Raw genomic sequence first — 57,671 nt, 5'->3', positions numbered from 1 at the left:
CGATTTTGACGCCAAGCCCATACAGATGGACTCACATAATGAATGGTTTTAATCCCTTTTTCTTTTAATTTCAGTTCAACGGTGAGATTAAAATCCGGTGCATCAATACCAATAAATACATCAGGTTTAATATCAGAAAGTTGTTCGATGATACTACGACGAATTTTTAGCAATCGCGGCAAATGTTTGAGGACTTCTACTAGCCCCATGACAGAGAGCTCTTCCATATCAAAAAAGCTTTCAAAGCCTTGAGCAATCATTCGCTCGCCACCAATCCCGACAAATTTAGCTTGCGGATAGTGGCGTTTTAGCGCTTGAATGAGACCTGCACCAAGAATATCGCCAGAGACCTCACCAGCAATAATCGCAATAGTCGGATTTTCTTTAATCATTAAATTTATCCTAAAAAACGACCGCACTTTGAACAAATCATAGTGCGGTCTCTTTGTTATTTCATCATTTTCTCTTAATGAGAAAAGAAACGTTAATTAACGAATAATGCCACGAGTAGAACGTTTGAAGAACTCCACAAAGAAACTAATTGCAGATTCAGTTTGTGCAATTTGTTCAATTTCAGGCAATACTTCTTCAAGGGTTTTACCACTACGGTAAATCATTTTATAGACATTACGAATCGCGTGCATGGTTGGTTTATCAAAACCACGACGTTTTAATCCTTCAAGGTTAACGCCGAAAGGCTGAGCATGGTTACCTTGAGCCATCACATAAGGTGGCACATCTTGGCTAACCATTGAACCGCCACCTAGCATAACGTGTGCCCCTACGATCACAAATTGGTGAATCGCAGACATACCACCAACAATCACAAAATCATCTAACTCAACATGACCAGCAAGTGTTGCGTTATTTGCTAAGATACAGTTATTCTTGATTTGGCAATCATGAGCAACATGTACGTTTACCATGAGTAAATTGTTATTACCAATACGTGTTACACCACCACCTTGGATAGTGCCGCGGTGAATCGTCACATGCTCGCGAATACGGTTTCCATTACCAATAATGGTTTTTGTTGCTTCGCCCTTATATTTTAAATCTTGGTTCACTTCACCAATGCTGGCGAATTGATAAATCTGGTTATCTTCACCAATCACGGTATCGCCTTTCACGACAATGTGAGAATTTAAAACAGTACGTGCTTTAATCTCAACGCTCCCTTCAATAATACAGAAAGGACCGATAACAACATCTTCGCCAATAACTGCGCCATCAGCAACAATCGCGGTCGGATGAATTTTTGCACTTGGGTGGATCATACTTACCCCTTAATTTTCTTTAATTATCGACGAGCACACATTAATTTGGCTTCACAAGCTACTTCACCGTTTACGGTTGCAATACCCGTGAATGCTGTAATACCACGACGTTCTTTAATCACTTGAACGTTCAATTCCATTTGATCTCCAGGTAATACTGGGCGTTTGAAACGCGCTTCATCAATACCTGCGAAATAGAATAATTCGCCACCTTTTAATTCATGCGTTTTAAATGCAAGTAATCCCATTGCTTGTGCCAAAGCTTCAAGAATTAACACACCTGGTAAAATCGGTTCACTCGGAAAATGGCCCGTAAAGCAAGGTTCGTTTACACTGATATTTTTAATTGCTTTTAACCACTCACCTTCTTTATAGTCCAACACGCGATCCACTAATAAAAATGGATAACGATGTGGCAATAAGGTCATAATTTCTTTTGCTTCAATCACTTTACTTACTTGATTCTCTGACACGTCTAATACCTTTAAAATAAATAATAATAAAACGTTGAGATTATACGATATTTCTGTATAAAAATAAAACGCACCCTAAGGTACGTTTTAAAATCTTAGCCAAGTTTTTTCTCTAGGGCTTTCAATCGTTTATTCATACCATCAATTCCCAAGGTAAGTGCGGCTGTTTTTCGCCACTCTTTATTGGTTTGTAATGGAATGCCCGATGAGTATACGCCAGGCTCAGTAATTGGGCGCATCACCATGCCCATGCCTGTCACGGTTACTTTATCGCAGATCTCCATGTGACCATTAATCACACTTGCTCCACCAATTAAGCAATAACGGCCCACTTTTAAGCTACCCGCCATAATCACACCGCCAGCTACTGCTGTACCTGTGCCAATATGAACGTTATGGGCAATTTGGCAAAGATTATCAATAATGACGTTATCTTCTATGACTGTCGCGTCTAAGGCACCACGGTCAATACAAGTACAAGCACCGATTTCGACATTATTACCAATAATCACTTGCCCAACTTGTGGGATTTTCACCCAGCGGCCACGATCATTCGCATAGCCAAAGCCATCACTACCAATGACTGCACCTGATTGAATTAAGCAATTTTGCCCAATTTCTACTTCATGATAAACGCTTACGTTTGCCCAAAGCTGTGTACCTGCACCAATTTTTGTGAATTTACCGACAAAACAACCCGCGCCAATAATCACGTTATCGCCTAATAGAACACCTTCTTCAATAACGGCATTTGCACCAATTGATACATTTTCACCAATTGAAGCTTTTTCAGAAATAACCGCACTTGGGTGGATATTTTGAGCAGCTTTCGGAGTGGTATCCATATATTGAGCTAATACAGCGTAAGCAACATAAGGATCTTTGACGATAAGTAAATTACTTTCAGGTGAGCAAAACTCCACATCCGCTTCTGACACGACAAGAATACCTGCTTTAGATTCCGCTAATAAAGGACGGAATTTTGCATTAGAAATGAAGGTAAGCTGGTTAGGTTCTGCTTTTGACAGTGCGGCGATATTATTAACGACAACGTCGGCGTTACCACGAAGGGTACCGCCGACTTTTGCTGCTAATTCCTGTAAAGAATAGGATTTTTGCATTATGAGAACCTATTATTTTTTCTCTTCAGTTTTTGCTGGAGCTGCTTTTTCAGTTGCAGGAATAGATTTTAATACTTCTTCAGTAATGTCTTTACCATCTACCGCAAATACTACAGAGTTAGCATCTAAAACATAAGTATAACCTTTTGCTTTTGCTAAGTTATTAGTTGCAACTTGAATGCTTTCTAATAATTTACCACGCTCTTCAGTTTGACGTTTTTCGTTTAACTCTTGGAACTCTGCTACTTTTTTATCTTGCTCTTGCATTAATTTATTTAATGCAGCTTCTTCATCTGAACCAAATTTAGTGATTTCTTCTTGGCGTTTTTGAATTTCAGCTTGACGTAAACGAGGTGCATCTTTTTGTAAAGCAGCCACTTTTGCTTCTACTTTTTTACGAGATGCTACGATTTTGTCATCAATTTCTTTCTTACTTGCAGCAAGTTTGTCCGCCATTGGTTTGAATTCTGCATCTAACTTATCTGCTACAGCTTGACGATCTGGGTGATTTTGGAATAAGTAACCCGCGTTGATGAATGCGATATTCTCATCTGCAGCAGCAAAACCTGATGCAAGTGCAAGACCTAAAGAAAGTGCGGTAACTTTTACTACGTTTTTCATATTTGAATTTCCTTAAATTAGTTTAGTAAATATTTCTGTGCCAGCTAACTCACTGACACAGAACGAAGATTTTGACTTAAATAGAACGTAAAAGTTCAATTTATTAGAAAGAACCACCAATACTAAATTGGAATTGTTCTACATCATCATTTTCATATTTTTTGATTGGTTTCGCGTAAGAGAATACCAAAGGTCCAATTGGTGATTGCCATTGGAAAGCAACACCAGTTGAAGCACGGATTCGACCCGCTTTGCTGTAATCAGGTAATGTTGAATAAATCGGAGATGATTTTAAGCCCTCTTTATCTGATTTCCATTTTGTATTCCAAACGCTTGCTGCATCAACGAAAAGTGAGGTTCTCACGCTATTTTGGCTTTTATCTCCAACAAATGGGGTTGGAACAATAAGTTCGACACTTGCTGTAGCCATCGCGTTACCACCAACGACATCAGTACTTTGATACCATTGGCCATATTTGTCTTGATAAATCGCATTAGGACCTACTGCACCGTAAGCAAAGCCACGTAATGAACCGATACCACCCGCCGTATAAAGTTGATAGAACGGTACACGTTTACCACCTAAGCCATTTGCATAAGAAGCGGTTGCTTTTCCAGATAATACCCAACGATGATCACGATCTAATGGGTAGAAACCTTGAAGCTCAGCGCTTAATTTATAATATTTATTGTCAGATCCTGGAATAGTGACACGACCACCTAAACTTGCTTTTACCCCTTTAGTTGGGAAATAACCACGGTTTAGGCTGTTGTAGTTCCAACCAAATGAGAAATCAAAATCATTCGTTTTGATTGAGTTTCCAGTCAGATTCATTGACTTCATGTATAAATCACGGTTGTATTCATACGCGAAGTTACTGATTTTATTATAAGTATAACCTAATCCCACATAATATGAGTTGTTCTCATTAACAGGGAATCCTAATGTGACATTACCACCGTAAGTTGTACGTTTATAGGTTGATGAAGTATCACTTTTCGAGTTATCGTAAGTTTCATAGAATACGTTTCCACCTAAACTTACTCCATCTTTAGTAAAGTATGGTTCTGTATAACCCAAGTTTACACTTGTACCGTAGTCATTACGTGTACCTGCTAAACTTACCGCTGCACCAGTTCCCAAGAAATTGTCTTGTTTCACGCTTGCTTGATAGCTGATACCACTCTCTGTACCATAACCGATACCAAAGTTAATACTACCGGTATTACGTTCTCTTACTTTATATACGACATCGACTTCATCATTAGAACCTTGAATTGGTTCAATACGATTTTCTACACTCTCAAAGAAACCCGTTCTATCTAAACGTACTTTACCTAGCTCAACTAATTGAGAGTTATACCAAGTACCTTCTTGCTGACGCATTTCTTGACGCAATGTGCTATCTGCAGAAACCGTATTACCTTCAAAGCGAACTTGACGCACAGATAAACGACGTCCCGCATCAACCACAAAGGTTAATGCTAATGTTTTATTCGCATCATCAAAAGTTGGTACAGTATTCACTGTTGCACTACCGTAACCACGTTCACCTAATTTATCTTTAATTAAGCTTTCAACATTTTGCACATCCGCACGACTGAAAGTATCGTTTAAGTGAAGTTCACCTAATAATGGTTGCAATTCATCAGCCATACCACCTAAGTTACCGACAATACGAGCAGAACTTAAGTTATATTTTTCACCTTCACTTACATCAATAGTGACATCTGCTTTTGTATGCTCTTCATTTAACTGAACATCTGTTTTTGTCACTCTGGCTTTGGCATAACCATTATTTTGGTAATAGTCTTGGATAGCTTGAATATCTTTATCAAATTGAGAACCATCAAACTTATTACCCCAAAGTTTCCACCAAGAATCTGGTTGAAGCTCCATTTGTTCTTGTAACTTACTGCTAGAAATCGCTTCATTTCCATTAAAGGTGACTGAGCGAAGTTTTGCCGTATCATCTTCATCAATTTGAAGTGTAATTTCTGCGCGGTTATTTGGTAAAGTTGTCACGATCGGATCAACTTTCGCATTATAACGACCTATACTCTTATAATGTTCTCTTAAGGTTTTCGCAAACTCTTCTAATTTCGCACGATTTAAGACATCACCACTTTTGAAACCATTTGCATCAAGGTTTTGTTTTAATGCTTCTGTTGGAATAACTGAGTTACCTTTAATATTCACTTCAGAAATGATTGGTTTCGCAATAACGCTCACAACTAATGCGTCGCCATCTTGGAAAGCTTTAACATCATCAAACTGTCCACTTACGAATAATGAACGTACAATATTGGCAACATCTTTATCCGTTACACGCTGACCACTACGAACAGGAAGGCTTGCTAGAATTTGCTGTTCTAAGTCTCCTTGAGCACCGTCAACACGAATGTCTTTTGCTACAAATGGTGCCGCAAATACACTCGTTGTAGTACCGAATAATAAACTTGCGATTAGAAGTTTTTTCATCGACTTTATCCTATAAAAAACAATAGTTATAAACGTAAGAAATCATTAAAAAGCACAAATATTGTTTGAATTAACAAGATTGTGAGCCCTATACGATAACTTAAATTTTGTACCCGTTCTGAAACAGGTTTTCCTTTGATAGCTTCCGCCGCAAAAAATACGAGATGTCCGCCATCTAAAACTGGCAACGGAAATAAATTCATTATGCCTAAATTAACACTGATTAGCGCGAGAAAACTTAAGAAATAAATCACGCCAGCGTTAGAAGATGCGCCTGCACCTTGGGCAATTGAAATTGGCCCAGCCAAACTGGAAAATGAAAGCTCTCCACTAAACAATTTCCCGATTGCCTTCACAATAAACCACGAAATTTGGCCTGTCTTTTCCACACCTTTTTGTAGGGCATCAAGAATACCATATTTTAATTCAGTTCGATACTGTTCGCCAACTTTTAAGAACGTCGGACTTAACCCCACAAACCATTTACCATCTCGATTTTTCTCAGGTTGCAAGATTTTGTCAAAAATTTCTTGATTACGTTCGACCTTGATTGTAAAAGGCTGACCTTGTTGTACCAATGCAACAAAAGCTTTCCAGTCAAGTGCGGTCGAATTTTCTGCTAAAATTTTATCGCCAATCAATAAGCCTGCTTTTTCTGCAGGTGAGTTCTCCACCACTTTTGATAGTGTCATCTCCACTTTACTTGAAACGGGATTGATCCCTAATGTTTCAAATGCTGTTTCTTTATCTGGTTGAAATGCCCAATTTTGCAGATTAATGGTTCGTTGATAAGGTTGGTCTTTACCAAAAGGCGTTAATGTGAGTTCAACCGAATCAGAACCTAACTTATCAGTGAGCAATAAATTAATGGTTTCCCAATCGGGTGCATTCTTTCCATCAATTGCTAAAATCTGGCTATTCGGTTCAATTTGAGCTATCGCAGCGGGAGAATTTGGCGTGACATTTTCAATGACCGGTTTAACACTCGGAATCCCAACAGAATAAATCACCCAATATGCCAAAATCGCAAAAATAAAATTAGCCAAAGGGCCTGCAGCAATCACAAAAGCACGTTGAGCTACCGATTTGCTTTCAAATGCCTGCGATTTTAATTCTGCGGGAACGTCTTCATTTCGTCCATCAAGCATTTTGACATAGCCACCAAGCGGAATGGCTGAAATAGCAAATTCGGTGCCTAATTTATCTGTCCGTCGCCAAATCACTTTACCAAAGCCAATCGAAAAACGATGAACTTTAATACCGCACTTTCTTGCTGCCCAAAAGTGACCGTATTCGTGTACGGCAACCAGTACGGCAATTGCAACAATAAATGAGCCAAGCGACCACAAAAATGACATGTTCTTTCCCTATAACACAAAGAAATAGAAGTATGTGAAGAATGGTACTGCCGCCGTTAAGCTATCAATACGATCTAAAATACCGCCATGTCCTGGAATTAATTGACTACTGTCTTTAATGCCTGATTCACGTTTAAACATACTTTCTGCTAAATCACCTAATACAGAAATAGCTACAGTTGCCACTGAAAGCACAACAAAACCGCTCATTGCACGGCTACCTAATAAGGTTTCACCTGAGAAGTGAATAAACACAAATGCCAATACCGCTGCGGTAATCATGCCACCAAATACGCCTTGCCATGTTTTCCCCGGTGATACTTTCGGTGCAAGCTTGTGCTTACCAAAGGCTCGTCCGGCAAAATAGGCACCAGAGTCCGCTGCCCATACCAATACAAACACATAGAGCAATAAGAATAAACCATGATGAGGATCAGCAGTATAATTATCTAAACGTAAACGTAAGACAGCGGCAACAAAAGGAATCAGCGTAGAGAAAGCAAACAAGAGTTGTAAAGGTATATTTTTACCCCAAAACTTCGCTGAACTTGGATAAGTCACCACTAATACTAATGCAAGTGCCCACCAACCGACTGAATTTAGCAATAAAAGCGGTAAGTAGTTTTCAAACACTCGCCCAGCATCTAAATAATTACCTTCGTTATAAAGCCAGAGGAAGATAAATGCGCCTAAAAATGCCGCGATACAAAGACGCGCCAAAGGATTTTTAAAACGAGCAAATTGAGCCCACTCCCAAATACCAAGCGTCGCCACAAAGCCTAAGGCTAGGGCAAAATAAAATGGGGTAAATAAGAACAAGGCACATAATACCAAAGCAATCAACACAATGGCTGATAATACACGTTCTTTAAGCATAAGTTCTCCGCTTATTCTGTCCCGCCAAAACGGCGATGACGTTGTTGATAGCAGGCAATTGCCTGATTAAAATCTTTTTCACTAAAATCTGGCCAAAGCACATCTAAAAAACACAATTCCGCATATGCAATTTGCCAAAGCAAGAAATTACTAATGCGTTGCTCACCGCTTGTGCGAATTAGTAAATCGACAGACGGTTCATCTTGTGTCACTAAATGTTGCTGGAAAAGTGATTCATTAATATCACTCACCGAAATCTCATTATTTTTTACTTTTTCAGCGAGTTGTTGAGTCGCTTGAACAATATCCCAACAACCACCGTAATTCGCCGCAATATTTAAAGTCAGTGCGGTATTATTTTCTGTTAAATTTTCTGCTTTTGCGATCTTCTCTTGCAATTTCTCACTAAAACGAGAAACATCACCGATAATCTTTAGACGAATATTGTTTTTGTGTAATTTTTTAACTTCTCGATCAAGTGCTTGCATAAAAAGCGTCATTAATGCGCTTACTTCTTGCTCGGGACGATTCCAGTTTTCACTGCTAAACGCATATAACGTCAAAAATTTAATACCTGTTTGTCGTGCATAACTCACCGCACGACGCACAGCTGCCACACCGTTTGTATGTCCAAAAATACGCAGCTTATTTTGTTGTTTCGCCCAACGTCCATTGCCATCCATAATAATAGCAACATGTTCGGGAATGTTATTGTTATCAAGTTCTTTCATTCTAAAATATTCGGATTTTATGACCGCACTTTTGCGTATTCTACATCAACTTTTTAATCAGCGAATCGGCTAATTTACGAGATTGCTTATCTACCGCTAATACATCATCAATGCTTGAAATGATAGAAGATGGCATTTGTTCAACCGATGCTTGGTTAATTTTCGCAATATCCGTAAATTTAATATATCCATCTAAAAAAGCTTGTACGGCAATTTCGTTTGCTGCATTCATTGCGGTTGTCGCATACTGCCCTTCTGCAAACGCATCGATCGCTAATTTTAAATTTGGATAACGATTAAAATCAGGTTCGATAAATGTCAATTCTTTGATTTTAAAGAAATCTAATGGTTCCACACCACTGACTGTACGATTTGGATAAGCCATGGTTTCCGCAATGGGCGTACGCATATCCGGGTTACCCATTTGAGCGATGACCGAGCCATCTACATAACGCACCATTGAATGAATAATAGATTGAGGATGAATAATCACTTCCATTTCATCTGCTGATGCATTAAATAACCAGCGTGCCTCAATGTACTCTAAACCTTTATTCATCATTGTGGCAGAATCCACAGAGATTTTTTTGCCCATTGACCAGTTTGGATGAGCAACGGCTTGTTCGGGAGTTATATGCTCAAACTCGTTTAATGGCGTATAACGGAAAGGTCCACCAGAACCAGTTAAGACAATTTTACTGACCCCTAATTCTTTCAAAGGACAAAATCCAACCTTTTCTTGTGCCTCAGGCGGTAAGGATTGAAAAATCGCGTTATGCTCACTATCAACAGGCAATAATTTTGCTTTTGATTGTTTCACTGCATCAATAAAGAGCTGGCCACAAGTCACCAACGATTCTTTATTCGCAAGCAAGACTTTCTTACTCGCTTTTACTGCTGAAAGAGTCGGTAGTAATCCAGCTGCCCCAACAATGGCTGCCATAACTTGATCTGCATCTGGATGTGCTGCTAGCTCACAAATGGCTTTCTGCCCAGCTAAAACTTCCGTTTTAATGTGATGCGAGGCTAATTTTTCTCGCAATACCTTTACTGCATTTTCATCATCTAATGCAGCAAAGTGCGGTTGAAATTTCACGCATTGTTCAAACATTGTCTCAACATTTTTGCCCCCTACTAACGCAAAGGCATGATATTTGTCAGGATTATGTTCGATAACAGAAAGGGTGCTATGACCAATAGAACCGGTTGATCCTAAAATAACAAGATTTTGTTTTTGCATAAAATTTCGACCGCACTTTGTGCTTTTATTTTTTTATCAGAATAGAACAAGGGCAGACACTTGGTCTGCCCCAAAACATGGTTCGACAATTAGAAATCCATTAATTCTTTTTCTTTATCTGCTAAGATCTCATCCACTTTTTTGATATAGCTATCAGTGACTTTTTGAATGATTTCTTCTGCTTTATGTTGATCGTTTTCGCTGATTTCTTTGTCTTTTAATAATGCTTTGATTTTATCATTTGCATCACGACGCACATTACGAATTGCAACTTTACCTTGCTCACCTTCGCTTTTTACGATTTTGATTAAATCACGACGGCGTTCTTCAGTTAATGGAGGAAGAGGCACGCGAATTGTTGTACCTGCTGAAGATGGGTTTAAACCTAAATCAGAGGTTAAAATTGCTTTTTCTACTGCACTGATTAAAGAACGGTCAAATACTGTTACCGCTAAAGTACGTGCATCTTCTGCAACAACGTTAGCTAATTGACGAAGTGGTGTCGCTGCACCATAGTATTCCACTTGGATTGCGTCTAATAAGCTTGGTTGTGCACGGCCTGTACGGATTTTTGCAATATGCCCACGCAACGCTTCGAGGCTTTTTTCCATGCGAGCTTCAGCATCTTGTTTGATTTCATTAATCATTCATCTGTCCTTTTTAATAAATAAAGATAAAACACAGTGATTTTACTGGATTTTTAGGGAGTTTTGAATAAATTTATTCATAAAAAAGGCGAGATTGTCTCTCGCCATTTTATTCTTGAAAAAATTAACTAATCGTTGTGCCTTCTTCTGTACCAAGTACCACTTTACGTAACGCACCTGGTTTACACATATTAAATACACGAATTGGCATACCGTGGTCACGAGCGAGTGTGAACGCAGCTAAATCCATTACTTGTAATTCTTTATCAATCACTTCTGCATAAGATAATTTATGATATAGCTTCGCATTAGGATTTTTTGCAGGGTCGCAATCATACACGCCATCAACTTTGGTCGCTTTTAACACGATATCCGCTTCAATTTCAATACCACGTAAGCATGCTGCAGAATCTGTAGTAAAGAACGGGCTACCCGTACCGGCTGAGAAAATCACTACACGTTTTTCACGCAACATTTTGATGGCTTCAGACCAGTTATAGGTATCGCAAATACCATTTAATTGGAAAGCAGACATTAATTTTGCATTCACATCTGCACGGTGAAGCGCATCACGCATCGCCAAGCCATTCATCACAGTTGCAAGCATCCCCATATGGTCGCCCACGACACGATTCATTCCTGCTTTAGCTAATTTTGCGCCACGGAATAAGTTACCACCGCCGAGCACAACACCAACTTCCACGCCCATTTCAATTAATTCTTTAATCTCTAAAGCCATACGATCGAGAATAGAAGGATCGATACCGAAGCCCTCATCACCTTGTAATGCTTCACCACTTAATTTCAATAAAATACGTTTGTAAATTGGTTGGCTCATTTGTCTTTTCCTTTGTCGGTTACAAAATTTGGCTTATTCTAGCAAAAGAGCGAAAAAGTTAAAAATGGAAATTGGTCAGAAAAGTGCGATAAAATATCGCTGTTTTGATTTTATAGGTAAACTTTATGAAGATTTCAAAAACCTCACAAATTTTAACCGCACTTTTTTCTTTGGCTTGTGCCATTGCTGCTGGTTATTTAATTTTACGAGGCTCAGGGATGTTTCCTGAGCCATCTATTAGTCTGATTTTACTCACGGCTATTTTCATTATTTTGTTAAGTAGCAGCCGAAAATCCTTCTATTTAATTTTGTTGCCATTAGTTTGCTTACATGCATTTTATACACCAACAGGTTTAAATTTTGGCGCACCAAGTTATCAATATATCGCTTCGGTTCTTGCGACAGATATGTTAGAAACCAAAGAATTTCTGCTGCAAATTCCAGTAAGTAGCTATTTAGCCGCATTGGCTATTCCACTATTAGTCTTTTTACATTACAAAAGTGCGGTCAAATTTGGCGTGAAATTTTATCGCAATAAAACATTTATCGCTTTGGCTACCTTGTTAATTGGTTATAACTTACCAATTGCTGCACCATTAAAAGAAACCATTGATTCCACTGCTAAAATCGTTGATGAATGGCAAAAATTGAAAAAAATGTCACAAGAAAGCAACTGGGGACAATCCACATTAGAAAATTCGAAATACCAAGATTATGTGATTATTTTAGGTGAAAGTGCGCGAAAAGACTACTTGCATGCGTATGGATACCCCGTCAATGACACACCATTCATGTCATCAGCAAATGGCACTCTTATTGATGGGATGACATCTGCCGGAACCAACACTGTCGCCTCATTGCGCTTAATGTTAACTTTACCTGATAAAGAAAAATGGGAACCCAACTATGATTTAAGTTTAGTGGATCTCATTAAATCTGCTGGTCTAAAAACCTACTGGCTGTCTAACCAAGGCTTCTTAGGTGAATATGACACGCCGGTTGCTTCGCTTGCATCAAAATCTGATGAAACCATTTTTTTGAAAAAAGGCGGTAGCTTTAATTCTACAAACTACAGCGATTTTGATTTAATTCCTAAATTTGCCCAAGTTTTAGAAGATCCAACACAAGGTAAACGCTTTATCGTGTTACACATTTATGGTTCACATCCTCTTGCTTGCGATCGTGTTGAAGATTATCCGAAAATTTTCAATGATAATGACATTGAGAAAAAGAACGAGTACTTGAATTGCTATATTTCATCCATTAAGAAAACCGATGATTTTATTAAGAAAGTGTATGAAACCCTCAAAGAAAACGAGCAAAAAACGCACCGCACTTTCTCAATGATTTATTTCTCCGATCATGGTTTATGTCACCAAGAAGATGATAAACATGGTGTAACCTTGTTTAATCAAAACTGTCACAGCCAATTACATCATAATATTCCGCTCTTTAAGATTTCATCTGATGATACGGCACGTAAAGAATACAAAGCCTTTAAATCTGGTTTGAATTTCTTAGAAGGCATCGCTAATTGGATAGGGATTAAAAATCCGAAGCTCACATTAGAGGAAGATTTATTCTCTGAACAAGCTGACAAAGATGACTATGGACTGAAAAAAATGATTGAAGAAAAATATCGTAAAGATGCAGACCCTGCCATCGATATTCGTCCTAAGAAATAGAAGATCTCAAATTTAAGACAACAAAAAAGCCGATATTGAATATCGGCTTTTTTTATATCTCAATGGAGAAAATTAGGCGTTACCGCCTGTGATTTTTGCAACTTCAGCTGCGAAATCTTCTTCTTTTTTCTCAATACCTTCACCTACTTCTAAACGGATGAAGTTAGACACTGAAGTATTTACTGATTTTAAGAAGTCGCCTACAGATACTGAAGGATCCATGACGAATGGTTGACCTGTTAATGAAACTTCACCAGTGAATTTCTTCATACGGCCTTCAACCATTTTTTCTGCGATTTCTTTTGGTTTACCAGAGTTAACTGCGATATCAATTTGGATTTGACGCTCGTGTTCAACCACTTCTGCAGGTACATCTTCTGGGTTCACGAATTCTGGTTTAGATGCCGCTACGTGCATTGCCACTTTTTTAAGTTCATCAGCAGAACCTTCACCCGCAACTAACACACCGATTTTCGCACCGTGTAAGTATTGAGCAATAACTTGACCCTCTAAGTAAGCAACACGACGGATGTTCATGTTCTCACCGATTTTAGCCACTAATGCAGCACGTTTTTCTTCAAATTGTGCTTGTAACGCTTCGATAGTGGTACCTTTGTGTGCTGCTGCGAAATCAGCTACTTCGTTTGCTAAACCTAAGAAGCCAGCATCTTTTGCTACGAAGTCAGTTTCACAGTTCATTTCAACTAATACACCGAAACCATTTTCTACACGAGCAAGGATAACACCTTCAGCTGCAACACGGCCTGCTTTTTTAGCTGCTTTAGCTTGACCAGATTTACGCATATTGTCGATTGCTAACTCGATATCACCGTTTGCTTCAACTAATGCTTTTTTACATTCCATCATACCGGCACCGGTACGTTCACGAAGTTCTTTTACTAATGATGCTGTGATTTCAGCCATTTTAAAAATCCTCTGTCGAAAGTACGATTTATTTTGACCGCACTTTTAGATAAAAATATAGGGGCTAAATTTTAGCCCCTATGCCAATTAATCGTTTGATTATTAAGGGCTTCGCCTTATTGCAAAACTTAAATTATTCTGCGTCAGCTGCTAATTCTTCAGCAACTTGAGCTTCGTTACCACGACCTTCTTTAACCGCTGCTGCAGCTGCAGAAACGTAAAGTTGGATAGCACGAGTCGCATCATCGTTACCAGGGATAACGAAATCTACGCCAGCTGGAGTTGAGTTAGTATCAACGATAGCAAATACAGGAATACCTAGGTTGTTTGCTTCTTTAACAGCGATATGTTCGTGGTCTGCACCGATAACGAATAACGCATCTGGTAAGCCACCCATATCTTTGATACCACCAAGGCTTAATTCAAGTTTTTCCATCTCACGGGTACGCATTAACGCTTCTTTTTTGGTTAATTTGTCAAAAGTACCGTCTTGAGATTGAGTTTCTAAATCTTTTAAACGTTTAATTGATTGACGAACGGTTTTCCAGTTAGTCAACATACCACCTAACCAACGGTGGTTTACGTAATATTGTTGACAGTCTAATGCTGCAGCTTGTACTGCTTCTTGAGCCGCGCGTTTAGTACCAACGAATAATACTTTACCGTTGTTGCTAGCAATACGGGTTAATTCCGCTAAAGCTTCGTTGAATAAAGGTAAAGTTTTTTCTAAGTTGATGATATGAACACCGTTACGAGCACCAAAAATGAAAGGTTTCATTTGTGGATTCCAGTAACGAGTTTGGTGTCCGAAGTGTACGCCCGCGTTGATCATGTCGCGCATTGAAACTTGTGCCATAATATTTTCCTTTTGTTGGGGTTGAGCCTCCACATATCAGCTAATCGACCGTTTGGCACCCCGATTAAGCCTTAATGATATGTGTGTGTTGTTAATAATTAAAAACGCTGCTTTTGAAACCCAAAAACAGCGGTGCGATTTATACCATAAAGTGCGGTCAAAAACCAGTTTATTTTGTTAAATTCATCACTTTTCTTGCTTTAATAAACAATAAAGGGGGACGATGCCGCAAATCTTTAAATTCATCATGCCATTGTGGCTGCCCGGCTAACATAGGCTCAGCCATCTGTTCTATTTGAAAACCTGCAGCAATTAAATCATTAATAATCGTTGCTGTCGTGCGGTGATAGGTTTTGAAAGGTTGTTGAAACCAATTTCGCTCTCTCAGTCCTTCATCACGGTAATGATTTAAACGATAAGCGACTTGCTGTTTTCTCTCATTTTTTTCCCAGCGCTCCCCTTCTTTATGGCAAGTTGTAATCGGATGCTCTTGGGAAAAAACTAATGTACCATTAGGCTTAAGTTTATTGGCAATCAAAGATAATAAAGCGGGAAAATCCTCAATATAATGAAAAGCAAAAGAGCTGGTAATGATATCAAAATCACTTTCTGGCAATTCCGTTAGTTTTTCCATCGGTAACTGATATAACGAAAAACGTCCTGAAAATTGACCGCACTTTTGTAGATCTTGTTCAGCTTGTTCTAGCATTTTAGCTGAAAGATCTGTTCCTACGACTCTCTCCGCATTGCGTTCTAAATAGCGTTGTAAGTGTCCGCCCGTTCCACAACCTAGATCGAGCAATTTTTTCCCTTGTAAATCAGGTAACAGGGAAAGCATAGTCGGCTTTTCCACTATTTCATTGAGGCTGATTGGGTTAGATCGCAGTTTTTGATAAAGCGCAAAGAAGTTTTCTTTATCGTAAACGCTCGTTTGGTTACTCATTTCGTTTCCTATATAAAATTAAAAAGGGCGTATGAGATACCCCCCTACAATATAACGCGAAAACTTATCCTGCGAAACTTGCAAACCATCCTAAGTTTGCGCCTACTTGTGCCACAATATTTAACACACCGAATAAGATCACAAAGCCAATCATAAAATTACCACCATACACTTTATAAGTTGCATTTGGGAATTTTTGACGACTTGCTTTAGCAAGTAGTGCCGGCACGATTGCTGCCCAAATTGTTGCGGCTAATCCAGCATAACCAATGGCAATCACAAAACCATAAGGAAATTGTAAACTTAACAATAGTGGAGGTAAGAACGTCACCAATGTGGTTTTTGTTCTGCCTAATAAGCTGTCATCAAATTTAAATAAGTCGGCAATATAGTCAAATAAACCTAAAGTCACCCCTAAGAATGAGGTTGCAATAGCCATATAAGCAAAGAAATTCAACACAACTGCAATGTATTCCACTTCAATATATTTGTGTAATGCTTCTAATAATGCCGATACATCGCCGCCTTTTTCAATTACGGGTGCGAATTCTGTACGTGGTAAATTACCTTGCACCGCAAGCTGCCATAAGATGTAAATCACTAAAGCTAAGCCTGTACCGATAAAGATCGATTTCATCACGCGGCTACCATCACGATCGTAATATTTGACGAGGCTTGGTACATTTCCGTGGAAACCAAAAGACACTAAGCAAACAGGAAGTGCAGTCAATAAATAAGGCAAATAAGTTTGCTCACCTCCTGCAATACTATTGAATAACACCTCTGTTTTCACCGAACTCAATAAACCTGCAGTAGAAAGGAAGAAAGCGACTACCATCCCAACAATCAATACCGTCGTGAAACGGTCCACCGCTTTAGTAGAAAGCCATACAAAAGCCGCAAGAATAAAACAGAAAATTAAGGATCCAGAAGTACGCCCAATATCGACCGCACTTTCTGCTGAGCCAAAAGCTTGATTAAGCAAGTTTTGTGTAATACCACCACCAGAGGTGATATAAGCATAAGTTAAAATATATAAGACGAAAGCAACAGAAAGACCATTGATAATATTCCAACCTTTCCCTAACAAATCTTTTACGATGGTGTCAAAGCTTGAGCCGGTAGGATAATGTAAGTTGGCTTCTAGAATCATCAAACCTGATGTGGTCATACAGAACCAAGTGTAAATCAAAGCCAGAATAGAGCCGATAAACCATACACCTGCTGTCGAGGTTGGGTTAGCAAGCATGCCAGCACCAATCGCGGTCCCCGCAATAATCATGGCGCCGCCTAATAAAGAAGGAGATTTTTTTATTGTCATCGTTAAGTCCTAAAACAAAAATTTGCACTATTATAGTAGTACAAATTTAAAAGACAATCTTTTTGTATCGACAAAACACAATAAATTTATATAATCAGCCATCTCAACAAAAGGATAATTTATGAAAAAACAACTCAAAAGTTTTGCTTTTGCTGTATTAGCAGGGGCGGTTATCACGTCTTGTGCGGATTCTGCCTCAATTAATCAAGAAGCAGCTAGCAGCTATACACAAGAAATGGGGAAAATTCGCTCACAAGGTGCGATTGATACCACATCAAATACCGCAAGACGTATTCATCATGTCTTTAATAAAATGGTGCCTTATGCTAACCAACAGAATGAGACAGGCTTGGAGTTTAATTGGCAAATCAATGTCATTAAATCTAAAGAGCTCAATGCTTGGGCTATGCCTGGCGGGAAAATGGCTTTCTATACAGGTTTAGTGGATACCTTACAACTAAACGATAATGAAATCGCCGTTGTAATGGGACATGAAATGGCACATGCCTTAAAAGAACACGGTAAAGCCAAAGCCAACTTCGGCACCATGAGTGCCATTGCTGGTGCTATTGGAGGGACAGCGCTCTCTGTTGTCGTTGGGGCCGATGTGACTGATTTAGTGACACTCACGAAAGACTTTGCTTTAGATAAACCGTACTCTCGTAGTGCAGAAACTGAAGCTGATGAAGTGGGTCTCATGTTAATGGCTCGCTCAGGTTATAACCCACAAGTTGCGCCTGGCTTATGGCAAAAAATGGCTAAAGCCTCTGGTGGTTCTAAAGGTGTGCTTGACGTGTTAGCTTCTACTCACCCGAGTGATGAGTCCCGTCAAGAAAACTTACAACGCTTATTACCTGAAGCGATGGAACTTTACAAAGCCGCTAAAAATAAAAATGGCTAAATAAAACAGTCAAAAAATTGACCGCACTTTCATAAATAAAAAGCGAACATCATGTTCGCTTTTTTAATCTCTAAAAGAAAACCGCACTTGAAAAATCAAAGTGCGGTTTGTTTTTATCGTATTTTCAATTAATGTTGTTCGTTAATGTGACCTTCAATTGGTTTTACATTTTCATCAAACACTGGTAACGGTTTGTGTTCGCTTGCAATGTAAGAATAAATCACTGGCAACACGAACAAGGTAAACAATGTACCGATTGCCAAACCTGCCACGATAACGATACCAATACTGAAACGAGATACCGCACCTGCACCTGTTGCATAAAGCAACGGTACAAGACCTGCAATCATCGCTGCGGTTGTCATCAGAATTGGACGTAAACGTACTTTAGCCGCTTCGGTAATCGCTTCAACACGCGTTTTACCATGATTTAACTGCTCTTCTTTCGCTACTTCACACATTAAAATACCGTGTTTTGTGATAAGACCAACTAAGGTAATCAAACCAACCTGTGAGTAGATATTTAGCGTTGTTCCTGCAACACCCAAAAATCCGAAGGCATTTAAAGCTAACAATGCACCACTCACCGCTAACGGCACAGAAATCATAATCACGATTGGATCGCGAATTGATTCAAACTGAATCGCCAAGACTAAGAAAATAATCACTACCGCAAGTAAGAAGGTTACAGCAAGTGCATTACCTTCTTGTACTAACTGACGCGCTTCACTTTTAAAGTCATAATTATAACCCTGTGGTAACGTATTTTTCGCATTGTCCTGTAACCATTGGATCGCATCACCAATTGAAGTACCTGGCATCGGTACAGCACTAATCACCGCAGAGTTTAACTGGCTGAAACGAGGCAATGTACTTGGTTGCGGTTCCAATGTAGCCGTCACCAAGCTGCTTAATGGAACAGAGGTACCATTTGCTGCGGTGATGTAATACTTATTAAAACTTTCCGGCGATAAACGATTGTCACGTTTTACTTGAGAAATAATTTTGTAAGCTCGACCATCAATATCCACACGTTCAATGGTTGCGGCAGATAAGAAACTCCCTAACGTACGGCTGATTTGTTGCATTGTAATGCCATAAGTTCCTGCTTTTTCACGATCGATCTTAATACGCATTTGAGCAGTATCAAATTTAAGATCGAGATTGGTATAAACGAACTTGCTGGATTTTTGCATATCCTCTAAGAATTTACCCGCCACATTTGCTAAATCACCGTAGTCTTGTGATGTGCTGATCACAAAACCAATTGGAGGACCTTGCTCCCCTGTATCAATTTCTGGGAACGCAAAGCCTTGTACAGACACTTCAGGAATAGATTTCGCTTTTTCATTCAACTCATTCATGATAGCTGTTTGGCTTTTTGAGCGTTCTTTCCAATCTTTTAAAGTCACAACGTTTAAAGATTGGTTAGAGCTTGGTGCCCCTGAAATCGTCATCGCAAACTGTACTTCTGGCGTATTGGTTAAAATCTCTTGATAAGGTGTCATCGCATTTTGCACGTAATCTATGTTTACGTTAGAAGGTGCAGAACCGACCGCTATAAATGCGCCCTTATCTTCTGTAGGTGTTAATTCACTTGAAAGTGATTTAAACAACACTGGTAAGGTTGCAAAAATGATTGCCGCAAACATCAACATACATTTACGGTTTACCATCACCAAATCAAGTACATACGCATAAGCTGCATTCACTTTACTAAGGGTATGCTCTACTCGTTGTTCCAATTTACTTGGAGCCTCGTTGGATTTCAGCAATTTACTGGTCATCATTGGTGAAAGCGTTAATGCTACGATACCCGAAATAAATACCGCACCAGCAAGGGTTAAAGCAAACTCTTTAAACAACGTACCCGTAATACCGCCCATTAACGCCATTGGAGAATATACTGCAATCAAGGCAATGGTCATGGAAATAACTGGAACGGCAATTTCACGCGTACCTATAATCGCCGCACGGAATGGCGTTTCACCTAACTTAATGTGGCGGTCTACGTTTTCCAATACCACAATCGCATCATCCACCACCAAACCGATGGCTAGAATCAATGCTAGCAAAGTCATCAAGTTAATGGAGAAATCAAATGATTGAAGCAACATGATTACCCCAATTAATGAAATCGGAATAGTGATAACAGGGATTAAAATCGCGCGGAATGAACCAATAAACATGGTAATCACCACCAACACTATTATCGTTGCCTCAACAATCGTTTTGATTACTTCATTAATTGAGTTATTAATCGCAATTGTACTGTCATATAAGATGTCAGATTCAATAGCATCCGGTAGATTATTTTTAATACTGTCATATAGCGGACGTACTTTCGCAGCTACCGTTAATGGGTTTGCTGACGAGGTTGGATTAATCGCTAATACAACAGAATCTGCGCCATTGGCTACCGCACGTGAGCTATCGCTTGATTTATTTAACTCAATATCAGCGATATCGCGTAAACGTACTAACTTATCACCGTTAGACGTCACAATTAAGTTACCTAATTCTTCAACCGATTTTGTCGTGGTTTCTACTTTGTTTTTATAGGTTACAAAATAGCCATTATCATTACCTGCTGCTGTTTGAACGTTATTCGCTGATAATGCGGACATCACTTGTGTGGCAGAAAGGTTTTGAGCCGCCATTTTTTCTGGGTCTAACCAAACACGAAGTGCGTACTCCGAAGCACCAAAGATCTGTACGCTTGCTACACCTTCTACGGTAAAGAATTGTGGTTTCACCACACGTTGAATGTAGTCAGTTACTTGGCTTGCATCAAGTTTGTTAGAACGGAAACTAATATACATAATCCCCGAACCACCGGTTGATGAAGAAATCGTTGGATCTTCAATACCACTTGGTAATTCAGAACGAACTGAGTTAACTTTAGCTAAAACATCTGCCAAGGCCGCATTCGGATCCGTATTTAATTTCATTTTTACAGTGACCGTTGACGTACTTGGGCTAGAGCTTGAAGACATATAGTCCACATTATCTGCTTGCGCTACCGCCTCTTCAATTTTGGAAGTAACAAACGCTTGAATTAAGTTCGCATCCGCCCCTGGATATGCAGTGGTCACCGTAATCACCGTCGTGGTCATTTTCGGATATTCGCGCACAGCCAATTTCGAGATCGCTTGTAATCCTAAAATAATGATTAACAAGCTAATCGAAACCGCCAAAACAGGACGACGAATAAATATATCGGTAAATTTCATTCGCTTTTCCTAATTAAAGATTCGTTTTATTCGCAGGTTGTTCAGTACCTACGCCCGCTTTATCTGCAACAGAGACTAATGCACCGTTACTTAAGTTTTGCTGACCGCCGGTCACAATTTTATCGCCGACTTTAACTTCATCGCCTTTTAATTGTGCATAAATACCTTGACGATCTTTCGTAAATACAGTGATTGATTTTGCACGGTACATATTCGCCGCTTTTTCTGCTCCGCCTAATTTCTCAATATCTTCATCGGAAAGTGCGGTCAAAATATAAAGCGATTCGCCATACATGTTGTAGCTCACTGCCACTTGTGGCACAACGATTTGATTATGCTCAGTTGGTAAAGCAACATTTAAGCGAGTAAACATACCGGATAATAATTTTGCGCCATCTTCTGGTTCAAACGTTGCTTGAACATCGACTAAACCCGTTGAAGAATTAATTGCTGGCTCAATTGCAGTAACCTTCGCGGCAAAAGTTTCACCTTTACGCGCATCCGCCGTAGCCGTTACTTTTTGACCAATATGCAATTTATCTAATAGGTTTTGAGCAATTGCAAAATCCACTTTCATAGAAGAACGATCTTCCACACGCACAATTTCAGTACCGTTTGAAACGTACTGACCAACATTCACTTTCACGATACCGGCTTTACCATCAAATGGTGCCACGATTTGGCGACGTTCAATCGCCGCTTTTAATGACTCAATATTTGCCGCTTGTGCTTCATAAGCTGCTTTTGCATTATCTAATTCTTGACGAGAAACAGCCCCGCTGCCCGCAAGGTTTGCATAACGTTGATAAGTTTGACGTAATGACACCACCTGAGCTTGTGCGGCTTGTAAGCTTGCACGCTCAACTGAGCTATCTAACTCAACTAACAAATCACCTTTTTTCACGCTCTGTCCATTTTGCACGAGCACTTTAGACACGGTTCCTGCACTTTGAGCGCTTAACATCGCCCCTTGATTCGGACGAACAATACCTGTCGTTTCAATGATTGGCGTCCATTCAGAAGCCTTAACTGTCATTGCAGTCACAGGAGAGGCTGTTTCTGGTTTATTTGTTAAGAAATCAGCAATGGCTTTTGCCTTCATTTGATTAAGGAAAATCATTGCTGCAAAAATTAACACAAATACGCCTAACGCTAATTTCAAAAAGAAAACGTGTGAACGCTTTGGTCTATTAGTTTGAGTTATACTCATTTGGAAAACTCCATTAAGACAATAAAATTACTACTTCTGAATTGCACGCCAAGAGCGTTCAATGACAGATTCTAACATCGCATCGGTTACTGCCGTACCGAGAAACTTGATATCTGAGGCTAAAACTATTGCCGTTTTAAGACTCAGCAAAAATAACATGTGAGGATCTAAATCAGCTAACACATTTGCGGCTTGTCCCTTGAGACAAAACTGTTCCCAACACGAATGCTCCGTTTCTTTGCAGGTTTCAATAAACTCTGGTAAAGATCGATATTGATTCATTTTTAACAGAATCGTTGGATTTTCTTGAAGAAAATGCCAAATATTCCACCACATTTTTCTGTATTGCTCGAAAAAAGATTGGCTTTCATCAAAACCTTCTTCAATCGCCACAACAAACTTATTGAATACTCGACGAGCAAATTGTGCTAATAACTCGTCTTTACTCTTAAAATAAAGATAAATCGTACCTGCTGCGATGCCTGCTTCCTTAGCTAACTTATGCATAGAAAGATAATGTAATCCTTCTTTTGCCATAAGACGATCTGTTGCATCAAAGATCTGCTCACTGACATCAAGCTTCGTTTTAGAAGCTTTTACTTGTCGCATAATAAAAAATTAAATTCTTAGGGTTATATATGAGAAAGGTCATTTAAGATGAATACTTAAAATGAATGAACGTTCATTTTATTGATTTTTCGTTTTTTGGCAAGTGAAAATATAAAAAAAGTGCGGTTATTTTTAACCGCACTTTTAAATTCTGAATTACATTCCAATCACAACGCAACTTGCCACAGATTTTGCTTTATCTTGTGCTGCTGTTGCGGCATCTCGACTACCAAATGGTCCTACACGTACGCGGTTCCATTCTTCACTTGTCGCAATTTGTGCATTTACGCCAGCCATCGCTAGACGACCTTGTAAGCTTTCTGCTTGTGCACGATTTTTAAATGCACCACATTGTAAGCCAAATCTTTTGCCGCCAGCCTGTACTTGTTGTTCAGCGGGTTTCGGTTCTGCTTTTTTCAGTTGCTCAGTTTTAGCCGGTTCTGTTTTTACTGGTTCAGCTTTTACTACTTCCGCTTTTTTCGGCGGTTCAGGCTTTTTAACTGGCTCAGGCTTTTTCGCGTCTGGTTTTGCTGTTTGCTGAGCTGGCTGAGTTTGAGCTGTCTGTGCTGATTGAGCTTGTTGTGCTTGAGCTACGGCTTTTTCTGCATTCGCCGCTTCTTGCTCTTTACGCTGGGCTTCTAATTTTTTCGCTTCTTCTGCCGCTTTTTGCTCTTTTTCCATCTGGATAAGCACTTGACGTTGTTCTTCCGTCAAACGCATATTTTTTTCAACAGAAGAAGGATTATTATCCACCGGCACCGTACGGGTTTCTAATTCTTTAATATAGTGCCATACTTCTTCTGGACGATTCGGCAACACACTTTTTGGTTGCGGTTTTTCTGGTTGAACCGTTGTTGTCACGACAGGTTCAGGTGTTTTACTTTTTAAGAAGTAAAGCCCTAAACCAAAACCTAATACTGCTACCAACGCAAGACCAATTAAAGTATTACGATTAAAACGTTTCTTTGCTTTCTTTTTATTATTTTTTGAGCCGCTTCGACCGGCAAAATCTCGATGAGCCACGATAAAATCCTAAAATATTCGATAAATTAAACTTAGAGTATAAAAAACGCTTAATTCTACTGAAAAACTGTGCATTTTTCTAGGGAATTTTTGCTAACTCAAATCCAATGGATCTACGTCTAAAATTACCCGTACTTGAGAATACTTTATCAGCTCTGGTGAATATCGACTCAATGCTGCCTGTAATTGTTTCCGAGACGCGTGCTGTAATAATAACTGCCAACGATACTGCCCCGCTTTTTTGCTAAACGGTGCAGGAATCGGCCCCAATACTTGCAAGCCTTCTATTTTTTGTTCATAGAAGAAAGACGCTAATTGCGATAATGCATTTTCCGCCTCTTCAGAATGACGGCATTGTGCTTTAAACAACGCTTGGAAACTAAATGGAGGCAAACCCATATTATGCCGCAACTTCAAGGTTTCTTCTGCAAAGGCTTGATAGCCCTTTTCAAGTAAGGTGGTTAATAACGGGTGATCCGGATAATGCGTCTGCAAAACCACTTCGCCCTGTTTTTCCGCCCTGCCTGATCGTCCTGCAACCTGCACATAAAGCTGAGCCAAACGTTCTTCGGCTCTGAAATCAAGGGAAAATAAGGCATTATCCACATTCACTAAAGCAACCAAGGTGACATTCGGGAAATGGTGCCCTTTGGCTAACATTTGGGTGCCAATTAAAATCTGGCTTTTACCTTGCTGAATATCGTCTAAATAACCTTCAAGCTTGCCTTTTCGCGCTGTACTATCACGATCGATACGTGCAATATTATATTGAGGGAAACGTGCTTTTAGAGTTTCCTCCAGTTGTTCTGTACCTAAACCTGTTGTGACTAAATGCGTTGAACCACAATGACCACATTGCATCGGCACTGTTTTTTGTGCACCACAATGATGGCAGCGTAAAACGCGCTGATGTTGGTGATAGGTATAAGGTTTTTCGCAATGATGACATTCATCAATCCAGCCACACTCATGACATAACAACACAGGCGCAAATCCACGTCGATTAAGGAATAACAATACTTGATTACCTTTTTCTAAGTGTTCCTGCATACGTTGCAACAGCGGTTCAGATAAGCCGTTTTGAATTCGTTGATGTTTTAAATCAATCACAAATTGACGAAGTGCGGTCGCATTTCCAGCCCTTTTTGATAGCACCAAATGATGATATTTGCCATTTTGTACATTATTCACACTTTCCAAACTTGGTGTGGCAGAACCTAATAAGATAGGAATATTGAGTTTTTGAGCAAGCACAATGCCTAAATCTCTCGCATGATAGCGCCAACCATCTTGCTGTTTAAATGAGCCGTCATGTTCTTCATCTAAAATGATTAAGCCGAGATCTGAAAACTGGGTGAAAAGAGCCGATCTCGTGCCAATTACGATTGCACTTTGTCCTGTTCTTGCGCGTTCCCAAACATTTAAGCGCTGTGTATCATTCAAGTTGGAATGCAATACATCAATTTCGACATTAAAGCGAGCTTGGAAACGTCTAACAGTCTGAGGAGTAAGCCCAATTTCAGGAACAAGCACTAAAACCTGTTTGCCTTTCTTTAAAACTTCTTCAATGTATTGCAGGTAAATTTCAGTTTTACCCGAACCAGTCACGCCCTCTAACAACCACACATTAAAGCCTTCTTGGAAAAGCAACTGGCTAAATGCAAGGGCTTGTTGCTTGTTTAAGGTCAATCGGTTATCAAGATTAACTAAAGGCTCATCCCCTAAAGCTTGTTGCCAACTTTTTTGTTCAGTAGGCACGATAATCTCTTCCACATAATCTTTGCCCTTTAAGGCTGACCAAATCGCGGAACTAATCTCATTGTTACCTTTTTCTAGATCTTGCGTTATCAATAAATTTAAGACTTCAATTTGTTTTTTAGCGCGTTTTAATTCACCTGATTCTAACGCTTGTTTTCCAAGGTCCGTAATACGCCAAAAAGTGCGGTCATTTTTAACCGCACTTTCTCCATTGCGGAGTTTGACTGGCAACGCTTGAAACAACACATCGCCTAATGCTGCACGATAATAATTAGCCGACCAAGCTAACCAATCCCAAGTTGTGGAATTAAAAAGTGATTCAGCATCAAGTACATCAATAATCGGTTTTAACTTTTCTTTTGCGACATCCGAAGAAGCGGGCAAATCCACCACGATCCCGACTCGTTTTTGCGAACCAAAAGGCACCAACACGCGTCCACCTACGATTGGCGTCAAGTCTGGCGAATAGAGATAATCAAAAAATCGGGGAAGCGGTACGGCTAATGCAACTCGGACAATATTCATAACAAAAAACAATTAAAAATTTTCGCTATTATACGGGAATTAGGTGGAAAAATCCCACAACCTTGCCTTTTAGTGTATAATCGCCGCCAATTTTAATTGAGCGAATAAAAACCATGACAGAAGAGCAAAAAACCTTTGCTGATCAAAAACGTAAAACCGTTGAAACGGCTGAATTTACAGAAGATGGTCGTTATAAACGTAAAGTTCGTAGCTTTGTGTTGCGGACAGGTCGCTTAAGTGATTTTCAAAAAAATATGATGAATGATCACTGGGCTGATCTTGGATTAGATTATCAAAATGCCCCTTTTGATTTTGTCGCTATTTATGGTAATACGAATCCCGTTATATTAGAAATTGGCTTCGGAATGGGGAAATCTTTAGTGGATATGGCTGAAGCGAATCCTGATAAAAATTATCTCGGTATTGAAGTACACACACCTGGTGTAGGTGCCTGTATTGCTTATGCGGTAGAAAAAGGCGTGAAAAACCTTCGCGTGATTTGCCATGATGCCACTGAAATTCTACGTGATTGTGTAAAAGACGGCGAATTGGGCGGCTTACAACTTTTCTTCCCTGACCCTTGGCATAAAGCGAAACATCATAAACGCCGTATTGTTCAACCGCACTTTGTGGAGCAAGTCGTGCAAAAATTACAACCAAATGGTTTTATTCATATGGCAACGGACTGGGAAAACTATGCGGAACAAATGCTCGAAGTGCTTTCAGCCAATGAAAATTTAGTCAATACTGCCGAACAAGATTATATTCCACGTCCTGATTTCCGCCCTCTCACAAAATTTGAGGCGCGCGGTCATCGCTTAGGTCACGGTGTGTGGGATTTATACTTTAAGAAAAAATAATCATCGAGATGATGACTATACCCATTACCTTAACATAGGAGAACATTGAAATGACAACTCGTAATCAACGTCAACGTAAAAAACTTCACTTAGCAGAATTCCAAGAATTAGGCTTTTTAGTGAATTGGCAATTTGCTGAAGGTACCAGCATCGAAACTATCGATGGAACCGTTGATCGTTTTATTGCTGAAGTGATTCAACCAAACGGCTTAGCTTATGAAGGTAGCGGCTATTTACATTGGGAAGGCTTAGTTTGCTTAGAGAAAATCGGTAAATGTGATGAAAGCCATCGTCAATTAGTGAAAAAATGGTTAGAAGAAAATAAATTACAACAAATCGAAATCAGTGAATTATTCGATATTTGGTGGGATTACCCAACCCAAAACGCATAATATTTTAAACTCACTTCAGGGCGGTTCTTCCGCCCTATTTAATAATCATTTTCACTTATATTTTAACAATTTATTTACACTAATAACATATTTTCAAAATATCATTGATCTATCTCAACAAAAGTGTATATTTCTTAAAAACTACTCCTTTTAGGTAGTTACTATTTTTTTATTAGCACTAGATAATGCATCCCTTGAAAATACCGAACTTTAAAGAAAAATATGGCGATTGAAAATCCTTCTCGCAGACAATTATTACGTGGGCAATTTTTACAATCGTTACATTCTGAAAACGCGAAAATTCAAGGTATTAATGCTATCCGTCCACCTTGGTCGATAAACGAGAGCAACTTTACGGATAAATGTACGCGGTGCGGTGATTGCATACTAGTATGTGAAACCCAAATTATCGTAAAAGGCGATGGCGGTTTTCCTGAAATACAATTTGACAAGGGCGAATGCACGTTCTGCCAAAAATGTGTTTTAGTCTGTGAACAACCGATTTTTCGTTCATTAGAAGAAGAGCCTTGGGCACATAAAGTTGAAATTACAACGCAATGTCTCACAGAAAATCGAGTGGAATGTCGAAGTTGCCAAGATAGCTGTCCGATGAATGCCATCCGTTTTCGATTACAACTTGGTGGCGTCGCAAAACCCATATTGGATTTAGAAAGTTGTAATGGTTGTGGTGCTTGCCTAAGTGTTTGCCCAACAAAAGCAATAAAAATTTTTAATATTGAAACAAATATCGATGAGTCAATTTAGCGAAAATGAGAACTGGTATGTATGCAGCATTGTTGTGCAAGCCAGACCAGAAAAACTTAACCAAGTCAAAGAAGCCATTTTAGCGATTCCAACCGCTGAGATTCATGGCGAAAAATCTGATGAAGGCAAATTGGTGGTCACCCTTGAAAGTAACCGTCAATTAGCATTAGCGGATCTTATGGATGAAATTAAAGATATCCCAGGAGTAATTGTCATTTCTTTAATTTCGAATTACTTAGATGAAAAATAAATAATTTAGGAATACATACTCTTTTGTATATTCTAAAACATTCAACAACGAGTGGGGAAAACTATGGAACTTAATCGTAGAGATTTTATGAAAGCCAATGCTGCACTTGCAGCGGCAGCGGCTGCCGGTATGACCATCCCTGTTAAACAGGTTAATGCGACCGAAGATATGGGCATCAAATGGGATAAAGCCCCATGCCGTTTCTGTGGTACAGGATGTAGCGTATTGGTAGGAACCAAAGATGGTCGAGTTGTCGCAACTCAAGGTGACCCGGATGCAGAAGTAAACCGCGGTTTAAACTGTATCAAAGGTTACTTCCTTTCTAAAATCATGTACGGTGCAGACCGTGTACAAACTCCGTTATTACGTATGAAAGATGGTAAATTCCATAAAGAAGGTGACTTTACACCAGTTTCTTGGGATCAAGCTTTCACTATCATGGCGGAAAAAATCAAAGACATCTTGAAGAAAAAAGAACCAAATGCTGTTGGGATGTTCTCTTCCGGTCAAACTACTATCTATGAAGGCTATGCAAAAGTAAAACTTTGGAAAGCTGGTCTTCGTTCAAATACTATCGATCCTAATGCTCGTCACTGTATGGCGTCTGCAGCGGTTGCGTTTATGCGTACATTCGGTATGGATGAGCCAATGGGTTGCTATAACGATATCGAGAAAACCGATGCATTTGTGCTTTGGGGTTCAAACATGGCGGAAATGCACCCAATTTTATGGTCTCGTATTTCTGACCGTCGTCTTTCTTCTGATAACGTGAAAGTTGTAGTTATGTCAACATTCGAACACCGTTCGTTTGAATTAGCTGATGTGCCTATCGTATTTAATCCACATGCAGACCTTGCAATCCTTAACTACATTGCAAACTACATTATCCAAAACGATAAAGTAAACTGGGACTTCGTTAATAAACATACTAAATTCAAACGTGGTGAAACTGATATCGGTTATGGTCTACGTCCAGAACACCCACTTGAAGTTGCAGCGAAAAACCGTAAAACTGCAGGTAAAATGTATGACTCTGACTTCGAAGAATTCAAGAAAATCGTTGCACCTTATACATTAGACGAAGCACACCGTATTTCTGGTGTACCAAAAGATCAGCTTGAAACCCTCGCGAAAATGTACGCGGATCCAGAACAGAACTTAGTGTCTTACTGGACAATGGGCTTTAACCAACACACTCGTGGTGTATGGGTTAACCACATGATCTATAACGTACACTTATTAACCGGTAAAATTTCTAAACCAGGTTGTGGTCCGTTCTCATTAACTGGTCAACCTTCAGCTTGTGGTACCGCACGTGAAGTGGGTACTTTCGTTCACCGTTTACCAGCGGACATGGTAGTAACCAATCCTAAACACGTTGAAATCGCTGAGAAAAAATGGAAATTACCAAAAGGTACCATTCCAACTGTACCTGGATACGCAGCTGTACAACAAAGCCGTGCATTAAAAGATGGTAAATTAAACTTCTTATGGCAACTTTGTACCAACAACATGCAAGGTGGTCCAAACATTAACGACGAAATTTTCCCTGGTTGGCGTAACCCTGAAAACTTCATCGTTGTTTCAGACCCTTACCCATCCGTTTCTGCAGTTGCAGCAGACCTAATTCTCCCTACTTGTATGTGGGTAGAAAAAGAAGGGGGCTATGGTAACGCAGAACGTCGTACCCAATTATGGCGTCAACAAGTGAAAGGTCCTGGTGAGTCTCGTTCTGACTTATGGCAAATTGTGGAATTCTCTAAATACTTCAAAACAGATGAAGTATGGGGCGAAGAATTATTAGCTCAAATGCCAGAATATCGTGGTAAGACTTTATATGAAGTACTTTACGAGAATGGTGAAGTAAACAAATATAAAATACCAACGGATGTTCCAGGATACATCAATGATGAAGCAGATCACTTTGGTTACTACCTACAAAAAGGCTTATTCGAAGAATACGCAAGCTTTGGTCGTGGTCATGGCCATGACTTAGCACCATTTGATACTTACCACCAAGTACGTGGTTTACGTTGGCCGGTTGTTGACGGTAAAGAAACCTTATGGCGTTACCGTGAAGGCTTTGACCCGTACGTTAAAGCAGGCGAAGATGTTGCGTTCTACGGTTATCCGGATAAAAAAGCAATTATCTTAGGTGTGCCTTATGAAGACCCTGCAGAATCACCAGATGAAGAATATCCATTATGGTTATGTACTGGTCGTGTACTTGAACACTGGCATACCGGTACCATGACTCGTCGTGTACCTGAATTACACCGTGCGTTCCCGAATAACTTAGTTTGGATGCACCCAGCGGATGCGAAAAAATATGGCTTACGTCATGGGGATAAAGTGAAATTAATTACACGTCGTGGTGAAATGGTTTCTTACTTAGATACCCGTGGTCGTAACAAATGTCCTCAGGGCTTAATTTACACCACCTTCTTTGATGCGGGTCAGCTTGCTAACAAATTAACATTGGATGCAACCGATCCAATTTCAGGTGAAACCGACTTCAAAAAATGTGCTGTAAAAGTGGAAAAAGCGTAGGATTTTCCTTTTGTTTCTAGTCGCTCCTCTCTTTAAAGAGAAGGGAATTTAAAATAAGAGCGGTCAAATTTTGCAATATTTTTACAAAATTAGGCCGCTTATAAAAGGAAACGCAGATGAGACTTGATCCTAACCGTCGTCAGTTTTTAAAAAATGTGACAAGAACGGCTGCCGGAGTATGTGGGGTTGGTATTATTCTTGGCTTACAGCAACAACAAGCTAAAGCTAAAGAAGGGATCGCCTTGCGTCCACCTGGTGCTTTACCGGAAAAGGATTTCTTGGCAGCTTGTACCCGTTGCGGACAATGCGTCCAAGCGTGTCCATATGATATGTTGCATTTAGCTTCGCTGATTTCACCAATGGAAGCTGGCACACCTTATTTTATCGCTCGGGATAAACCTTGCGAAATGTGTCCGGATATTCCATGTATGAATGCTTGTCCAAGTGGCGCATTAAGTGAGGAACTTAAAGACATCAATGATGCGAGAATGGGGTTAGCCGTATTGCTAGACCATGAAACTTGTCTTAACTGGCAGGGGTTGCGTTGTGATGTGTGTTATCGCGTTTGTCCATTAGTAGATAAAGCGATTACACTTGAACGTATCCACAATGATCGTACTGGGATTCATGCAAAGCTTATTCCAACTGTTCACTCTGATGCTTGCACCGGATGCGGTAAATGCGAACAAGCTTGTGTGTTAGAAGAAGCGGCAATTAAAGTCTTACCGATGGATATCGCCAAAGGGCTACTCGGTCGCCACTATCGCTTAGGCTGGAAAGAAAAACAAAACGCCGGAAAATCCTTAATTGAGGAGCAACATCCAGATGGCTTACGTCCAGCAATGGATGCTCGTATGCCGGAAGGCTCACATGAGCCGGTTTATCAGCCAATGCAAGTTCAACCGAACCAAAAAGTTGCAACACCAAACCGTGCAACAATGGATTATGTACCAAATCCAACAACAGTTCCGGAAGCAGAGCAATTCCCAAATCTGGACTTAAACATTAAGGGGGTTAAATAATGGCTGAAAAATATACCCCGAATAAGCCTAAAGATGCAGGCTTAGAAGCTCGCCAAAAACTCGGTTGGTGGCATGCTTATCGCTTTTTAATTCTACGTCGAATTAGTCAATTAAGTATTATTTTAATGTTCTTAAGTGGTCCGATTTGGCAAGTTTGGATTCTAAAAGGCAATTACAGCTCAAGCATGCTTTTGGATACTGTGCCATTGACAGATCCATTGATTACCGCTGAAAGTTTAGCGACAGGTTACCTACCAGAAATCACAACGATTATTGGAGCCTTGGTTATCGTCGTATTCTACGCCATCGTTGCGAGCAAAGCCTTTTGTAGTTGGGTCTGTCCAATGAACATCGTGACTGATGCAGCAGCTTGGCTACGTAGAAAATTAGGTATTAGACAATCATTAAAAATTTCACGTCAACTTCGCTATGTGATTTTAGCCGTGATTTTAGTTGGTAGCGCAATAACGGGTACGCTTTTATGGGAGTGGATAAACCCTGTTGCAGCACTTGGACGCATCTTCGTCTTTGGAACAGGTGCAACGCTTTGGTTAGTAGCAGTGATTTTCCTATTTGACTTACTCGTTGCTGAACATGGTTGGTGTGGTCACCTTTGTCCAATTGGTGCAATCTATGGTGTCATTGGAGCTAAAAGCCTAATAAAAATTAATGTAATCGATCGCGATCGCTGTGACCGTTGTATGGACTGTTATAATGTTTGCCCAGAACCGCAAGTTTTAAGACTTCCTTTACACGGTGGACCTGAAGATAGCCAAATTATATTGGCAAAAGATTGTATTACTTGTGGACGCTGTATTGACGTGTGCGCAGAAAATGTATTTACATTTGGATCTCGATTTGAGAAACAAATAAAAATTAAAAATATTTAATTATTTAATGGAGTGGATTTCATGAAAAAATCATTTATTTTCATGCTGGCTTTATGTAGTGGATTGGCATTTGCTGATGCACCACAAGTTGCAAACAGCATCGATAAAACAGCAGAAAGTCTTGCACCTGCATTTAATAATCCTTATAAAGATGTAGGCAATATTCCTGTTACTTTTCCTAACCAACCCCCACTTGTTCCACACAGCATTCGTGGCTTACAAGTAACTAAAAATGCGAATCAATGTTTAGGTTGCCACGCGCCAGATGTTGCCCCAACAACGGGTGCGCCACGTGTTCCTGAGAGTCATTTCTTAACACGTGATGGTCAAAAAACAGAAGGTACCTCACCACGTCGTTATTTCTGTTTACAATGCCACGTTCAGCAAACTAACGTAAATCCAATTATTCAAAATAAATTCGAAACCATTCGTAAAACGCAAGGTAAATAAGGAGCTAAACCATGATTAAATCAAGCATTCAAAAAGTTTGTCGTTGGTTACGCTCGCCGAGCAAAATGGCAATTGGTGGGGTGATTTTATTAACTATCATTGGTACTATTGTTGGAACTAACCTATTTAATGTCGGTATGTCAGCAACTAATACTGAACAATTCTGTTCAGATTGTCATACTAACGATGTTGTACCTGAATACCAAGCATCAATTCACTTTAGCAACCGTTCAGGTGTGAAAGCGATTTGTTCTGACTGTCACGTTCCTCATGAATTTGTGCCAAAAATGATTCGTAAAATGCAGGCTTCTACTGAAGTATTAGCATACTATACGGGTAAAGTTGATACTAAAGAGAAATTTGAAAAACATCGTTTAGAAATGGCTGAACGCGAATGGGCGCGTATGAAAGCGAATAACTCACAAGAGTGTCGTAACTGCCATAACTTTAATGATATGGATTACTCACAACAAAAAACTGTGGCACAACAAATGCACGCACTTGCACAGGAACAAAACAAAACCTGTATCGACTGTCACAAAGGGATTGCACACCATCTTCCAGATATGTCAAAAGTACAACAAACTTTTATTCCTGCTGATATGTTAAAAACAGATGAAAAACCAACTGATAACAAAGAAGCAAAATAATTTTATAAATTAACAATAACAAATCGGCACCCATTGAGTGCCGATTTTATTTTTATTTCTTAAGGAAAGATTTATCTAATAATACTCTTAACGGTTGCATATCACTGTTTCCCATAATAACCAAACTCGGGTCTGAGCGTAAACAGCTACCACCATAATGCCCCCCTACAGTGAAAGTACAAACCTGAACATATTGGTCTTCCACTTTTGGTAAACACCACAGTTGTTGATAAATACTTTCCTGCTTATCAAATCGACCGTCTGTGCTATCAAGTACAGATTTGCACTCACCAATGAGTTTCACATTATCACCTCGACGACCCGCAATTGGTTTTTGCGCATAACCATTTTTAACCAACTCTGGTGTCAATTCAAATCCTGCTTCAAGTAAATAACGATGATTTGGGAATAATGACCATAATACAGGTAAGATCGCTTTATTACTTGGAATCGCAGTCCACAGTGGCTCATAGACCAAAACTTCTGGACGAAGTAACACGTCAATTAACCGCACTTTATCTTCCGGGTAGCCTGTACGAATTGGTGGAGCCACTTCCATGCCTGTCGCATCTTCACGAAGTTGCTCTAACATGGTTTCCCAAGCCCATGTTTTCCACACCGTTTTTATCTGGTTATCTTCATCATCAATTAAACGACCACGACTATCCCAATGTAGCCCCTCTGTACCATGAATAATTTTGGCTTGAAATCCTGCTTGAACCAGTGCGTTACGCATAAACAATGAGTGGTAATCTTCTTCATCATCATGATCCTGCATAATATGAACAAGCGGCGTTGCTTCACTGTGTTTCCAACAATCCGCTAATGCATTACGTAAACCATCAGCAGGATTTTCACCTATATTCAATCCGCCTTGGATTGCCCATCGATTCATAAACTCACCGGCTTCCGCATGGCAAGAGGCTGAATCTGCGTTGTATTCATACACTTTTAATCCACGACTATCCATGCAGAAATCTAAACGCCCCGTAATGGTTTGATAACGGCGATTTTGCCAAGATAAACGTAAGCGAGGCCATAATAATTTTGGAATATTAAAATATTCTAATAACTTATCGTCTTTTAAAACTTTATCTGTGGCATGCAAATACATTAAATGTAATTCATTGGTTGCACGAATCAACTCATGCTGTGCTGTTTCAGACATCGTAAAGTAACGATATTGATCAGAATGACTGACTTTATGCCCTCCCATGGCTTTCACATAGGCAGCTTCAAATTCATTGTTCTCATTCAGCCATTTATGTTCAAACTGACCGTTGTTTTCAATATGTTCTGCATGAATTTCAAGTTTCTCTTTTTCAGGTGTTGGCTGTGGCAGACTGTATTCGGTGTCTTCCGTTTGGATCATCCAACCTAAAATTTCGGTATCATCAAAGGTATCATGCAAAAAATAGCCTGTTTCAGAAACTGTCATTGGTAATTCACGCGTCCATTGCTGCCCGCTAGGTAAGCGGGAGTGAATCACGTTTTGCTCAGCAATGCGGATTTTATCCTCTAAGACTTCGGTAATAATCGCCACATGCCCCGTATGTTTAAATTCGCCCCCCTCTTGCCAAATTAAAAGGGCGCCAGCTTCAGGCTTACGTTTGCAACCATTTGCAAAGGCTTGTAAGGGTAATAAGGCATCATTCACCACTTGACGTAAAAATCGTAGAGAAAAGATCTCGTAAGCCATTCCTACATCAGTAAACACCATGCCATGATTGAGATATAAATAACGGCGCGCAAATTCTACACACTGCCATTTGTAGCCCATGTACTCTCTTCCTAAATAACTGCGAAAGGCAGCATCATCCGGATACTCTTTCTCATCAGCTGTATGATAATCTGATGAATAAATCGCAATCCCACCCGGTGCATAACCTAATAAACTTCCGAAAGGATCATGTGTACTAATATTGGCTGAACGTTCAGGCATAAAAACTCCCTGGTAAATAACTACTCGGAATAGTATAGATCTTTTGTCTAGCTTCCCCCAAAAACTTTATGAAAGAAAGATGAAAAATTGACTGAGTCATCATTTTAAAAAAGAAAAAGGCTGACATCTGCCAGCCTTGAAAATAAGTGTAAAAATAACCGCACTTGAGGTTATTTCACATACCAATGTGCTAATAAAATCCCTGTATTTACCGCAATATTTAATCCTGCTTTTAATGGATTACTTAAAGAAAGACGCACATTTACATCTTCTTTCTCACGAATATCATCCGTACTACCTTCACTCAATACCAACGCGACTTTCTCGGCAAATTTAAGTTGTTCCAACGCAACGCCTTGTTTATTGGTTGAGACATGAATAATCTGATAACCCGCCTTACGTAAAGCCTCTAACGCAATTTCAGTACTTTCTGTTTCTAAAATACGAATATGCTCCATTCCGCCTTCAGCTACACGCATCGCAGCCGGTGCATAAAGCTGTTCAACTTGATTTGTTACCACATTTTTAATGCCATAGAAGGCGCAAGTACGCACAACGCCACCTAAGTTCTGCGCATTGTTGACTTGATCAAGCACCACTAAGCAGTCTTCTTGACGCGGGACATCTAAATAACCTTGTAAAGAGAAAGTACGTTGCTTCTTCACTAGCATACAAATGCCACCATGATGCTCAGTGCCACTTACTAAGCTTAGCTCATCGCTGTCCACCACGTGATACACTTTTTTATTCGCGGCTAAATAACTGAAAATCTCGCCAATTCTATGCGCCATTTGCACCGTTGCCCATACGCGAACAATGCTCTCTGGACGTTCAGCAAACAATTCTAAGCACGCATTTTCACCATACACTTTCATTTCTTCAGCACGGTTCTTTTTAATTTTCTCCGGTGCTCGTGGTGATAATGCGCCCGTTTTCTTTTCTTTCGGTTTATAACTCACGCCAGTACTTTTCACTGTTACTTTTACCGAGCCCCTTTCACCATTCGCTTTATTTAATGAAAGTTCAGCAATTTTCGGTTCTCTCACTTCTTGCTGTTGGAAGCCACGAGAAGGTTTGCGATCATCCCGTTTTTTATCGAAGTGCGGTCGATTTCCCCCACGTTTTTCATTATTACGACGATCATCAAAGCGACGTTCTTTGTCATTAAATGTACGTTTTGGGCTACGCTCTTGAAAAGATTTGGCGGAATTTGTTTGGAATGATGGTTTGCGTGAATTGCTCATAATTTGCTTCTCGAAGGAAAAATTGGATAATAATTCGCCAAAAAATGCGAAAATTTGTGAGCATTATAACGAAAAAAAACCTTTTTTCTATCAATCCACAAGGGAAATATTGTAAACTAGAGCATTAATTTTTAGTGTAGAGATCGATTATGTTAATCAATAAAGCTAAACGAGCAGAACAAAATTTAAAAAATTTGCCTTTTCTTCCTTTACAGGCAGAACAGGTTGAGTTTCTGTTTAGTCCGCTTGAATTCAAAGCACAAATTATAGAATTAATTCGCCAAGCTAAAAAACGCATTTACGTGACCGCACTTTATTGGCAAAAAGATGAAGCGGGACAAGAAATTCTCAATGAAATTTATCGCGTAAAACAAGATCATCCAGAATTGGATGTGAAAATTTTAGTGGATTGGCATCGCGGACAACGCAATTTACTCGGTGCAGAAAAATCTGCTACTAACGCTGATTGGTATTGTGAACAACGCCAAACCTATCAACTTCCCGATGAACCGAATATGTTCTTCGGTGTGCCAATTAATACCCGTGAAGTCTTCGGCGTGTTGCATATTAAAGGCTTTGTCTTTGACGATACCGTGCTTTATAGCGGCGCAAGTATCAATAATGTGTATTTACAACAACAAGATAAATACCGTTACGACCGCTATCAAAAAATCCATAATGCTGCATTGGCAGACTCTATGGTTAATTTCATCAATGATTATTTATTGGATTTCAGCGCGGTTCATCCATTAGATGTAGCTAATCGTCCTCGCACCAAAGAAATTCGCAGTGCAATAAAAGCTTATCGTAAAAACTTATCTGCCCATGCTGAATATCAGTTAGAAAGTGCGGTTGGTTTTTCCGATGTTTTAAGCATTTCACCACTTTTTGGTTTAGGTGCATCCGGCAATGAATTAAATCAAGTTATCGAAGATTTATTCTTACAAGTGCAGGAAAAATTGGTGATTTGCACCCCTTATTTCAACTTCCCGCGCACGTTAAGAAGTAAACTTGCCCGCTTATTAGAGCAAGGAAAGCGTGTCGAAATTATCGTGGGTGATAAAGTCGCGAACGATTTCTATATTCCACCAGATCAGCCGTTTAAAATGGCAGGTGCATTGCCTTATTTATATGAAAGCAATCTTCGTCGTTTCTGCGAGAAATTTGATGCTTACATTAAAAATGGCCATTTAACTGTGCGTTTATGGAAAGATGGCGATAACACTTATCACCTCAAAGGTGTTTGGGTGGACAACCAGTATATTCTTTTAACGGGAAACAACTTAAACCCACGCGCATGGCGTTTAGATGCGGAAAATGGATTATTAATCCACGATCCAAAACAAGAACTTCTGCCTCAAGTGGAACAAGAATTGTCGCACATCCGCCAACATACCAAAGTATTGCAAGATTATTCTGAATTAGAAGAATTGACGCAATATCCTGAACCGGTGCAAAAACTGCTGAAAAAATTTGCTCGGATTCAAGCAGACAAATTAGTCAAAATGATTTTATAAACGCAAAAAGAGGCCGACAAATGTCGGCTTCTTGCTTGTATCTTACGCAAAAACATCAACTAACATTGCACAAGTGAAATAAGTTGTTATAATCGCCCGACTTTTAAATCTTATTGGAGAAATCAATGAACCCAATTTCTTATTGGCAACGCCTAAAAGTTGCATTTCAATATGTGATGCCTCAAATCTATATGACACAAGCAGCAGGTTGGTTAGCTAAACAAAAATGGGGCGCAGTGACACATTTTGTGATTAAAGCGTTTGCAAAAAAATACAACATTGATATGAGCATTGCTGAAAAAGAAAAATTCAGTGATTACGCTAGTTTTAATGAATTCTTTATCCGTCCATTAAAAGAAAATGCACGTCCAATTAACCAAAATCCTACCGCACTTTGCTGCCCTGCGGATGGCCGTGTAAGTGAATGTGGACACATTGAAGATGACCGCCTATTACAAGCAAAAGGTCACTTCTTCAGCTTAAACGATTTATTAGCGGAAGATAAAGATTTAACCGAGACCTTTAAAAATGGGGAGTTCGTCACCACTTATTTATCACCACGTGATTATCACCGTGTGCATATGCCATGTGATGGTACACTTCGCAAAATGATTTACGTACCGGGTGATTTATTCTCCGTCAATCCATTTTTAGCGAAACATGTGCCGAACCTCTTCGCACGTAATGAACGTGTGATTTGTGTCTTTGATACTGAATTTGGCACCATGGTACAAATCTTAGTAGGTGCAACAATTACTGCAAGTATCGGCACTGTTTGGGCTGGTGTCATTAACCCACCACGTCATAACGAAGTGAAAGTCTGGACTTATGAAGGTGAAAGTGCGGTTAAATTAAGCAAGGGTCAAGAAATGGGTTGGTTCCAACTTGGTTCTACCGTAATTAATTTATTCCAAGCCGGTCAAGTGCAAATTGCCGATCATTTAAGTGTTGATGAACCTGTTCGCATGGGTGAAATCTTGGCATTGAAAAAATAGTTTTACAACAAAGGAAAAAACAATGACAGCTCAAATTTTTGAACAAGTAAAATTAGAAAGTATTTCTGAAAAAGGCAGCTACGGTATCGGTTTACAAATCGGTCAACAATTAGCAGATAGCCAAATGGATATTTCTGTTGAAGCGGTAGCAAAAGGCATTTTCGACGCGTTAAACCGCAATCAACCTGCATTAGAAATTAATGATTTAATGCATTCTGTTCAAGCGCTTCAACAACAAGCGGCTGAAGCACAACAAGCGCAATTCAAAGCGATTGAAGAAGAAGGTAAAAAATTCTTAGAAGAAAACGCGAAAAAAGCGGGCGTAAAAGTGACTGACAGCGGTTTACAATACGAAATTTTAACTGAAGGTAACGGTAACAAACCAGCTGCAACGGACAAAGTACGTGTTCACTACACAGGTACATTACCAGATGGTACTGTATTCGATAGCTCTGTTGCACGTGGTACACCGGCTGAATTCCCAGTAAATGGCGTAATTCGTGGTTGGGTTGAAGCATTACAAATGATGCCTGTTGGTTCTAAATGGAAACTCACTATTCCACACGAACTGGCTTACGGCGAACGTGGTGCAGGCGCATCTATCCCACCATTCTCAACCTTAGTGTTTGAAGTCGAATTACTCGACATCCTTTAAAACGAAAAAGTGCGGTTAAAATTAACCGCACTTTTTTATTCTTCTTCGTCTTCGCTATAACGATCATCATCGTCATAATCATAGGTTAAGATCGCATCCTCATCATAACCCTCTATATCAATCTGAACACCATTTGAACCTGCATCAAAACCATTAAACCATGCGGTTCGTAATTCTTCAGGTATTCGTCGGCCACAAAAGTTAATTCGTTTATTCAGTTGAGATTGGCTTTGTGCTTGGAAATCTTTCCCGACACGATAACCATCTAAATACCAGTCATCTTTATCATGACAAGCCGTCGTATTTAAACGTTTTACGTGTTTGCTCACTGAAATGGGGCTATGATGTTTTACATAATAGCCCTGCGTACAAGCGCTTAATAGCCCAACAGCTAAAACGGTCGTTATTAATCTCATGTTGTCTCCTTTTACTACTTAATATCGGGCTATCACCCTTTTTATGGTTTTATAGACCGACAAAATAAAAGGAAGGTTCAGAAAATATGAGAGATCCGATTTCTATTACAGGCTATAGCACAATCATATCATCACGATGTAGCGCAACTGCACCGTACTCATAACCAAGAATTTGCTCAATATCTTGAGATTTTTTCCCTTTGATTAATTCCAACGCATCGCTGTTATAACGAGGCATACCGAGTGCAATCACTTTACCTGAAGTATTTTTAATTTTGACGACTTCACCGCGTGAGAAACGCCCTTCCACAGCCGTAATTCCTGCAGGCAGCAACGATTTATTCTGTACTAACATGGCATTTTCAGCGCCTTCATCAATCGTCAGCATGCCCGCTGATGGTGCGGCAAATAACCACTGTTTACGGCTTTCGAGACGATCTGAGTGATGAGCAATAAATTTAGTGCCAATTGGTTTATCGTAAGCCAAATCCACAATAACATCAGGTCGGCTACCTGGCGCAATAATCGTTTCTATACCCGAACGCGTTGCCACATCTGCCGCAATTATTTTTGTACTCATCCCGCCAGTACCAAGCTTTGTACCGCTACCGCCTGCAATCGAACGAATATGATCGGTAATTTGCTCAACCACAGGAATTAATTTCGCATCTGGATTTTTACGAGGATCACTTTCGAACAAACCTTGTTGATCCGTTAATAAATAAAGTTGTTCCGCTTGCACTAAAATCGCGACTAATGCAGATAAGTTATCATTATCTCCTACTTTAATCTCAGCTGTTGCCACCGCATCATTCTCGTTAATCACAGGAATAATATGATTGTCTAACAGGGCATGTAATGTATCGCGTGCATTTAAAAAACGTTCACGGTCTTCAATATCAGCACGAGTTAATAAAATTTGTCCAATATGAATATCATAAATCGCAAATAATTTTTCCCAGGCTTGGATCAGCTGACTCTGCCCTACTGCGGCTAGAAGCTGTTTTGACGCAATGGTTGGCGGAAGTTGAGGATGATTTAAATAATGTCGTCCTGCTGCAATCGCACCTGATGTCACAATCACAACACGAAAACCCGCTTGATGAAGTTGTGCAATCTGACGAACAATATCGACCATGTGAGGGGCATTTAATTTAGGTGAACCATGCGTTAATGTACTGGTACCAAATTTTACAACGATTGTTTTGTGATTTGCCGACATAGTTTGTCCTCAATAAAAAAATAGTAAATTGGCGTTAAATTAGCACTAAAATAAATAAAAATCACGAAAAAAACCATCTCAAATTCAGATTTTCTGAATAGCTATGATATAGTGCAAAAAAAAGAAAAATAGGATAGAAAATATGACATTAAGTTTGATCGTTGCGACAACAAAAAATAACGTCATCGGAAAAGATAATCAAATGCCTTGGCACTTACCTGCCGATTTAGCCTGGTTTCGTAAAAATACCACGGGCAAACCGGTAATTATGGGACGTAAAACCTTTGAAAGCATTGGTCGTCCACTGCCGAAACGTACCAATATTGTCCTTTCACGTACACCTTACGAACATGAAGGTGTCATCTGGAAAGAGAATTTTGAAAGTGCGGTCAATTTTGTCAAAGAATTTGATGAAATTATGTTGATTGGCGGCGGCGAGTTATTTAAACAATATTTACCTAAAGCAGATAAACTATACCTCACGCAAATTCAAGCTGACATTGATGGCGATACCTTCTTCCCTGAAATTAATTGGGCAGAATGGAACATCGAGTTTGAAGAATATCGTCAAGCGGATGCAGATAATCCTTATGATTGTCGTTTTTTAATTTTGCAACGTAAGAAAAATAAACTAAAAGCCTAATCTAAGCATATAAAAATCGGGCTAAAACAATGATTGTTTTAGCCCGATTTCTTTTGTTTTAAATAACCTTTAAAAGATTATTCTAAGCGTTTAGCCATTTCTAACCAATCTGCTTTAAATTCACGGCGCATATTGTTGATTGCATCAATAATATCATGGTGAACTAATTTTTCATTTTGAATACCCACACAGTAGCCACCTTTACCTTGTAGCAATATATCTACCGCATATACGCCCATACGTGAAGCTAAAATACGGTCGAAGGCACAAGGTGAACCACCACGTTGAATATGGCCTAATACGGTTGCACGGGTTTCATGGCCTACGCGCGCTTCAATCTCACGAGCGAGAGAATGCACGTCAGTGATTAGCTCAGTAATCGCAATGATGGCGTGGCGTTTTCCACGAATAATACTGCGTTCAATTTGGCGAATTAATTCTTCACGATTAAACTCCATTTCAGATGCCACAATATATTCACAACCACCGGCAATACCTGCAGAAATAGTCAAGTCACTACAGTGACGGCCCATGATTTCTACGATAGAAATACGTTGGTGAGAACTTGAGGTGTCACGTAAACGGTCAATCGCATCAACGGCTGTTTGTAACGCTGTTTCGTAACCGATTGTGTAATCCGTACCCGCCACATCATTATCAATCGTACCTGGAATACCCACACAAGGGAAACCATGTTCTTCTGTGAGCAATTTCGCCCCCATGTAAGAACCGTCACCACCGATAACAACTAAGGCATCAATGCCATGGGAACGTAAAATTTCTGCACATTTTTCACGTACTGCAGGATCTTTAAATTCTGGGAAACGCGCAGAGCCTAAGAATGTACCGCCACGATTAATAATATCGGACACACTATAACGGTTTAACTGTTTGATTTTATTGTTATATAGACCTTGATAACCGTCATAAATTCCAAATACTTCAAGCCCTTCTGCAAGAGCTGCACGAACAACGCCACGGATGGCAGCATTCATACCTGGTGCATCACCACCACTGGTTAATACAGCAATTTTTTTAATCATATTTACCTACTTTGAACTCTAAGAATAATTGGCGTCAAGATTACACCATCCATTATTTCTGCTCTAGAAAAATTTTTAAAATTTACGTGGAATTTGATCTAGTATAAGTTTTAGTGATGGAAAGAACTTTCACATTTCCAAGAAAGATCGGCTTTTTGTAATGTTTTACTTTCTTTTGCGACAAGATACTTTTGTAAATTTTTCACAATTTTTACTTTGCTTAAGCGCTGAAACTTTTTCATTTCCATTTTTTGGGAATATTGGTATTGCACGAAACCACAACGTGGCACATTTTTGCCCTTAGCAATATCCACTTGCCAGGACGGATTTTGTTCTGTCGGAGCATAAATGACATAACCATTTAACTCAGTAGCGGGCTTTTTCGGATTCGTTGAATTCGCAAGAATTTTGAAATCTGTCACGCCTAAATTACGGTATACCTTCTCACGCAATGCTACGCGTTGCTCAATAGAACGGGATAAATCACGATCAAGCAACACTTCAATTTGAGATTGCCAATTTTCCAAGGTATCAGGCTCTGCAAGATAAACATAACGCGCAATCGTATCCAAATCTTGGCTTGCTGTAAGTTTATAAGTTTTGCCGTTGTACTCTATTTTTTCAGGAGTTTGAAGCTGACTCACTTTTGCTGCACAACCTGAGAGTAAAAGTGCGGTCAATATAACCAGGATTTTATTCATTGATATCTCGCTTAAATACAAATTCTTTTTCAGTTGAGGATGTCGAATCAAACCAATAACCACCTAGGTCGAACTCTTTCAGTTGTTCAACACGTTCCAAACGATTTTGAATGATAAAACGACACATTAAACCACGGGCTTTTTTTGCATAAAAGCTGACTACTTTGTATTTACCATTCTTATTATCTAAGAAAACAGGCTTAACAATTTGTGCATCTAATTGGTTTTCTTTTACTGATTTATAGTATTCATCAGAAGCTAAATTGATCAAAACACGATCGCCTTGCTCATCAAGCGCTTGTTGCACAGATTGAGTAATGATGTTCCCCCAAAAAGCATAAAGATCTTTTCCTTTGGGATTCGCTAACTTCGTGCCCATTTCCAAGCGGTAAGGTTGCATTAAATCAAGGGGTTTAAGTAAGCCATATAAACCGGAAAGCATACGTAAATGGCGTTGTGCGAATTGCACATCTTCATCAGTTAAGCTATCCGCATCCAAACCGGTGTAAACATCACCTTTGAATGCCCAAATGGCTGCGCGTGAATTTTTTTCGTTGTGAGATTTTGTCCATTCAGCAAAGCGAGCGGCATTTAATCCTGCAAGCTTGTCGCTGATAGACATTAAGGAAGAAAGATCTTGGGGAGATAATTGACGACAGATTTCAATCAGTTGCTCACTATAATCCGTCAAGTGCGGTTGAGAAACAGGAAGATTTCTGACCGCACTTTCAAAATCTAAGGTTTTTGCCGGGGAAATAATGGCTAACATAGGTTCTCCTTTCTAAAACTGAACCGTATCTTAGCACAGGATTACCTCCTCACTCTACCCCGTTTATGCTATCCGCTTATAGAGTCCATTCTCATTGACGATTAAATCTTGTAACTCCAAATCTAATAACTGCACTAAAAGCAAATCCACCGGCAAATTCAATGCAACCGATAAATCATCAAGACTTATCGGTGTATAACTGATATGTTGATAAAGTTCAGGATGGCTTGGCTCCACGGTTGGTGTTTTTGCTGTTAGTGGTTTAGCTATCGGCTTATTAATTTGCGTATTATGTACTGGAGGCTGAAAAACAACGTTATGATTAAGACAATCTAAAATGTCTTTAACATTTTCTACCAACATCGCCCCTTGCTTAATCAGTTTATGACAGCCTTGACTGTATTCACTTTGAATATTTCCTGGCAACGCAAAAATGTCGCGGTTTTGTTCTAAGGCATAGCGTGCTGTAATGAGTGAACCGCTTTTCTCTGTGGCTTCAATCACTAACGTTCCTAATGAAAGCCCGCTGATAATGCGATTACGACGAGGAAAATTTTCAGCAATCGGCGCTTGCGTAGGGATAAATTCAGAAACTAATGCCCCATTATTTTCGATAATTTGCTCGGCTAATCGGCGGTGTTTGGCGGGATAAATGTGATCTAATCCGCTGCCCAATACGGCAATGGTCTGCCCTTGAATATCCACCACCGCTTGATGACTAAATCCATCGATACCTAAAGCCAGCCCACTCGTGACCATCAATCCTGCAAGAGAAAGCTCTGTCGCAAAATATTTTGCCCAATATTCACCATAAGCCGAACAATAACGGCTTCCAACCATGGCAATTTGCTGAGCAGAAAGTGCGGTCAAATTGCCTTTCACAAATAACAAGGGCGGAAAACCAGTAATTTGTTTGAGTAAAAAAGGATAGTCATCTGAAAAACAATGGATTAAATGATGGCCTTCTTTTTCGGCCCAGCTCAAAGCGGGTTCAATAAATTTCATTTCCGGCTGAAACCAACGACGAATCTGCAAAGCATCCCAGCCTATTTGCTGAAATGCCACTTCATCATAATTTAATAAGTCTTCTATATTCACATGGGCCAAAATTTGTTGAATCCGCACACTGCCCAATTTGGGCACTTGAGCTAATCGCAGCAAAATTGACGTAAAATCGCTCATCTTTCTCTCCTTTAAAAAGTGAATTATGGCAAAATTGGTCTTAAAAAATGAAAAGTTTGTCTTAATTCTGCGATTCAGATCGCAAAAAGAGAAAAAATTTTAGAAAAAATCTGCATACCAGAAACAAGGAATAAAACAGGACAAAAATGGCTTCTTAAAAGCTATTTTCAGAGATTAATTCCGAGCAATGATTCATATTTAGAGAAATAAACTTTTAAGATTATGTTGAGATATTTATTTTAGATATAAATCACTGATAAATGATTTGACAGCAACATTTTTATCCGTAATATGGACAGCGTTTTACAGAATTTTTTACAGGATTATCTTTTTATGTACCAAGCTGTTTCTTTATCTCTCAACCTCCTGCTCTCACATTCTTTGTGCGGCTAAGTTGTGGATAAAAAACACCTTTATGTAAAAAATCTATTATCAACCCGCACTTTTAAGATTGCGGGTTTTTTCGTTTTAAAATCACGGTAAAAATGACCGCACTTTGAGTGATAAAAGAAGGAAAATACTATGACAGATCGCGTTATTATTTTTGATACCACCTTGCGTGATGGCGAACAAGCGTTAAAAGCAAGCTTAACCGTTAAAGAGAAATTACAGATTGCTTTAGCCCTTGAGCGTCTCGGCGTAGATGTGATGGAAGTCGGTTTCCCGGTTTCTTCTCAAGGTGATTTTGAATCTGTTCAAACCATTGCACGCCATATCAAAAATAGTCGAGTTGCAGCACTTTCCCGTGCAGTAATTAAAGATATTGATGCTGCAGCTGAAGCCTTAAAAGTGGCAGAAGCGTTTCGTATCCATACATTTATTGCAGTTTCAGCATTACACGTTGAAGCCAAATTAAAACGTACCTTTGATGATGTGGTTGAAATGGCTGTAGCCGCAGTAAAACATGCACGTAATTATACTGACGATGTCGAATTTTCTTGCGAAGATGCAGGCCGTACCGGTATCGACAATATTTGTCGTATTGTTGAAGCGGCAATTAATGCAGGTGCAACAACTGTAAATATTCCTGACACTGTTGGTTTCTGCTTACCTAATCAATTCGGCAATATTATTGCTGAAGTACGTAACCGCGTACCAAATATCGATAAAGCTGTGATTTCCGTACATTGCCACAATGACTTGGGTATGGCAACAGCTAACTCCTTAACCGCTGTACAAAATGGTGCACGTCAAATTGAATGTACTATCAACGGCATTGGTGAACGTGCAGGTAATACCTCACTTGAAGAAGTGGTAATGGCAATGAAAGTTCGCCAAGAATTCATGGGCGTGGATACACGTATCAACACACAAGAAATTCATCGTGTCAGCCAAATGGTGAGCCAACTCTGTAACATGCCAATCCAACCGAATAAAGCGATTGTAGGTTCAAATGCTTTCGCACATTCATCCGGTATTCACCAAGATGGTATGTTAAAAAACCAAAATACCTACGAAATCATGTCACCAGAAACTATCGGCTTGAAGAAAGAGAAATTGAACTTAACCGCACGTTCTGGTCGCGCCGCGGTAAAAGGCCACATGGCAGATATGGGCTACACCGAACAAGATTACGATTTAGATAAATTGTATGAAGCGTTCTTAAAATTGGCAGACAAAAAAGGCCAAGTGTTCGATTATGACTTAGAAGCCTTAGCATTTATTGATATGCAACAAGGGGATGAAGATCGTTTAGTGTTAGATAAACTTTCTGCACATTCCACTAAAGAGTATCCAGCAACTGCGTTTGTTCAAGTGGAATTAGATGGTAAAAAATTAAGCACCTCTTCTATCGGTGGTAATGGTCCGGTTGATGCAGTTTACAATGCGATCTTGAATTTAACCGGCTTAGATATCAAAATGTCCCACTATAACTTAACTGCAAAAGGCGAAGGTGCTGAAGCCTTAGGTCAGGTGGATATCGTGGTTGAACACGAAGGCCGTAAATTCCACGGTGTTGGTTTAGCAACAGACATCGTTGAATCTTCCGCGCTTGCTTTAGTTCATGCAATTAATGCTATTTATCGTGCGCATAAAGTCGCCGATATTAAAAGCCACAAACATCATTAATCCAATCCCCCTCTTTAGCAAAGAGGGGTTAGGGGAGATTTGGCAGAAGCAACATCAACCTCTGCAGTGAATTTTATATCGTAAAAATCTCCCCCCAGCCCCTCTTTACAAAAGAGGGGAGAAAATTAACCGCACTTTGGTGTGACTGAAATAGGAAAAACAATATGCAATCATACAACATCGCTGTTCTACCGGGAGACGGTATTGGTCCAGAAGTGATGGCTGAAGCCATCAAAGTATTAAACAAAGTCCAAGAAAAATTCGGTTTCAAACTTAACTTTAACGAGTTTTATGTGGGTGGTGCTGCAATTGATTATTGTGGTTGCCCATTACCGGCAGAAACCTTAAAAGGTTGTGATGATGCTGATGCGATTTTGTTTGGCTCTGTAGGTGGCCCAAAATGGACAAATTTACCACCGGATCAACAACCAGAACGCGGTGCATTATTACCATTGCGTAAACATTTCAAATTATTCTGCAATCTTCGCCCTGCTACCCTTTATAAAGGACTCGAAAAATTCTGTCCATTACGTGCAGATATTGCAGCGAAAGGGTTTGATATGGTGGTTGTGCGTGAATTAACGGGCGGGATTTATTTCGGTCAGCCTAAAGGCCGTGAAGGCGAAGGTGTGCAAACCAAAGCATTCGATACCGAAGTTTATTACAAATATGAAATCGAACGTATTGCGCGTGCGGCTTTTGATGCGGCAATGAAACGTCGTAAACACGTCACTTCTGTGGATAAAGCTAACGTACTACAAGCCTCAATCTTATGGCGTGAAACCGTAACTGAAGTGGCGAAAGACTACCCTGAAGTCACCTTAGATCACATTTATATCGACAACGCGACCATGCAATTAATCAAAGCGCCTGAGTCTTTCGATGTGCTCCTCTGCTCTAACATTTTCGGTGATATTATTTCTGATGAAGCGGCAATGATCACGGGTTCTATGGGGATGTTACCATCTGCTAGCTTAAATGAAGAAGGTTTTGGTTTATATGAACCCGCTGGCGGTTCTGCTCCAGATATCGCAGGCAAAGGCATTGCTAACCCAATCGCACAAATTCTTTCTGCCGCGATGATGTTGCGTTATAGCTTCAACTTAAATGATGCGGCTGATGCAATTGAAAATGCCGTACAAAAAGTCTTAGCAAATGGTCACCGTACCGGTGATTTAGCCGATGATTCTGCCCCTGTTTCAACTGCAGAAATGGGTACATTGATTGCTGAAGCAATCTAATCGTAGGGTGGGCATTTTGTCCACCATTAACAAATTTAACAGAAAGGATCAAGCAGCCCTAGAAACAAAGGAGATTATATGTTTATCGTTTCATTAACCTATATTCAACCTTTAGAGAAAATTGAAGAATTTCTAGCTGAACACAGAACATTTTTAGATAAGTTTTATCAACAAGGTAAGTTTCTAATGTCTGGGCGTAAAGAACCTAGAACTGGTGGAATCATTATTATGAATGCAAAAGATCTTGATGAAGTAAATCAAATTATTGAACAAGATCCATTTCACCAACACCAAATAGCAGATTATCAAGTGATAGAGTTCTATCCATCTAAAGTTGCGAATGGATTAGAAAAATACCAACAGACAATTTAAAACTTACTACTCTAACAAAGCCCCTAACGAATTGAGAAAAATTATGGCAAAAACACTCTACGAGAAACTATTCGATGCCCATGTGGTGTACGAAGCTGAAGGCGAAACGCCGATTTTGTATATTAACCGTCATTTAATCCATGAAGTAACCAGTCCACAAGCCTTTGATGGTCTACGTGTAGCTGGCCGCCAAGTACGTCAAGTCAGTAAAACTTTCGGTACCATGGATCACAGTATTTCTACCCAAGTACGTGATGTGAACAAACTTGAAGGCCAAGCGAAAATTCAAGTATTGGAACTTGAAAAAAACACGAAAGCAACCGGTATTCAATTGTTCGATATGACTACAAAGGAACAAGGTATCGTGCATGTGATGGGGCCTGAGCAAGGCTTAACCTTACCGGGCATGACTATCGTTTGTGGTGACTCTCATACCGCCACTCATGGTGCGTTCGGTGCTTTGGCATTTGGTATCGGTACATCTGAAGTAGAACACGTATTAGCCACACAAACCTTAAAACAAGCTCGCGCAAAAAATATGAAAATTGAAGTGCGCGGCAAAGTCGCGCCAGGCATTACCGCAAAAGACATTATTCTTGCCATTATCGGTAAAACAACTATGGCGGGCGGTACAGGCCATGTAGTGGAATTCTGCGGTGAAGCGATTCGTGACCTTTCTATGGAAGGCCGTATGACCGTTTGTAATATGGCGATTGAAATGGGCGCGAAAGCGGGCTTAATCGCACCAGATGAAACGACTTTCGAATACTTAAAAGGTCGTCCACATGCCCCGAAAGGGAAAGATTGGGATGATGCAGTTGCTTATTGGAAAACCTTAAAATCCGATGATGATGCGAAATTTGACACGGTCATCACATTAGAAGCGAAAGATATTGCGCCACAGGTAACTTGGGGAACAAACCCAGGCCAAGTAATCGGTATCGATCAGCCAGTGCCAAACCCAGCAGAAATGACCGATCCTGTGACTCGTGCTTCAGCAGAAAAAGCCTTGAATTATATTGGCTTAGACGCTAACACTGATTTAAAAGATATCCCTGTAGATCAAGTCTTTATCGGTTCTTGTACTAATGCTCGTATCGAAGATTTACGTGCGGCAGCGGCTGTGATGAAAGGGCGCAAAAAAGCCGATAACGTAAAACGTATTTTAGTGGTACCAGGTTCCGGTTTAGTGAAAGAACAAGCAGAAAAAGAAGGCTTAGATAAAATCTTTATCGAAGCGGGGGCTGAATGGCGTAATCCGGGCTGCTCAATGTGCTTAGGGATGAACGATGACCGTTTAGGCGAATGGGAACGTTGTGCTTCCACTTCAAACCGTAACTTTGAAGGTCGCCAAGGTCGTAACGGTCGTACCCACTTGGTGAGTCCTGCCATGGCTGCCGCAGCGGGAATGTTCGGTAAATTCGTTGATATTCGTGATGTGACATTAAACTAAGGAGCAGAAAATGGCAGGATTTAAACAACTTTCAGGCTTAGTAGTGCCATTGGATGCAGCAAACGTGGATACGGATGCGATTATTCCAAAACAATTTTTACAAGCGATTACGCGCGTAGGTTTCGGCAAACACTTATTCCATGAATGGCGTTATTTGGATGTAGAAGGCACTAAACCAAATCCAGATTTCGTATTAAATTATCCACAATATCAAGGCGCGACCATTTTATTAGCACGTAAAAACCTTGGTTGCGGTTCTTCTCGTGAACACGCGCCTTGGGCATTAGCCGATTACGGTTTCAAAGTGATGATCGCACCAAGTTTTGCAGATATTTTCTATAACAACAGCTTAAACAACCACATGTTACCGATTCGTTTAAGCGAAGAAGAAGTAGAAGAAATCTTCCAATGGGTGTGGGCAAATGAAGGCAAACAAATCCATGTAGATTTGGAAGCGATGACCGTCACTGTAGGTGACAAAGTCTATCACTTTGAACTGGATGAATTCCGCCGTCATTGTTTGTTAAACGGCTTGGATAACATCGGTTTGACGTTACAACACGAAAATGCCATCAGTGAATACGAAAAAAATATTCCGGCATTTTTACGTTAATCTGTTTTTTTACTCGGACAGCAAATATTGCTAACCATTCGGCGGACACATTGTCCGCCTTTCTTTTTGAAAACATTCCATTTTTTTACCGCACTTTCTCCCCTTTTATTTGACAGTACCCATGCTTATCCCTATTATTCCGACCAATATTGATTGATTTTAAAAAGAGCTGTCTATGTCACATAATCAAACCGAATTACTGAAAAAATCCCTCGCTGAACGCATCCTCATTTTAGATGGTGCGATGGGAACGATGATCCAAAAATACAAACTTACTGAGGCTGATTTTAGAGGCGAGCGTTTTAAAGAAAGTGCGGTTGATTTACGTGGCAATAATGACTTGCTCACCTTGACCCAACCGCTGTTAATTTCTGCGATTCATGAGAAATACTTACAAGCGGGCGCCGATATTATTGAAACCAATACTTTCAGTTCTACCACCATTGCGCAAGCGGATTATGATTTACAGTCTATTGCCTACGAACTGAATTTTGCAGGGGCAAAACTAGCGCGTTTAGCCGCAGATAAATATAGCACACCAGAAAAACCTCGCTTTGTTGCAGGTGTATTAGGGCCAACTAACCGTACCGCCTCTATTTCTCCTGATGTAAACGATCCGGGTTTCCGTAATGTGACCTTTATGGAATTGGTCGATGCCTATGCTGAGGCAACTAAAGGTTTAATTAAAGGTGGTGCTGATTTGATCATGATCGAAACCATTTTCGACACGTTAAACGCAAAAGCCGCCATTTTCGCCATTGAAACCATATTTGAAGAATTAGGTGTGGAATTGCCGATCATGATCTCCGGCACCATTACCGATGCTTCTGGTCGTACGCTTTCTGGGCAAACCACTGAAGCGTTCTACAACTCGCTTCGTCATGCTAAACCACTGACTTTTGGTTTGAACTGTGCGCTAGGCCCGAAAGAACTTCGCCAATATGTTGAACAACTCTCTAAAATCAGCGAAACCTATGTTTCCGTCCATCCAAATGCAGGCTTACCAAATGCCTTTGGTGGCTATGATCTAGGTGCTGAAGAGATGGCTGCACATCTTAAAGAGTGGGCTGAAAGTGGCTTTGTGAACATTGTCGGCGGTTGTTGTGGTACGACGCCAGAGCACATAAAAGCCTTTGCGGATGCCATGCAAGGGATTGCGCCGCGTAAATTGCCTGAAATTAAAACTGCGATGCGTTTATCCGGCTTAGAACCACTCAATATTGATGATGAAAGCCTATTTGTGAACGTGGGCGAACGTAATAACGTGACAGGTTCAGCAAAATTCAAACGCTTAATTAAAGAAGACAAATTTGCCGAAGCCATTGAAATTGCTATCGATCAAGTAGAAAACGGCGCGCAAGTGATCGACGTGAACATGGACGAAGCCTTGCTCGACGGCAAAAAATGCATGACCCGTTTTCTCAACATTATGGCGACGGAACCTGATGCAGCCAAAGTGCCAGTCATGATTGACTCTTCTAAATGGGAAGTGATTGAGGCGGGTTTACAGTCGGTACAAGGTAAACCGATTGTGAACTCTATTTCCTTAAAGGAAGGCGAGGAAAAATTTATTCATCAGGCTAAATTGGTGCGTAAATACGGTGCAGCTGTGGTGGTGATGGCGTTTGACGAAGTGGGTCAAGCCGATACTGAAGATCGCAAAGTTGAAATTTGTAGCCGTGCTTATGACATGTTAGTAAACCAAGTCGGCTTCCCACCAGAAGACATTATTTTCGACCCGAATATTTTTGCCATCGGTACGGGGATTGAAGAACACAACAACTACGGTGTAGATTTCATCAACGCTACAGGTCGTATCAAACGTGCGCTACCGCATGCGAAAATCTCAGGCGGGGTGTCGAATGTGTCTTTCTCATTCCGTGGTAACAACGTGATGCGTGAAGCCATTCACGCCGTCTTCCTCTATCACGCTATCAAACAAGGCATGGATATGGGGATTGTGAATGCAGGACAACTTGCGATTTATGACGATCTCGCTCCTGAATTGCGTGAAATCGTGGAAGATGCAGTATTAAACCGCAGCCCTGATGCCACCGAAAAATTACTCGATATTGCAGAAAAATATCGCAATCAAGGCAACGATGAAAGTGCGGCTGATTCTGTGGCTGAATGGCGCACTTGGCCAGTGGAAGAACGTTTAAAACACGCGCTGGTGAAAGGGATTACCACTTACATCGTGGAAGATACGGAAGAAGCTCGCCAAACCTTACCAAGTCCATTAGATGTGATTGAAGGCCCGTTGATGGCAGGTATGGACGTAGTCGGTGATTTATTCGGTGACGGTAAAATGTTCCTCCCACAAGTGGTAAAATCTGCGCGCGTGATGAAACAATCTGTGGCGTATTTAGAGCCATTCATCAACGCCACCAAACAAAAAGGTTCAAGCAACGGTAAAGTGGTGATTGCAACCGTAAAAGGCGACGTGCACGACATCGGTAAAAATATCGTGAGCGTGGTAATGCAATGTAATAACTTTGAAGTAATTGACTTGGGCGTGATGGTGCCAGCGGACAAAATCATTCAAACCGCTATTGATGAAAAAGCGGACATCATCGCATTAAGTGGTTTGATTACCCCTTCTCTAGATGAAATGGAATACTTCTTGGGTGAAATGACTCGCTTAGGTTTAAATCTGCCTGTGATGATTGGCGGTGCAACCACTTCTAAAGAACATACGGCGATTAAACTTTATCCAAAATATAAAGAACACGGCGTATTTTATACCTCAAATGCCTCCCGTGCGGTAACGGTGTGCGCGACCTTGATGAACCCAGAAAGCCGTGCGGCATTGTGGGAACAATTCAAGAAAGATTACGAGAAAATTCAGCAGTCTTTCTCTAACCGTAAACCACTTCGTAAGCAACTAAGCATTGAAGAAGCACGTGCAAACCGCTTTGATGGCTTTAGTGGTGAATGGGCTGATTACGTGCCGCCAAAACCAAATCAAACGGGCATTGTAGAATTTAAAAATGTGCCGATTGCTGAATTACGAAAATTCATCGACTGGTCGCCATTCTTCCGCATTTGGGGCTTGATGGGCGGCTATCCTGATGCCTTTGATTATCCAGAAGGCGGCGAAGAAGCTCGCAAAGTGTGGAACGATGCACAAGTGGTTTTAGATGAATTAGAGCAAAACCATAAACTCAACCCAAGCGGTATTTTAGGCATTTTCCCTGCAGAACGTGTAGGCGATGATGTCGTGCTTTTCTCTGATGAAGAACACACACAACCCATTGGCACGGCTTATGGCTTACGCCAGCAAACAGAACGTGGCAAAAACAGCAAAAGTCCGTTTAACTTTGCCCTAAGTGACTTTATTGCGGATCGCGAAAGCGGCAAAAAAGACTGGATGGGGATGTTCGCCGTCTGTGCGGGTATTGAAGAAATGGCATTAGTGGAAGGCTATAAAGCAGCGGGCGATGACTACAATGCTATCCTGCTACAAGCCGTGGGCGACCGCTTAGCGGAAGCCATGGCGGAATATTTGCACTTTGAGCTTCGCACCCGCATTTGGGGTTACACGCAAGAGGAATTCGATAACCAAGGTTTAATCAACGAAAACTATGTCGGCATCCGTCCTGCTCCGGGTTATCCAAGCTGCCCTGAACACACGGAAAAAGCCTTGATTTGGGATTTATTAGAAGTCGAACAACGCATCGGCATGAAACTCACCGAAAGCTACGCCATGTGGCCGGCGGCTTCCGTCTGCGGTTGGTACTTCACCCACCCTGCAAGTAACTATTTCACACTTGGTCGCATTGATGAAGACCAAGCTCAAGATTATACCAAACGTAAAGGTTGGGATGAGAGAGAGATGATGAAATGGTTAGGTGTGGTGATGAAGTAAAAGCTTATTGAAAATTAACCGCTTATAGGGTGGGATTTATCCCACCGTTTAATTTAAGAGAATCTTTCTATATGAAAAATACAGGTAAAGAATACGAATTATTTGTTAGAGATGTACAACAAATTCTATTAAATATGGAGGGTAGGGAAACCATCACGGTAGAACAAAATAAGATTCTTCATGACCGAATGGGAAATAAAAGGCAATTCGATGTTTATTGGGAATTTAGAGTTGGCGGACATTTATATAAAAATGTTATCGAATGCAAAGATTATTCATCACCTATTTCCATTGATAAAATTGATGCTTTTGTTTCTAAAATCTTAGATATACCAGGATTAAGAGGTATTTTTGCAACAAAGGTGGGTTATCAACAAGGAGCAAAAAATAAAGCTGAGTATAATAATATTGGATTATTCACTATCCGAGAGCCTCAAAACGATGATTGGACTCTAGATGATGGAACGTCTCTTTTAAGAGAAATTAATATTCAAGGCACTGCTCATCTACCTTGCAGGATAATTAACTTTATACCCAAGATAACTGAAAAAACAGATGAACTTCAATTTAGTGCACTGACAAATGAAATTTTTATTATTGAAAATGATAAAAAGATATCTTTATATGATTTAATAGAAAGCCTACCTAGAGGATTAGATAAAATTGTTTCTGAAGATATCTCTCTTGAAAATGGTTTTATTGAAATTAAAGGAAAACGTTTAAAATCTAGTGGATATTATTTAGAATATCAGTCTTTTAAGGATCTTATCATGCCTCCTATTATAATAGATTCTCAGGAACATACAAAAGCCTATATTGAAGATCATATCGAAAAGAAAAGACAATTATTGAAAAATGATGGATCGATTGTAGATTTAAGCTAAAAAATCCCCTTTTAAAAGGGGATTTTTAAATTACTGATCTGCACCCCAAAAGTTGGACTAAACAACCAACTCACTAAGGTGCAGATTTTTTATGACTAAATACAATCAACTTTTCAAACAACAAGTCGTGAATTTCTATTTCGAACATCACGAAAACCTTGCTTTCACATTGAAGCATTTCAATTTAGCGACAAAAACCGTTAGATGTTGGATTGCACAATACAAATATTCAGGCACTAATGGATTAGCAGTATTACACCGCAAAAGACTTTATTCTCCTGAATTTAAACATAGCGTTATTCAAACCATTCTCTCTGGCAGATTTACGATGGAAAATGCGGCACTTTACTTTGGTATTGC

51 protein-coding genes and 1 pseudogene (1 of these 52 running past the window's edge) are annotated in these 57,671 nt (G+C 39.9%); 23 read left to right on the top strand and 29 right to left on the bottom strand.

What is annotated here, in order from left to right; all coding sequences use genetic code 11:
- From lpxB to pyrH, 12 genes are all read right to left on the bottom strand, one after another.
- Window positions 1-392: the 5' portion of a lipid-A-disaccharide synthase gene (lpxB, locus tag AC979_RS05225; protein WP_049373179.1), read on the bottom strand. The gene continues 778 nt to the left of window position 1, outside the view; 392 of the gene's 1,170 nt are visible here — the first part of the coding sequence; it begins with the start codon at window positions 390-392; the stop codon falls past the left edge of the window.
- A gap of 96 nt (window positions 393-488) precedes the next feature.
- A complete protein-coding gene (lpxA, locus tag AC979_RS05220) occupies window positions 489-1,277 on the bottom strand; it encodes an acyl-ACP--UDP-N-acetylglucosamine O-acyltransferase (protein WP_049368925.1) in 789 nt (262 codons plus the stop codon).
- A 23-nt stretch (window positions 1,278-1,300) separates the two neighbouring features.
- Entirely contained in the window at window positions 1,301-1,750 is a 450-nt protein-coding gene (gene fabZ / locus AC979_RS05215; protein ID WP_075875086.1) for a 3-hydroxyacyl-ACP dehydratase FabZ, read from the bottom strand.
- 95 nt (window positions 1,751-1,845) lie between these two features.
- Window positions 1,846-2,871 (bottom strand): UDP-3-O-(3-hydroxymyristoyl)glucosamine N-acyltransferase, encoded by a 1,026-nt coding sequence (gene lpxD, locus AC979_RS05210; protein WP_049368924.1) that lies wholly within the window; start codon window positions 2,869-2,871, stop codon window positions 1,846-1,848.
- 12 nt (window positions 2,872-2,883) lie between these two features.
- Window positions 2,884-3,492 (bottom strand): OmpH family outer membrane protein, encoded by a 609-nt coding sequence (locus AC979_RS05205; protein ID WP_049373177.1) that lies wholly within the window; start codon window positions 3,490-3,492, stop codon window positions 2,884-2,886.
- 103 nt (window positions 3,493-3,595) lie between these two features.
- A complete protein-coding gene (gene bamA, locus AC979_RS05200) occupies window positions 3,596-5,974 on the bottom strand; it encodes an outer membrane protein assembly factor BamA (RefSeq protein WP_049373176.1) in 2,379 nt (792 codons plus the stop codon).
- A 26-nt stretch (window positions 5,975-6,000) separates the two neighbouring features.
- A complete protein-coding gene (rseP, locus tag AC979_RS05195) occupies window positions 6,001-7,332 on the bottom strand; it encodes a sigma E protease regulator RseP (RefSeq protein WP_049373174.1) in 1,332 nt (443 codons plus the stop codon).
- Between the two features lie 9 nt (window positions 7,333-7,341).
- Complete coding sequence (locus tag AC979_RS05190) at window positions 7,342-8,208, bottom strand: phosphatidate cytidylyltransferase (RefSeq protein ID WP_005696781.1); 867 nt, start codon at window positions 8,206-8,208, stop codon at window positions 7,342-7,344.
- Window positions 8,209-8,219: 11 nt separating this feature from the next.
- Complete coding sequence (uppS, locus tag AC979_RS05185) at window positions 8,220-8,939, bottom strand: polyprenyl diphosphate synthase (protein WP_049373173.1); 720 nt, start codon at window positions 8,937-8,939, stop codon at window positions 8,220-8,222.
- Window positions 8,940-8,979: 40 nt separating this feature from the next.
- Window positions 8,980-10,179 (bottom strand): 1-deoxy-D-xylulose-5-phosphate reductoisomerase, encoded by a 1,200-nt coding sequence (ispC, locus tag AC979_RS05180; protein WP_049373171.1) that lies wholly within the window; start codon window positions 10,177-10,179, stop codon window positions 8,980-8,982.
- 89 nt (window positions 10,180-10,268) lie between these two features.
- Entirely contained in the window at window positions 10,269-10,826 is a 558-nt protein-coding gene (frr, locus tag AC979_RS05175; RefSeq protein WP_005696784.1) for a ribosome recycling factor, read from the bottom strand.
- A 124-nt stretch (window positions 10,827-10,950) separates the two neighbouring features.
- Entirely contained in the window at window positions 10,951-11,664 is a 714-nt protein-coding gene (gene pyrH, locus AC979_RS05170; protein WP_005698626.1) for a UMP kinase, read from the bottom strand.
- 125 nt (window positions 11,665-11,789) lie between these two features.
- Here pyrH and AC979_RS05165 point away from each other — a divergent pair, with 125 nt between their 5' ends.
- Window positions 11,790-13,349 (top strand): phosphoethanolamine transferase, encoded by a 1,560-nt coding sequence (locus tag AC979_RS05165; RefSeq protein ID WP_049373170.1) that lies wholly within the window; start codon window positions 11,790-11,792, stop codon window positions 13,347-13,349.
- A gap of 72 nt (window positions 13,350-13,421) precedes the next feature.
- Here AC979_RS05165 and tsf read toward each other — a convergent pair whose 3' ends face one another.
- The 4 genes from tsf to mtr all read right to left on the bottom strand — a co-directional run bounded on the left by tsf (window position 13,422) and on the right by mtr (window position 17,393).
- On the bottom strand, window positions 13,422-14,273 hold the full coding sequence (gene tsf / locus AC979_RS05160) for a translation elongation factor Ts (RefSeq protein ID WP_049373168.1): 852 nt from the start codon (window positions 14,271-14,273) through the stop codon (window positions 13,422-13,424).
- 133 nt (window positions 14,274-14,406) lie between these two features.
- A complete protein-coding gene (gene rpsB / locus AC979_RS05155) occupies window positions 14,407-15,129 on the bottom strand; it encodes a 30S ribosomal protein S2 (protein WP_005698638.1) in 723 nt (240 codons plus the stop codon).
- A gap of 169 nt (window positions 15,130-15,298) precedes the next feature.
- On the bottom strand, window positions 15,299-16,072 hold the full coding sequence (locus AC979_RS05150) for a class I SAM-dependent methyltransferase (RefSeq protein WP_049373167.1): 774 nt from the start codon (window positions 16,070-16,072) through the stop codon (window positions 15,299-15,301).
- A gap of 64 nt (window positions 16,073-16,136) precedes the next feature.
- The gene (mtr, locus tag AC979_RS05145) at window positions 16,137-17,393 is read right to left on the bottom strand and encodes a tryptophan permease (protein ID WP_049373165.1); all 1,257 of its coding nucleotides are present in this window, start codon (window positions 17,391-17,393) and stop codon (window positions 16,137-16,139) included.
- A 121-nt stretch (window positions 17,394-17,514) separates the two neighbouring features.
- Here mtr and AC979_RS05140 point away from each other — a divergent pair, with 121 nt between their 5' ends.
- On the top strand, window positions 17,515-18,294 hold the full coding sequence (locus AC979_RS05140; protein ID WP_049373163.1) for a M48 family metallopeptidase: 780 nt from the start codon (window positions 17,515-17,517) through the stop codon (window positions 18,292-18,294).
- 128 nt (window positions 18,295-18,422) lie between these two features.
- On the opposite strand, the gene AC979_RS05135 is transcribed toward AC979_RS05140, so the two are convergent.
- The 5 genes from AC979_RS05135 to priA all read right to left on the bottom strand — a co-directional run bounded on the left by AC979_RS05135 (window position 18,423) and on the right by priA (window position 26,652).
- The gene (locus AC979_RS05135; protein WP_049373162.1) at window positions 18,423-21,527 is read right to left on the bottom strand and encodes an efflux RND transporter permease subunit; all 3,105 of its coding nucleotides are present in this window, start codon (window positions 21,525-21,527) and stop codon (window positions 18,423-18,425) included.
- A gap of 13 nt (window positions 21,528-21,540) precedes the next feature.
- Complete coding sequence (locus tag AC979_RS05130; RefSeq protein WP_049373160.1) at window positions 21,541-22,737, bottom strand: efflux RND transporter periplasmic adaptor subunit; 1,197 nt, start codon at window positions 22,735-22,737, stop codon at window positions 21,541-21,543.
- A gap of 30 nt (window positions 22,738-22,767) precedes the next feature.
- Complete coding sequence (locus AC979_RS05125; protein ID WP_049373156.1) at window positions 22,768-23,346, bottom strand: TetR/AcrR family transcriptional regulator; 579 nt, start codon at window positions 23,344-23,346, stop codon at window positions 22,768-22,770.
- A gap of 156 nt (window positions 23,347-23,502) precedes the next feature.
- On the bottom strand, window positions 23,503-24,369 hold the full coding sequence (gene ftsN, locus AC979_RS05120) for a cell division protein FtsN (protein ID WP_049373154.1): 867 nt from the start codon (window positions 24,367-24,369) through the stop codon (window positions 23,503-23,505).
- A gap of 93 nt (window positions 24,370-24,462) precedes the next feature.
- A complete protein-coding gene (priA, locus tag AC979_RS05115) occupies window positions 24,463-26,652 on the bottom strand; it encodes a primosomal protein N' (protein WP_049373153.1) in 2,190 nt (729 codons plus the stop codon).
- 113 nt (window positions 26,653-26,765) lie between these two features.
- Between priA and trmB the strand changes: the two genes are divergently transcribed.
- From trmB to AC979_RS05070, 9 genes are all read left to right on the top strand, one after another.
- Complete coding sequence (gene trmB, locus AC979_RS05110) at window positions 26,766-27,512, top strand: tRNA (guanosine(46)-N7)-methyltransferase TrmB (protein WP_049365646.1); 747 nt, start codon at window positions 26,766-26,768, stop codon at window positions 27,510-27,512.
- Between the two features lie 50 nt (window positions 27,513-27,562).
- Complete coding sequence (locus tag AC979_RS05105) at window positions 27,563-27,904, top strand: YggL family protein (protein ID WP_049365645.1); 342 nt, start codon at window positions 27,563-27,565, stop codon at window positions 27,902-27,904.
- 222 nt (window positions 27,905-28,126) lie between these two features.
- The gene (napF, locus tag AC979_RS05100) at window positions 28,127-28,669 is read left to right on the top strand and encodes a ferredoxin-type protein NapF (protein WP_049365644.1); all 543 of its coding nucleotides are present in this window, start codon (window positions 28,127-28,129) and stop codon (window positions 28,667-28,669) included.
- A complete protein-coding gene (locus AC979_RS05095; RefSeq protein WP_049365643.1) occupies window positions 28,656-28,919 on the top strand; it encodes a chaperone NapD in 264 nt (87 codons plus the stop codon). The genes napF and AC979_RS05095 overlap by 14 nt, the downstream gene beginning before the upstream one ends.
- 63 nt (window positions 28,920-28,982) lie before the next feature.
- Window positions 28,983-31,469, top strand: coding sequence for a nitrate reductase catalytic subunit NapA (napA, locus tag AC979_RS05090; RefSeq protein ID WP_049365642.1), 2,487 nt, complete (start codon window positions 28,983-28,985; stop codon window positions 31,467-31,469).
- A gap of 116 nt (window positions 31,470-31,585) precedes the next feature.
- Window positions 31,586-32,491, top strand: coding sequence for a ferredoxin-type protein NapG (napG, locus tag AC979_RS05085; RefSeq protein ID WP_049365641.1), 906 nt, complete (start codon window positions 31,586-31,588; stop codon window positions 32,489-32,491).
- On the top strand, window positions 32,491-33,381 hold the full coding sequence (gene napH, locus AC979_RS05080) for a quinol dehydrogenase ferredoxin subunit NapH (protein WP_049365640.1): 891 nt from the start codon (window positions 32,491-32,493) through the stop codon (window positions 33,379-33,381). Before napG ends, napH begins: the two co-directional genes overlap by 1 nt.
- 21 nt (window positions 33,382-33,402) lie before the next feature.
- Window positions 33,403-33,831, top strand: a complete 429-nt coding sequence (locus tag AC979_RS05075; RefSeq protein ID WP_049373152.1) for a nitrate reductase cytochrome c-type subunit — start codon at window positions 33,403-33,405, stop codon at window positions 33,829-33,831.
- Window positions 33,832-33,842: 11 nt separating this feature from the next.
- Window positions 33,843-34,481: a NapC/NirT family cytochrome c gene (locus tag AC979_RS05070; RefSeq protein ID WP_049373150.1), complete on the top strand. Its 639-nt coding sequence runs from the start codon at window positions 33,843-33,845 to the stop codon at window positions 34,479-34,481.
- Window positions 34,482-34,533: 52 nt separating this feature from the next.
- On the opposite strand, the gene gss is transcribed toward AC979_RS05070, so the two are convergent.
- Window positions 34,534-36,423, bottom strand: coding sequence for a bifunctional glutathionylspermidine amidase/synthase (gene gss / locus AC979_RS05065; protein WP_049373149.1), 1,890 nt, complete (start codon window positions 36,421-36,423; stop codon window positions 34,534-34,536).
- 170 nt (window positions 36,424-36,593) lie between these two features.
- Complete coding sequence (locus tag AC979_RS05060; protein WP_049373148.1) at window positions 36,594-37,667, bottom strand: tRNA/rRNA methyltransferase; 1,074 nt, start codon at window positions 37,665-37,667, stop codon at window positions 36,594-36,596.
- A 149-nt stretch (window positions 37,668-37,816) separates the two neighbouring features.
- On the opposite strand from AC979_RS05060, the gene pssA reads away from it, so the two are divergent.
- The 3 genes from pssA to AC979_RS05045 all read left to right on the top strand — a co-directional run bounded on the left by pssA (window position 37,817) and on the right by AC979_RS05045 (window position 40,834).
- Window positions 37,817-39,184 (top strand): CDP-diacylglycerol--serine O-phosphatidyltransferase, encoded by a 1,368-nt coding sequence (gene pssA / locus AC979_RS05055; RefSeq protein WP_049373147.1) that lies wholly within the window; start codon window positions 37,817-37,819, stop codon window positions 39,182-39,184.
- A 125-nt stretch (window positions 39,185-39,309) separates the two neighbouring features.
- On the top strand, window positions 39,310-40,179 hold the full coding sequence (gene asd / locus AC979_RS05050; protein WP_049373146.1) for an archaetidylserine decarboxylase: 870 nt from the start codon (window positions 39,310-39,312) through the stop codon (window positions 40,177-40,179).
- A 22-nt stretch (window positions 40,180-40,201) separates the two neighbouring features.
- Window positions 40,202-40,834, top strand: a complete 633-nt coding sequence (locus AC979_RS05045) for an FKBP-type peptidyl-prolyl cis-trans isomerase (RefSeq protein WP_005699831.1) — start codon at window positions 40,202-40,204, stop codon at window positions 40,832-40,834.
- A gap of 35 nt (window positions 40,835-40,869) precedes the next feature.
- Here the strand turns inward: AC979_RS05045 and AC979_RS05040 are convergent, their stop codons facing one another.
- Together AC979_RS05040 and proB are read right to left on the bottom strand one after the other, a co-directional pair.
- On the bottom strand, window positions 40,870-41,250 hold the full coding sequence (locus tag AC979_RS05040; protein WP_049373144.1) for a hypothetical protein: 381 nt from the start codon (window positions 41,248-41,250) through the stop codon (window positions 40,870-40,872).
- A 112-nt stretch (window positions 41,251-41,362) separates the two neighbouring features.
- Window positions 41,363-42,472 (bottom strand): glutamate 5-kinase, encoded by a 1,110-nt coding sequence (proB, locus tag AC979_RS05035; RefSeq protein WP_049373143.1) that lies wholly within the window; start codon window positions 42,470-42,472, stop codon window positions 41,363-41,365.
- Between the two features lie 142 nt (window positions 42,473-42,614).
- Between proB and folA the strand changes: the two genes are divergently transcribed.
- Complete coding sequence (gene folA, locus AC979_RS05030; protein WP_049373142.1) at window positions 42,615-43,115, top strand: type 3 dihydrofolate reductase; 501 nt, start codon at window positions 42,615-42,617, stop codon at window positions 43,113-43,115.
- Window positions 43,116-43,192: 77 nt separating this feature from the next.
- Here the strand turns inward: folA and pfkA are convergent, their stop codons facing one another.
- The 4 genes from pfkA to dprA all read right to left on the bottom strand — a co-directional run bounded on the left by pfkA (window position 43,193) and on the right by dprA (window position 46,810).
- Complete coding sequence (gene pfkA / locus AC979_RS05025) at window positions 43,193-44,158, bottom strand: 6-phosphofructokinase (RefSeq protein WP_049373141.1); 966 nt, start codon at window positions 44,156-44,158, stop codon at window positions 43,193-43,195.
- Between the two features lie 110 nt (window positions 44,159-44,268).
- The gene (locus tag AC979_RS05020) at window positions 44,269-44,859 is read right to left on the bottom strand and encodes a hypothetical protein (protein ID WP_049373139.1); all 591 of its coding nucleotides are present in this window, start codon (window positions 44,857-44,859) and stop codon (window positions 44,269-44,271) included.
- Window positions 44,852-45,628 carry a peroxide stress protein YaaA gene (gene yaaA, locus AC979_RS05015; RefSeq protein WP_049373137.1) on the bottom strand — a complete coding sequence of 259 codons (777 nt, stop codon included), beginning with the start codon at window positions 45,626-45,628 and terminating at the stop codon, window positions 44,852-44,854. Before yaaA ends, AC979_RS05020 begins: the two co-directional genes overlap by 8 nt.
- A gap of 63 nt (window positions 45,629-45,691) precedes the next feature.
- The gene (gene dprA / locus AC979_RS05010; protein WP_049373135.1) at window positions 45,692-46,810 is read right to left on the bottom strand and encodes a DNA-processing protein DprA; all 1,119 of its coding nucleotides are present in this window, start codon (window positions 46,808-46,810) and stop codon (window positions 45,692-45,694) included.
- A 522-nt stretch (window positions 46,811-47,332) separates the two neighbouring features.
- Between dprA and leuA the strand changes: the two genes are divergently transcribed.
- From leuA to AC979_RS04970, 8 genes and pseudogenes are all read left to right on the top strand, one after another.
- Complete coding sequence (gene leuA / locus AC979_RS05005; RefSeq protein ID WP_005696823.1) at window positions 47,333-48,880, top strand: 2-isopropylmalate synthase; 1,548 nt, start codon at window positions 47,333-47,335, stop codon at window positions 48,878-48,880.
- 164 nt (window positions 48,881-49,044) lie between these two features.
- The gene (leuB, locus tag AC979_RS05000) at window positions 49,045-50,121 is read left to right on the top strand and encodes a 3-isopropylmalate dehydrogenase (RefSeq protein WP_049373134.1); all 1,077 of its coding nucleotides are present in this window, start codon (window positions 49,045-49,047) and stop codon (window positions 50,119-50,121) included.
- Window positions 50,122-50,199: 78 nt separating this feature from the next.
- A complete protein-coding gene (locus AC979_RS04995) occupies window positions 50,200-50,493 on the top strand; it encodes a YciI family protein (RefSeq protein ID WP_049373133.1) in 294 nt (97 codons plus the stop codon).
- A gap of 43 nt (window positions 50,494-50,536) precedes the next feature.
- On the top strand, window positions 50,537-51,946 hold the full coding sequence (gene leuC / locus AC979_RS04990) for a 3-isopropylmalate dehydratase large subunit (RefSeq protein ID WP_049373131.1): 1,410 nt from the start codon (window positions 50,537-50,539) through the stop codon (window positions 51,944-51,946).
- 10 nt (window positions 51,947-51,956) lie between these two features.
- On the top strand, window positions 51,957-52,559 hold the full coding sequence (leuD, locus tag AC979_RS04985; protein ID WP_049373129.1) for a 3-isopropylmalate dehydratase small subunit: 603 nt from the start codon (window positions 51,957-51,959) through the stop codon (window positions 52,557-52,559).
- 175 nt (window positions 52,560-52,734) lie between these two features.
- Entirely contained in the window at window positions 52,735-56,427 is a 3,693-nt protein-coding gene (metH, locus tag AC979_RS04980; RefSeq protein WP_049373127.1) for a methionine synthase, read from the top strand.
- A 71-nt stretch (window positions 56,428-56,498) separates the two neighbouring features.
- Window positions 56,499-57,311, top strand: coding sequence for a restriction endonuclease (locus AC979_RS04975; RefSeq protein WP_049373125.1), 813 nt, complete (start codon window positions 56,499-56,501; stop codon window positions 57,309-57,311).
- Window positions 57,312-57,402: 91 nt separating this feature from the next.
- Window positions 57,403-57,671, top strand: a pseudogene (locus tag AC979_RS04970) (IS3 family transposase); the annotation flags it as partial.

This window comes from Parahaemophilus parainfluenzae, assembly GCF_001053575.1.
Classification (GTDB): domain Bacteria; phylum Pseudomonadota; class Gammaproteobacteria; order Enterobacterales; family Pasteurellaceae; genus Haemophilus_D; species Haemophilus_D parainfluenzae_S.
This window is presented reverse-complemented; position numbering and strand designations above follow the sequence as displayed.

Coding starts and splice junctions, on each gene's coding strand:
- lpxA (WP_049368925.1), bottom strand. CDS start 1,277: ATGATCCACCCAAGTGCAAAAATTCATCCGACCGCGATTGTTGCTGAT.
- lpxD (WP_049368924.1), bottom strand. CDS start 2,871: ATGCAAAAATCCTATTCTTTACAGGAATTAGCAGCAAAAGTCGGCGGT.
- AC979_RS05205 (WP_049373177.1), bottom strand. CDS start 3,492: ATGAAAAACGTAGTAAAAGTTACCGCACTTTCTTTAGGTCTTGCACTT.
- bamA (WP_049373176.1), bottom strand. CDS start 5,974: ATGAAAAAACTTCTAATCGCAAGTTTATTATTCGGTACTACAACGAGT.
- rseP (WP_049373174.1), bottom strand. CDS start 7,332: ATGTCATTTTTGTGGTCGCTTGGCTCATTTATTGTTGCAATTGCCGTA.
- AC979_RS05190 (WP_005696781.1), bottom strand. CDS start 8,208: ATGCTTAAAGAACGTGTATTATCAGCCATTGTGTTGATTGCTTTGGTA.
- uppS (WP_049373173.1), bottom strand. CDS start 8,939: ATGAAAGAACTTGATAACAATAACATTCCCGAACATGTTGCTATTATT.
- ispC (WP_049373171.1), bottom strand. CDS start 10,179: ATGCAAAAACAAAATCTTGTTATTTTAGGATCAACCGGTTCTATTGGT.
- frr (WP_005696784.1), bottom strand. CDS start 10,826: ATGATTAATGAAATCAAACAAGATGCTGAAGCTCGCATGGAAAAAAGC.
- pyrH (WP_005698626.1), bottom strand. CDS start 11,664: ATGAGCCAACCAATTTACAAACGTATTTTATTGAAATTAAGTGGTGAA.
- AC979_RS05165 (WP_049373170.1), top strand. CDS start 11,790: ATGAAGATTTCAAAAACCTCACAAATTTTAACCGCACTTTTTTCTTTG.
- tsf (WP_049373168.1), bottom strand. CDS start 14,273: ATGGCTGAAATCACAGCATCATTAGTAAAAGAACTTCGTGAACGTACC.
- rpsB (WP_005698638.1), bottom strand. CDS start 15,129: ATGGCACAAGTTTCAATGCGCGACATGATCAACGCGGGCGTACACTTC.
- AC979_RS05150 (WP_049373167.1), bottom strand. CDS start 16,072: ATGAGTAACCAAACGAGCGTTTACGATAAAGAAAACTTCTTTGCGCTT.
- mtr (WP_049373165.1), bottom strand. CDS start 17,393: ATGACAATAAAAAAATCTCCTTCTTTATTAGGCGGCGCCATGATTATT.
- AC979_RS05140 (WP_049373163.1), top strand. CDS start 17,515: ATGAAAAAACAACTCAAAAGTTTTGCTTTTGCTGTATTAGCAGGGGCG.
- AC979_RS05135 (WP_049373162.1), bottom strand. CDS start 21,527: ATGAAATTTACCGATATATTTATTCGTCGTCCTGTTTTGGCGGTTTCG.
- AC979_RS05130 (WP_049373160.1), bottom strand. CDS start 22,737: ATGAGTATAACTCAAACTAATAGACCAAAGCGTTCACACGTTTTCTTT.
- AC979_RS05125 (WP_049373156.1), bottom strand. CDS start 23,346: ATGCGACAAGTAAAAGCTTCTAAAACGAAGCTTGATGTCAGTGAGCAG.
- priA (WP_049373153.1), bottom strand. CDS start 26,652: ATGAATATTGTCCGAGTTGCATTAGCCGTACCGCTTCCCCGATTTTTT.
- trmB (WP_049365646.1), top strand. CDS start 26,766: ATGACAGAAGAGCAAAAAACCTTTGCTGATCAAAAACGTAAAACCGTT.
- AC979_RS05105 (WP_049365645.1), top strand. CDS start 27,563: ATGACAACTCGTAATCAACGTCAACGTAAAAAACTTCACTTAGCAGAA.
- napF (WP_049365644.1), top strand. CDS start 28,127: ATGGCGATTGAAAATCCTTCTCGCAGACAATTATTACGTGGGCAATTT.
- AC979_RS05095 (WP_049365643.1), top strand. CDS start 28,656: ATGAGTCAATTTAGCGAAAATGAGAACTGGTATGTATGCAGCATTGTT.
- napA (WP_049365642.1), top strand. CDS start 28,983: ATGGAACTTAATCGTAGAGATTTTATGAAAGCCAATGCTGCACTTGCA.
- napG (WP_049365641.1), top strand. CDS start 31,586: ATGAGACTTGATCCTAACCGTCGTCAGTTTTTAAAAAATGTGACAAGA.
- napH (WP_049365640.1), top strand. CDS start 32,491: ATGGCTGAAAAATATACCCCGAATAAGCCTAAAGATGCAGGCTTAGAA.
- AC979_RS05075 (WP_049373152.1), top strand. CDS start 33,403: ATGAAAAAATCATTTATTTTCATGCTGGCTTTATGTAGTGGATTGGCA.
- AC979_RS05070 (WP_049373150.1), top strand. CDS start 33,843: ATGATTAAATCAAGCATTCAAAAAGTTTGTCGTTGGTTACGCTCGCCG.
- gss (WP_049373149.1), bottom strand. CDS start 36,423: ATGCCTGAACGTTCAGCCAATATTAGTACACATGATCCTTTCGGAAGT.
- AC979_RS05060 (WP_049373148.1), bottom strand. CDS start 37,667: ATGAGCAATTCACGCAAACCATCATTCCAAACAAATTCCGCCAAATCT.
- pssA (WP_049373147.1), top strand. CDS start 37,817: ATGTTAATCAATAAAGCTAAACGAGCAGAACAAAATTTAAAAAATTTG.
- asd (WP_049373146.1), top strand. CDS start 39,310: ATGAACCCAATTTCTTATTGGCAACGCCTAAAAGTTGCATTTCAATAT.
- AC979_RS05045 (WP_005699831.1), top strand. CDS start 40,202: ATGACAGCTCAAATTTTTGAACAAGTAAAATTAGAAAGTATTTCTGAA.
- AC979_RS05040 (WP_049373144.1), bottom strand. CDS start 41,250: ATGAGATTAATAACGACCGTTTTAGCTGTTGGGCTATTAAGCGCTTGT.
- proB (WP_049373143.1), bottom strand. CDS start 42,472: ATGTCGGCAAATCACAAAACAATCGTTGTAAAATTTGGTACCAGTACA.
- folA (WP_049373142.1), top strand. CDS start 42,615: ATGACATTAAGTTTGATCGTTGCGACAACAAAAAATAACGTCATCGGA.
- pfkA (WP_049373141.1), bottom strand. CDS start 44,158: ATGATTAAAAAAATTGCTGTATTAACCAGTGGTGGTGATGCACCAGGT.
- AC979_RS05020 (WP_049373139.1), bottom strand. CDS start 44,859: ATGAATAAAATCCTGGTTATATTGACCGCACTTTTACTCTCAGGTTGT.
- yaaA (WP_049373137.1), bottom strand. CDS start 45,628: ATGTTAGCCATTATTTCCCCGGCAAAAACCTTAGATTTTGAAAGTGCG.
- dprA (WP_049373135.1), bottom strand. CDS start 46,810: ATGAGCGATTTTACGTCAATTTTGCTGCGATTAGCTCAAGTGCCCAAA.
- leuA (WP_005696823.1), top strand. CDS start 47,333: ATGACAGATCGCGTTATTATTTTTGATACCACCTTGCGTGATGGCGAA.
- leuB (WP_049373134.1), top strand. CDS start 49,045: ATGCAATCATACAACATCGCTGTTCTACCGGGAGACGGTATTGGTCCA.
- AC979_RS04995 (WP_049373133.1), top strand. CDS start 50,200: ATGTTTATCGTTTCATTAACCTATATTCAACCTTTAGAGAAAATTGAA.
- leuC (WP_049373131.1), top strand. CDS start 50,537: ATGGCAAAAACACTCTACGAGAAACTATTCGATGCCCATGTGGTGTAC.
- leuD (WP_049373129.1), top strand. CDS start 51,957: ATGGCAGGATTTAAACAACTTTCAGGCTTAGTAGTGCCATTGGATGCA.
- metH (WP_049373127.1), top strand. CDS start 52,735: ATGTCACATAATCAAACCGAATTACTGAAAAAATCCCTCGCTGAACGC.
- AC979_RS04975 (WP_049373125.1), top strand. CDS start 56,499: ATGAAAAATACAGGTAAAGAATACGAATTATTTGTTAGAGATGTACAA.